This is a genomic window from Pseudomonas coleopterorum (assembly GCF_900105555.1).
Lineage (GTDB): Bacteria > Pseudomonadota > Gammaproteobacteria > Pseudomonadales > Pseudomonadaceae > Aquipseudomonas > Aquipseudomonas coleopterorum.
On the sequence record NZ_FNTZ01000001.1, the window covers coordinates 1,493,141 to 1,550,531 of the forward strand.

The following is a 57,391-nucleotide window of genomic DNA, read 5'->3' on the forward strand; positions in this document are numbered from 1 at the left end:
CATCAGTTTGCCAACGAGCTGAGCGGGTCATTCAAGAAGCACAGAGGCGAGCCGATAGCACGGCGGTATCCGTTGACGCTGCTTCTTCTCTCCTGCCGGTATTCGACCCTTGATCAAACACCTGAAATTCAGCCATAAAATCCTGCTGGCCGCCGCTCTGGTCGTGACGGCTGCCCTGGCCGCCTTCGCCGGCTTCAATGCCTACCTGCAACGCCAGGCCATCGACCAGAGCCTGCGTGCGTCGCTGACCGAAACCGGTCGCGTCACGGCCGGCAACGTTGCCTATTGGCTCGACGCGCGCATCAAGCTGATCGACAGCCAGGCTCAGGTCCTGGCCCGCGATCGCAGCGCAGAAGGCCTGACCGGCCTGCTCGAGCAGAAGCTGTACACCGACAACTTCGACCTCACCTACCTGGGGGAGGTCGATGGCACCTATACCAAGCGCCCCCACGGCCCGTTGCCGGCCGGTTACGATCCGCGCCAGCGGCCGTGGTATGCGGCGGCGGCCAAGGCCGGTGGCATGATCGTGACCGAACCCTATATGTCGGCCTCGTCGAAAAAGCTGGGCATCACCATCGCCACACCGCTGATGCGCGATGGCCGCATGGCCGGTGTGGTCGGCGGCGATCTGGACCTGTCGACGCTGGTCACCATCATCAGCTCGCTCAACGCCGGCGGCCTGGGCGAAGCTTTCCTGGTGGATGCGGAAGGCAAGATCCTGGTCAGCAGTCATCCCGAACAGGTGCTCAAGCGCCTGCCCGAAGTATTCACCGAAGGCACGCCGAACCTGGCGCCGGGTTTCAGTTCGGTGCCGCAGAATGGCACGCAGCGGCTGGTCAGCTTCACGCCTGTGGAAGGGCTGCCGTCGGTGAAATGGTACCTGGGGCTGTCGATCGACGAGGCCAAGGCCTATGCGCCGGTGACCCGGGCGCGCAATCTGGCGATCATCGCCACGGTGGTGGCAGTGGTCGCGATCATCGCCTTGCTCGGATTGCTGATCCAGATCCTGCTGCGACCGCTGCGCGAGCTCACTCGCGCGATGGACGACATCGCCGAGGGCGAAGGGGATCTGACCCGGCGTCTGCCGGTGGAGGCACGCGACGAGTTCGGCGCGCTGGCCACGGCCTTCAACTCGTTCGTGGCACGTGTCCATGGCTCGATTCGCGATGTCGCGCACAGCACCCAGCAGTTGACCCAAGGCACGCGTCGGGTGCTGGAGTCTTCACAGTCGTCGATGCAGCAGTCCGACGTGCAGGCGCAGCGCACCCAGAGCGTGGCGGCGGCGATCAACCAGTTGGGCGCGGCCGCCGAAGAGATCGCGCGCAACGCCGCGCATGCGTCGGGGCAGGCCAGCGATGCGCGTGTGCAGAGCCAGGAAGGTCGCACCGTGCTGGGTGAGGCCCTGCAGGCGATGCAGGCGCTGTCGCAGAAGATCGGCAGCAGCTGCGAGCACATCGATGCGCTGGACGGCAAGGCGGCCAATATTGGCCAGATTCTCGACGTGATTCGGGGTATTTCCGAACAGACCAATCTGCTGGCGCTCAATGCCGCCATCGAAGCGGCGCGCGCCGGTGAAGCCGGGCGCGGGTTTGCCGTGGTGGCCGACGAGGTGCGCTCCCTGGCCAGTCGTACGCAGAGCTCGGCGCAGCAGATTCAGCAGATGATCGAGGAGCTGCAGGGCGGTTCGCGCGATGCCGTGGCGTTGATGCAGGAAAGCCAGCGGCAGAGTGCCCACAGCATGGTAGTCGCCGAGCAGGCCGGCGTGCGCCTGACCACCGTGACCGAGCGCATCGGTGAAATCGATGGCCAGAACCAGTCCGTGGCCACGGCGACCGAAGAGCAGACGGCGGTGGTCGAGACGTTGAACCTGGACATCAGCGAGATCAACCTGCTCAACCAGCAGGGTGTCAGTAACCTGGAAGCCACCCTGAGCGCCTGTACGGCGCTGGAACAGGAAGCCGCACGATTGCAGCAGCTGGTGGGTGGGTTCCGCATCTGATCCGCCAGGTATTGCGCGGTGTGGCCGGACGCGGCTTGCGCCGCTGCTACAGGGATTGTGCGTGCCTTGGGGGCAGCATGCGCGTTCCGCACATCCGCGTGACGCGTCTGGGACGGCATACGACATTCCTGTAGCAGCGGCGCGAGCCGCGTCCGGGGGCGCTGCGGATGTGTGGGTGGGACGCGGGGGGTTATGGGCGGCGACCGTGCAGGCGCTCCAGCGTTTGCAATTGCACCCGCAATGGATGATAGGGCGCCCGTGAGCCTTCACCGTCGGCCGCGCCGTACACACCCGCGGGGCAGTAGCGGCCATCGTCCCAACCGGGATAGTCCAGGAACGGATACCAGCATAGCCCCTGCACATCGACGCCACGCGCAATCGCCAGCGCCAGTTGTTCACCCACGTATTCCAGCCACGGCCCTCGCGTATCCGCCTCGGCGCCGGTTTCGGCCAAGAGGATGGGTCGGCCATAGCGCCGATTCAGTTCAGCCAGCAACCCCGCCAGCGGGCGGAACTCGGGATGCCCCAGCAGGATCCGTTCGCCGTTCTGTCGCCACTGATTCTGCGGGTAGAAATTGGCCCCGATGATGTCCAGGTACCCCTCGCAGCCGCCCAGCCCCGGCCACTGGCGACCGGCGAGCATGTCCCAGGCCTGGAACTGCGCCAGCCGATGACCCTCGGCGCGCTCCTGGTCCACGGCACGCGGCGAATCGGGCACGATGTGAATCAATGGATCGCACTGCACGAAGCGCGCCTGGGGCGCGTGCGTGCGAATCGCCTCGATGGCCTCGATGCTGGCCCGCACCAACTGGTGCTTGAGCTCCAGCCCGCGACCGTGGGCGCCGGGGTTGAAGTAGCCGACGTCGCCGCCGGCCCAGCTCCAGAACGACATCTCGTTGACCGGGGAGCAAAAGGGCACCTCGAAACCCTCATCGACCATCAGCCGCGCTGCGGCACCGGCAAAGCGGGCAAAGCGCTCGACGAATTCCGGCCGCCAGATGTCCAGTCCGTCGGGGTAGCCGTAATGACACAAATCCCATACCACTTGCAGATTGCACTCACGCGCCGCGCGCAGCAGGGGTAGAAAACTGCTCCAGTCGTAGTGCCCGCAACGCCGTTCGATCTCGTGCCAGCGCAGGCCATCCCGGGCGCAGCCGATACCATCGGCCCGCAACTGTCGATAATCTTCAGCCGCCCAGCGTTGATGCCCGGTGCTGACCTGCACATCGACTCGTTCGCCATCGCGCCGCCGCTGTGCAGCGCATTCGTAACCGGCCATGATGAACGTGTCGAACAGGCCGCACGCCTTCAAACGCCGTGCTCGTCGAGCAGTTCCACGGCAGCCCTCGCACCAGGCACGGGCGCGCTCGCCTGCTCGATTCGCTGATACAGCGCCAGCGCCTGACCGACCACCTGATCCATGTTGTAGTACTTGTAGGTGCCCAATCGACCGAGGAAGGTGACCCCCGGCGTTTCGTCCGCCAGCGCCTTGTAGCGTTGATACAGCGCGGCGTTTTCGGCCCGTGGGATGGGGTAGTAGGGGTCGCCGTCGGCGCACGGGTACTCGTAGGTGATGCTGGTCTGCGGGTGTCGCTGCCCGGTCAGGTGCTTGTATTCGGTGATGCGCGTGTAGGGCACCGCTTCGTCCGGGTAATTGACCACGGCCACCGCTTGCAGCTGGGGTTGCTGCAACGTCTTGTGCTCGAAGCGCAACGAACGGTAGGGCAGGCGGCCCAGGCGGAATCCGAAATACTCATCCACCGGACCGCAGTAGATCAGCTGGGCGTAGGACAACTGCTCGCGAACCTGGGCGAAATCGGTGTCCAGCAGCACGTCGATCCGCGGGTGGTCGAGCATGTTCTCGAACAGGCGTGTGTAACCCTCCAGCGGCATGGCCTGGAAGCTGTCGGTGAAGTAGCGGTCATCCTCGGTGGTGCGCGTGGGAATCCGTGAGGTGACCGACTTGTCCAGCTGCGACGGGTCCAGGCCCCATTGCTTGCGGGTGTAGCCCTGGAAGAACTTCTGGTAGAGCTCCTGGCCGATCTGATTGATCACCACGTCCTCGGAGGTGCGGATGCACTCCACCGGCTGTGCGCGCTCGGCCAGAAAGCGTTCGGCCTGAGCCTCATCCATCTGCAGGCCGAACAGCGTGTTGAGGGTGGTGAGGTTGATCGGAATCGGCACCAGATGATCGTCGACCTGGGCCAGCACTCGGTGCTCGTAGGGGCGCCACTGGGTGAAGCGCGACAGGTAGTCGACGATGCGCTGGGCATTGGTGTGGAAGATATGCGGCCCGTAGCGGTGGACCATCACGCCGGCTGCATCCAGGTGGTCGTAGGCGTTGCCGCCGATGTGCTCGCGGCGGTCGATCACCAGAACGTTCAGGCCAAGCCCTTCGGCCAGGCGCTCGGCAATGACGCTGCCGGCAAAACCGGCGCCCACCACCACATAGTCGTAGGGACGGCCATCGCCATGGGCGGACGGACCGCGGCTGGCGCTTTCGAGGTTTACCTGAGGCATTCGATCTGCTCCTTCATGGCCGCGCAGGTTTTGTCCCACGACATGCCGTTCAATGCTGCATCGGCCTGGGCCAGCACGCTGTCGCGTGCCTCGGCGCCCAGGGCATGTTCTACCGCGGCGATGAAGGCAGCCGGTGTGTCGGCAATGGTCACGACCCCGCTGTCACCGTAATCGTTGATCACGTCGGTGATCGGCGTGGACACCACCGGGCGTCCACCGGCGAGGTATTCGGGGGTCTTGGTCGGACTGATGAAGCGGGTCGAGGCGTTGATGGCGAAGGGCATCAAGGCGACTTCCCAGCCAGCCAGATACCGCGGCAAGTCGCTGTACGGCTTGCCGCCCAGGTAGTGGATGTTGGCACGTCGCGGCAGGCTCTGCGGGTCGATCTTGACCACCGGGCCGATCAGCACGATCTGCCACTGCGGCCGCTGTCGGGCCAGTTCATCGACCAGCTGGATGTCGAAGCGCTCGTCGATCACCCCGAAAAAGCCCAGGCGCGGATGGCCGATCGCTGCTTGATCGGTCGGATCGGGGAGCAGCTCTCGGGCCTGGGCGAAATGGGCGATGTCGACGCTGCTGGGCATGGCGTGGGCGTTGGCGTGTTGGTGGCGCTTGGCCTCCCACAGGCTGTGCCCGCCGGTGAACACCACGTCGGCGCGCGCCAGCAGTTGACGTTCCCTTTCGATGAGCTCCGGTGGCGCACCCATGAACGCCGACAGCTCGTCCATGCAATCGAAGATCGTCACCCGCGCCTGCAGGTGGTCGGTGAACGCCAGGCTCATCGGCGTCAGGTACCACAGCAGCAATTCATCGTGTCGATGGTCGGCCAGGTAGGCATCGAGCAGTTCACGTTGCAAGGTGATGACCCGTTCGTGGGGCACACCCGCAGGCAACTGCGGCACCAGCACTGTTACGCCTTGGGCAGGCTGGCTGGTCAGCAACTGCGGCTCGACGTGGTCAGCGAACACTGGCTCTTCGAAGAACAGCACGTCATAGCCTTGCGCCAGGCGTGACATGACGTGCTGCGGGCGCTGGTAGACGAAGCCCCAACGCAGATGGGACAGACACAGCATGAGCGGCCGGCGGGTCGGCGCAGGATCGCGCAGGGCGCGGGAATGAGCAGTGGGGGTAGAGCCGTTGGGCGCCACATCGTTCATGGGGGTGTCCTTGTTTCAGAGCCTGAATCGGGACTGAAGTCAGCGGGGACTGAGCTTCGACGCCACCCGTATGGATTGTGCGCGGCAATGAACAGACCCGGTGGGGAAGGTCATGATCTGTGCATTGCCAAGCTTTGGACGCTGCCGAAGCTGCGCTCGTTCAACTTTCCCCGAGCGACCGTCCGGCACTGCATGGGAACTCCATCGAGGGCCCGAGGGCATAGCTTCATAGGCCTGATCCCGTCGTCGTATCACGCAGGTGCTATCCCTTGATCTTGACCAGTGTGCCTGCGGGTGCCGGGAGCGACGACGATGATTCTGGTCACAGGCGGTACGGGTTATATCGGTGCGCAGGTCGTTTTGCAGTTGTTGGGCCACGGGCAGACGGTGGTCATTCTCGACAACCTGTGCAACAGCTCGCGCACTAGCCTGGAACGCATCGCCAGGCTGGGCGGACGGCGGGCCCGCTTCGTCCTGGGCGATGTGCGCAATCGGGCGCAGCTGGACGCGCTGTTCGCCGACTTTCCCATTACCGCGGTGATTCACTGTGCGGGGTTGAAGGCGGTCGGCGAAAGCGTCCGTGAACCGTTGCGCTACTACGACAGCAATGTCGGCGGCAGCATCACGCTGTGCCAGGCCATGGCCGCCGCAGGGGTGTTCACGCTGATTTTCAGTTCGTCGGCGACGGTCTATGGCGACAGTCCGCGGATGCCCATCGACGAACGCTGTGCGACCGGGCTGCCGACCAACCCCTACGGTTTTTCCAAACTGATGGCCGAGAACGTCATGACCAGCCTGGCCGCGTCCGATGCGCGCTGGTCGGTCGGGCTGCTGCGCTATTTCAATCCCATCGGTGCGCATGATTCCGGTGAGTTGGGCGAAGCGCCTGCGCAGGTACCGAACAATCTGCTGCCTTATCTGCTGCAGGTGGCCAGCGGGCAGCGGGACGCGCTCCACGTGTATGGCAACGACTACGCTACGGTGGATGGCACTGGGGTGCGTGACTACGTGCATGTGATGGACCTGGCCGAGGGGCACTGGCTGGCCTTGCAGGCCTTGATGGGGGGCAGCGGCGTGCAGGTCTGGAACCTGGGGACGGGGCAGGGCTATTCGGTGTTGCAGGTGGTCGATGCATTCACGCGCACGTGCGGGGTGTCCGTGCCGCTCGTGTTCGAGCCCAGGCGCGCGGGTGACGTTGCCCAGTGCTGGGCCGATCCGGACAAGGCGCGCCGTGAACTGGGCTGGCAGGCCCGACGCTCCTTGGAAGACATGTTGCGCGACGCCTGGCGCTGGGAGTGCCGACTGGCAGCCGAACACCGCCCTATTCTGTACACCCCGCGCATTACCCCTGTAGCAGCGGCGCAAGCCGCGTCCGAATTCGCCGCGGTGTGACAGCTTGACCGCCTGTATCGCCGACGCGGCTTGCGCCGCTGCTACAGGGATTTTGGCGTGACGGACTGCCGCGGTGTGTCGCACGCACCGCAGCAATCGGATCTACAACACCACGCTCGGCAGCCACAGCGAGATGGCGGGGATGTAGGTCACCATCATCAACACCACGAACAGCGCCAGGTAGAACGGCAGCAAGGCCTTCACCGTAGCCTCGATGGTCACCTTGCCGATCGCCGCACCGACGAACAGCACCGCACCCACCGGTGGTGTGATCAAGCCGATGCCCAGGTTGACGAGCATGATCATGCCGAAATGCACCGGATCCACGCCCACGCTGACGACCACAGGCAGCAGGATCGGCGTCAGGATCAGAATCAGCGGCGCCATGTCCATGATCGTGCCGAGCATCAGCAGCATCACGTTGATGCACATCAGCACCACGTAACGGTTGTCCGACAGGGTCAGGAACGCCGTGGTGATCTTCATCGGGATTTCCATCAGCGTCAGGATATAGCCGAAGCTGGCAGCGAAGCCGATCAGAATCATCACGATGGAAATGGTCCGCGCCGCCCGGTGCATCAGCTTGGGCAGGTCGCGCCATTTGTAGTCGCGGTAGATGAACATGGTCACGAAGAACGACCAGAGCACGGCGATGGCCGCCGACTCGGTCGCGGTGAACACGCCCGACAGGATGCCGCCGAGAATGATCACCAACGCCATCAGCCCCCACAGCGCTTCACCGGCGATCTTCAGCGCCTGGCGCATCGGGATCACTTCGCCCTTGGGATAATTGCGCTTGCGCGCAAAGATCATGCACAGGCCCATCATCACCGCGCTGAGCAACAGCCCCGGCATGACCCCGGCCATGAACAGCGAGGCGATCGACACCGAGCCACCCGCGGCCAGCGAGTACAGCACCGAGTTGTGGCTGGGCGGCGTGAGCAGAGCCTGTACCGAGCCGCTGACCGTCACCGCCGTCGAGAAATCGCGCGGATAACCCGCACGCTCCATTTCCGGAATCAGCACCGAACCCACCGAGGCGGTGTCGGCCACGGACGAGCCGGAGATGGCGCCGAAAAAGGTCGAGGCGACGATGTTGACCAGCGACAGCCCACCGCGCACGAACCCCACCAACACGCCGGCGAAGGCCACCAGCCGTCGCGACATGCCGCCCTCGGCCATGATCGCACCGGCAAGCACGAAGAACGGAATGGCCAGCAACGAGAACTTGTTGACCCCACCGGCGATCTGGATCATCAGCGCGTCGGCCGGAATCTCGATCCACCAGGCCCCGATCAAGGCCGACAGGCCCAGCGCATAGGCCACCGGCATCCCCACCAGGATCAGGGCGATGAAGCTGCCCAACAGTATGAGAGCATCCATTTACGCAGCACCTTCACTGGCTTCTACGACGTCGAACCGCATCACGGCGCGGTGGCTCTGGTCACCCAGGAAGAGCTTTTCCAGGATGAACACCAGGGTCACGATGCCGCCGAGCGGGATGGGCAAGTAGGAAATACCCACTCGCAGGGAAGGAATCTCACCCAGGTATTGGTTCCAGGTGTTGGCCCACAGCTTGAAGCCCTTGACGATCATGAACAGCGCGACCACCGCCATCAGGATCTGCACGGCCACCGCCGCCACCCGGCGCGCCTGCGCCGGCAGGCGTTCCACCGCCATGGCCACGGCCATGTGCGCGCCGGCTCGGTAGCTGGCCGCCGCGCCGAAGAAGGTGAACACCACCATCAGCAGGATCGCCACCGGCTCCGGCCAGCTGGAACCGCTGCCCAGCGCGTAGCGGGTGAAGATGCCCCATGGAATGATCAGGGTCATGGTCAGGACCGACAAACCGGCGATCCCGATGCAGACCCGGTACAGCAAGTCGTTCAAACGCAGCACAGTGTTTTTCATGAGGCTCACCCAGCGGCGGGGGAGCGGGCGACTGCCGGCTCCCCCTTGGTGTTGACGGACAGGCTTACTTGACGGCTTCGATGCGGGTGATCAGCTCTTTGTACGGCGCGCCGTACTTGTCCCGCACCGGTTGCGTGGCGTCGTAGAAGGCTTTCTTCTGCTCGGGCGTCAAAGTGATGAACTCCACGCCACCGGCCTTGAGCTTGGCTTCCGCTTCGCTGGATTTCTTGTCCCACAGCACGCGCTCTTCCATCTGCGCCTCGCGGGCGAGCTTCTTCACCAGCGCCTGTTGTTCCGGGTTGAGCTTGTTCCAGGTGCCTTTCGCCATCACGATGGGCTCGGGGAGGATCAGGTGCTCGGTCAGCGTGTAGAACTTGGCGTTCTGGTAGTGGTTGTGTTCGAGCAGGGTCGGCGGGTTGTTCTCCGCGCCGTCGATCACACCGGTCTGCAGGGCGCTGAAGATCTCGCCGGTGGCCATGGCGATGCCATTGCCGCCCATCGCATTGATGGTTTCGATGAACACCGGGTTGCCCTGTACGCGGATCTTCATGCCTTTGAGGTCGCTGATCTGACGTACCGGCTTCTTGCTGTAGAGGTTGCGGGTGCCGCCATCCATCCAGCCCAATGCCACCAGGTTGAATTCGGAATTGGTGATCTTGTCGAGGATCTCCTGGCCGATTTCACCGTCGATGATGCTGCGCATGTGCGCCTGGTCACGGAAGATGAACGGCAGGTTGAACACGTTCACGTCGGGCACCACCGGGCCGACGATACCCAGGCTGACCCGGGTCATCTGTATAGCGTTGCTCTGAACCTGCTCGACCACTTCTTTCTCGGAACCCAGCACACCACCGGCGAACATCTTGAAGGTGATCTCGCCATTGCTCTGTTCCACGAGTTTCTTGCCCATCTCCTGCTCGGCCACCACCGGCGGATAACCGGCCGGGTGCACTTCGGCGAACTTGATGTTGATCGCGGCCTGCGCCAGCCCGGACAGGCAGAAGGCGAGCGGGAGTGCTGCTACGAGTAACGTGCGTTTGAAATCCATGGATAACTCCAGCGTTGTTGTTGTTTTGGTGTCGCAAAGGATTCAGTTGTCGCCAAACGGTCCGGCAGCGACGAAGGCGCCACCCTGATAGACCATGGCCGGATCGTCGGCAGCGGGCATCGGTTGCGCGTCGATCTTGTCGCGGAACACTTCCGAGCTGTCCTTGGGGGCGAAACCCAGGTGCGCGGCAAAGCGGTTGTCCCACCACACATCGCGGTTGGCCGAAGCGCCGTAGACCACGGTGTGGCCGACGTTGGGGGTGAACAGGCTCAGTTCGATGAGGCGGGTCAGGTCGTCGAAGCTGAGCCAGGTGCTCATCATTCGGCGGTTAGCTGGCTCGGGGAACGAGGAGCCGATGCGGATGCTGACGGTTTCGATGCCGTAGCGATCAAAGTAGAAGGTGGCCAGGTCCTCGCCGTAGGACTTGGACAGCCCGTAGTAGCTGTCCGGACGCCGCGGCGAGTGGGCGTCGATGGTTTCATCCTGCTTGTAGAAACCGATGACATGATTGGAGCTGGCGAACACCACGCGCTTGACGCCATGCCGGCGTGCTGCTTCGTAGATGTGAAACACCCCGCAGATATTGGGGCCGAGGATGTCTTCGAACGCATGCTCCACCGATACGCCGCCGAAATGCACGATGGCGTCCACGCCTTGTACCAGTTCGTGCACGGCCTGCTTGTCGGCGAGATCGCACAACTGGAATTCTTCGCAGGTGTCGGAACGGGTGTCGGTGGAGGCGGGAAGGGGGACGATATCGGAGAGCCGCAGGGTGCGGGCGAAGGGTTTCAGACTTTCTCTAAGCACCTTCCCCAGACCACCGGCGGCGCCGGTCAGGAGAAGGCGATTGAAGGGATTCTGGACGGTGTGAATGCCTGTCATGAGCGAGTCCTTTGTCGTTATTGTTTTTGTCATCTGTTGTCGTATGACTTGGTTCAGATTATCGACAGCTCTTGACGATCTTGTCAACGCGACTAATGGCGAAAGCCGCGCGTGAGCTCGACCGTCGCCGACAGGCGGGTGGCTGCCAGAGCCTAAAGGCGAATCCAGCGCTGACGCATCCAGCCACTCAGGGCATCCACGCCCAGCACGAGCAGCAGCATGGCCAGAATGAGCGTGCTGGCGCGCGCCTCCTGGAACAGGCTGAGGCTGACGTAAAGCATCTGTCCCAGCCCGCCGGCACCGACGAAGCCGAGAATGCTGGCCATGCGAATGTTGTTTTCCCAGCGGTACAGGGTGTAGGCCAGCAGCTGTGGCCAGAGGTTGGGCAGGGTGCCGTAGAAGAACGCCAGCCAGGCGTTGCCGCCCTGCAGACGAATCGCGTTGGCAGGTTCGGGTGGGGTGTTTTCCAGGGCTTCGGCAAACAGCCGGCCGAGCACACCGGCCGTGTGCAAGGCCAGCGCCAGGGTGCCGGCGTTGGGTCCGAGCCCGGCGGCCAGCACCATCAGCACCGCCCAGACCAGCTCGGGTACTGCACGCAAGGCATTGAGCAGCAGCTTGGCCAGGCCCTGCAGGGGCCAGCCCAATCGGCCGGCAGCGGGAATAGCCAGCAGCAAGGCGGCGATTGCGGCCAGCAAGGTGCCCAGGGCCGACATCGCCAGGGTCTCCAGTGAGGCATGGCCCACGGCCCACAGGTGTGCGGCGGTGAAATCCGGAGACAGGAAGCGCGCCGCGTAACGTGCCATGTGACCCAGGCTGTCGGCATCGCCCAGGTTGAATGGGTTCAGGCCCAGATAGGCGAAGGAGGCGACCACCGTCAGGATGATGGCCAGTACCAGCGCCGCATTGCTCAGGCGCCTCATGTGAAACGCCCTCGCAGCACCCGGCTGAGCAGGTCGGCGAACAGCACCAGCACGATGAACGTCAGCAGGATGCTGGCCACTTCGGCCGAAGCGAACATGCGCATCGACAGGTCGATCTGTTGACCCAGCCCACCCGCACCGACGAAGCCCATCACCACCGAGGCGCGCACTGCGCACTCCCAGCGGTACACCGTGTACGACATCAGCTCGGCGGCAGCGGCCGGAAGCGTGCCATAGGCGAACGCGGCCAGGCGCCCGGCGCCGGCACGCATCAGGGCCTGGGCCGGACGTTGGTCGACCGACTCGTAGATCTCGGCATACACCTTGCCAAGCATTCCTGCGTAAGTGATGGCAATCGCCAGCACACCGGCGGTCGGGCCCAGGCCCACCGCGCGGACGAACAGCAGAGCCCAGACGATCTCCGGCACGCTGCGCAGAAAGATCAGCACGCCACGCACCGGCCAGCGCACGCAAGTGCCCGCCCAGCCAGGGCGAGCGCCGATGCTGGCCGCGGACAGCGACAAGGCGCGGCTGGCGAGCAGGCTGGCGGGCACTGCAAGCACCAGCGCCAGAAACATGCCCGCGGTGGCGATGGCCAAGGTCTGCAAGGTCGCGTCCCACAGCAGCGCCAGAAAGTCCCGGTCATGGGCCGGCGGCCAGAAACCGGCCAGGAAGGCACCGGTGGATCGGCTGACGGCCGGATCGAACAGCACGCCTGGGTTCAGCTCGGCCAGACGGATGCCGGGCCACAGCAACAGTACGGCCAGCGCGGCCAGCAGCAGCCGCGGCAGAGCGGCCGGATCGCGGTGGTGCCGACTCAGCATCGCGGCAGCCAGGGCGTCGCGGTGTCCGCTGACGTGGGGGCAGGGCTCAGCTGCGCGTTGGCATACAGGTCATCCAGGCGCTGTGGGGTGACTTCGGCAGCGCTCAGGTCGAAGGCGATCCGGCCGTCGCGCACGCCGATGATCCGCGGGAAGCAGGCCAATGCCAGCTCCACCGTGTGCAGGCTGGCCACCAGGGTGACGTGCTGTTCGCTGGCGTGCTGGCAGAGCAGGTCCAGGGTATGCCGGGCCAGCCTGGGGTCCATCGCCGAAACCGGCTCGTCGGCCAGCAACAACTCCGGCTGTTGATACAGGGCGCGAGCGATGCCAACGCGCTGCAATTGGCCGCCCGACAGCTGCTGGCATTGGGCGAACAGCTTGTCGTCCAGGTCCAGCCGCGCCAGCAGCGCACGGGCGCCGGCAATGTCCACCGGATGCAGGAGGTTGAGCAGGCTCTTGCCCAGACCCCATTGCCCCAGCTTGCCGGCCAGCACCGCCGTGACCACCCGCTGTCGGGGCGGCAGCGGCGGGGCCTGATGGATCAGGCCGATGCGCGCGCGCAGGCGCTGTCGTGCGCGACTGCTCAGCTGCCAGGGCTGCGGGCCCAGCACCGCGAGCTCGCCAGCGCTGGGCTGCAGGGCGGTCGCCAGCACATTCAGCAAGCTGGACTTGCCGGCGCCCGACGGACCGATGATCGCCACGCGCTCCCCGGCGGCAATGTTCAGATGCACGTCGCGCAAAGCCTGCACCCCGTTGCGGTGGCGCAGGTCGACGGCCGTCAGGCGCAGGGTCATTTCAACAGATCGGCAGCGCGGGCGGCGTCCTCGATGCCCTTGTAGTTCTCAGGCTTGGTGGGGATGAAGCGGCTGGCTGCCTGCAGGTCGAGGATCGCCTTGTCCGCGGGCTTGGCCGGGTCGAGGGCAAGGAACGCCTGCTTGAGCTTGTCCGCCAGCGCCGGGTCGAGGGTGCCGCGCACGGTCCAGTTGTAGTCGAAGTAGGTCGGCGTGGTGGCAAACACCTTGACCTTGTTGGTGTCGACCTTGCCGCTGTCGACCAGCTTCTGCCAGACGCTGGCATTGAGCACGCCGGCATCGACCTTGCCTGCCTGCACCCACGCTGCGGTGGCGTCATGGGCGCCCGAGTAGGCGACGCGGCTGAAATAGGTCTCAGGTTTGATGTTGTCCTGCAGCATGAAATAGCGCGGCATCAGGCTGCCGGACGTCGACGAGATCGAGCCGAAGGCGAAGCTCTTGCCCTTGAGGTCGGCCAGCGACTTGACGTTCGGATCGCTGGTGATGAATTTGCTGGTGAACTGGGCATCCTGCTCACGCTGCACCAGGGGAATGGCGTTGCCGGTTTTCTGGTTGACCTGGACGAAGGTGAAGCCGCCCAGCCAGGCCATGTCCAGACGATCGGTGGCCAGCGCCTCGACCACTGCCGGGTAGTCAGCCACTGGTACGAATTCCACCTTCATGCCGGTCTGCTGCTCGAGGTACGCACCCAGCGGCTTGAACTTGCGCAGCAATTCGGTGGGTGCCTCGTCGGGGATGGCGGACACCCGCAGAACGTCGGCGGCGAAGCTGGTGACCGCGCTGGCGCACAAGGCAAGGCCGGCAACCAGTGACAGGGAGCGCTTGAACATGGTGGGTCTCCGAAAGGTGGCGCAAGGCGCGCGGGCCAGGCCCGGTACGCGAGGATAGAAAAGGCGCGATTATAAGAGTCACTGCAGGAAAGGCCAGCTTTGATAGACTTCGCAGCTTGTTTCCCGGACCTCGAGAAGGCTGCCATGAATTCGCCCATCCGTTTGACCCAATACAGCCATGGTGCCGGCTGCGGCTGCAAGATCTCGCCCAAGGTCCTGGAAGTGATCCTGGCCGGCAGCGGCGCGCAGAACCTGGACCCCAGACTGTGGGTCGGCAATGCCTCACGCGACGACGCTGCGGTGTACGCGATCGACGAGGAACGCGGGGTGGTGTCCACCACCGATTTCTTCATGCCCATCGTCGATGACCCGTTCGATTTCGGGCGCATTGCGGCCACCAACGCGATCAGCGACATCTACGCCATGGGCGGAGATCCGTTGATGGCCATCGCCATTCTCGGCTGGCCGGTCAATCTGCTGCCCCCGGAAGTGGCTCGCGAAGTGATCCGCGGCGGCCGTGCGGTGTGCGACGCCGCCGGCATTCCGTTGGCCGGCGGGCATTCGATCGACGCCCCCGAACCCATCTTCGGCCTTGCGGTGACCGGCCTGGTCGACAAGCGCCACATGAAGCGCAACGACACCGCCCAGGTCGGCGACCGCCTGTACCTGACCAAGCCGCTGGGCATCGGCATCCTCACCACCGCCGAGAAGAAATCCAGGCTGCGCGACGAAGACGTCGGCGTGGCCCGCGACTGGATGTGCACCCTGAACAAGCCCGGCAGTCGCTTCGGCAAACTGGCCGGGGTCAGCGCCATGACCGACGTCACCGGTTTCGGACTGCTCGGGCACCTGGTCGAGATGGCCGATGGCGCGCAACTGACCGCACGCCTGGACTACGCCGCCGTGCCGCGCCTGCCGGGCATCGATCACTACCTGCGCGAGGGCTGCGTGCCCGGCGGCACCCAACGCAATTTTGAAAGCTACGGCGATCGCATCGCTGCCCTGACCGATGAGCAGCGTGACCTGCTCTGCGACCCGCAGACCAGCGGCGGCTTGCTGGTCGCGGTCAGCGCCGCCGGTGAAGCCGAGTTCGTTGCCCTGGCCGCGGAACTGGGCCTGCAGCTGGCACCCATCGGCCGTTTGATCGAACGTCTGCCCCATGCGGTCGAGGTGATCTGATGCGTGACAACAGCAGCGACTACCGCGCGTTGTTCCTGGGCGATGTGCCGATGATGGACGCCCGCGCGCCGGTGGAGTTCGACAAGGGCGCCTTCCCCGGTGTGCACAACCTGCCGCTGATGGACGACCTGGAACGGCAGAAGGTCGGTACCTGCTACAAGCAGCACGGCCAGGAGGCCGCCATCGCCCTGGGCCACCGCCTGGTGTCAGGCGACATCAAGGAACGCCGGATCGCGGCCTGGGCGGCGTTCGCCAAGGCCAATCCAAACGGCTACCTGTATTGCTTCCGCGGCGGCCTGCGTTCGCAGACCGTGCAACGCTGGCTGCACGAAGCCGGGATCGACTACCCGCGAGTGCTGGGCGGCTACAAGGCCATGCGCAGCTTCCTGCTCGACACCCTCGAACAGGCGGTGGAGCAATGCCGGTTCGTGGTGCTGGGCGGCATGACCGGCACCGGCAAGACCGACGTACTGGCGCAGTTGAGCAATGCCCTGGACCTGGAAGGGCATGCCAACCACCGCGGCTCCAGCTTCGGCAAGCGCGCGACCGGGCAGCCGGCGCAGATCGATTTCGAGAACCGCCTGGCCATCGACGTGCTGAAAAAGCGCGCCGCTGGCATCGAGCAGTTCGTGCTCGAAGACGAAAGCCGTCTGGTCGGCAGTTGCAACGTGCCGTTGTCCCTGCATCAGGGCATGCAGGGTTATCCTCTGGTGTGGCTGGAAGACAGCTTCGACAACCGGGTCGAGCGCATTCTGCGTGACTACGTGGTGGACTTGTGCGCGGAGTTCGTCAGCCTGCATGGCGAGCAGGGCCATGAGCTGTTTGCCGAGCGTCTGTTGCAAAGCCTGGATCGGATCTACAAGCGCCTGGGCGGCGAGCGGCATCAGCGTCTGCAGGGCCTGATGCAGGCCGCGCTGGACGAACAGCAGCGCAGTGGTCAGGTCGATCTGCATCGCGGGTGGATCGAAGGGTTGCTGCACGAGTACTACGATCCGATGTACGCCTATCAGCGTGAAAGCAAGGCGTCGCGGATCGAATTTGCTGGCGACCAGGCCGCCGTGGTCGACTACCTGCGCGAGCGCCTGGCCAGAGGCTGAAAACCGCGGGCGCGGTTCGCAGCCAGGCCAGGTCGAGGCTTAGTTGATGCGCGGATGCTGTTCCACCAGGGACTTGCGCTTGGCTTCCAGCTCGGCGATCTGCGTGTCGATGTCTTCGATTTTCTGCTCGATGTTGTCGTGGTGTTCGACCAGCAGCTCACGGGCTTCTTCGATGTCCGAAGCCGCTGGTGCCGCACCGCGCAGCGGCCGGTTGGCGGTCTCTTTCATGGTGATGGCAGTGACGAATCCGATCACGGCGAACACCATCAGGTAGTACGCGGGCATGTACAGGTCGTCGGTGCTTTCCACCAGCCAGGCGACCGCTGTCGGCGTCAGGCCGGCGATCAATACCGAGACGTTGAAGGCGCTGGCCAGGGCGCTGTAGCGAATGTGCGTGGGGAACATCGCCGGCAGCGTCGAGGCCATCACGCCGATGAAGAAGTTCAGCACCACGGCCAGCATCAGCAGGCCGGCGAAGATCAGGCCGATCTTGCCGCTGTTGATCAGCATGAAGGCCGGAATGGCCAGGAAGAACAGGCCGATACTGCCGAACAGAATGAAGGGCTTGCGGCCGAACTTGTCGCTGGCATAACCGATTGCCGGCTGCGCGAACAGCATGCCGACCATGATCGCGATGATGATCAGCACACCATGGCTTTCGCTGTAATGCAGGTTGTGCGACAGGTAGCTGGGCATGTAGGTGAGCAGCATGTAGTAGGTGACGTTGGTCACCGCCACGATGCCGATGCAGGTCAGCAGGCTGCGCCAGTGCTTGGTCGCCACCTCTTTGAACGAAACCTTCGGGCCACCGGCCAGGCCTTCGCGATCGCCCTGTTCGAGCTTGTCGACGTGCTGCTGGAACGCTGGCGTTTCTTCCAGCGCATGGCGCAGGTACAGGCCGATCATGCCCAGCGGCAAGGCCAGGAAGAACGGCAAACGCCAGCCCCAGTCGAGGAACTTCTCCTCGCCGATCACGGCGGAGATCCCGACCACCACGCCGGCGCCGAGCACGAAACCGGCTATCGAACCGAAGTCCAGCCAGCTGCCGAGGAAGCCGCGCTTGCGGTCCGGGGCGTACTCGGCGACGAAGATCGAAGCGCCGGTGTACTCGCCGCCCACCGAGAAGCCCTGGGCCATCTTCGCCAGCAGCAAGAGGATCGGGGCCCAGATTCCGATGGAGTCGTAGGACGGAATCAAGCCGATCGCGAAGGTGCTCAGCGACATGATCACGATGGTTGCGGCGAGGACTTTCTGTCGGCCGTATTTGTCGCCCAGTGCGCCGAAGAACAGGCCACCCAGGGGGCGAATCAGGAAAGGCACGGAGAAGGTGGCCAGGGCCGCGATCATCTGTACGCTGGGATCGGCACCCGGGAAGAACACCTTGCCCAGCGCGTAGGCCACGAAGCCGTAGACGCCGAAGTCGAACCACTCCATGGCGTTGCCAAGCGCGGCGGCGGTGATCGCCTTGCGCATCTTGACGTCGTCGACGATGGTGATGTCGTTCAACCCGATCGGGTTGACTTTTTTTCTACGAGATTTCATCGATGTTTCTCTTTGTGTCAAAGCGGCTTGTCCCCATGAGATACAAATTGACACCAAAAAATTCACTGGTGGCGGCGATTTAGTATCGCCGCAGCGGTCCGTTCGCCAGCCCGTCCACCGCCGCCGGTGATCGCCCAAGACGCACAGGTGAAAAAACCGGATAATGCGCGCCATTCGTTTTTGCTTGCATCAGGTGCTCCCCCATGGAAATCAAGGTCAATTTTCTCGACAACCTTCGACTTGAAGCCAAGTTCGACGATTTCACGGTGGTGGCCGACCAACCCATTCGCTACAAGGGCGACGGCTCGGCGCCGGGGCCTTTCGACTATTTCCTGGCATCGTCGGCGTTGTGCGCGGCGTACTTCGTCAAGCTGTACTGCAACACGCGCAACATTCCCACCGACAACATTCGCCTGTCGCAGAACAACATCGTCGACCCGGAAAACCGCTACAACCAGATTTTCAAGATTCAGGTCGAGCTGCCGGCGGACATGTCCGCCAAGGACCGCCAGGGCATCCTGCGCTCCATCGACCGCTGCACCGTGAAGAAGGTGGTGCAGACCGGGCCGGACTTCATCATCGAAGAAGTCGACAACCTCGACGCCGATGCCCAAGCCCTGTTGATGCCGACCCAGCAGGCGGGCGCCAGCACCTATGTGCTGGGCAAGGACCTGCCGCTGGAACAGACCATCGCCAACATGTCCGGCATCCTCGCCGGGCTGGGCATGAAGATCGAGATCGCCTCGTGGCGCAACATCGTGCCCAACGTCTGGTCGCTGCACATCCGCGATGCCTACTCGCCGATGTGCTTCACCAACGGCAAAGGGGCGACCAAGGAAAGCGCGCTGGCTTCGGCACTGGGTGAGTTCATCGAGCGCCTGAACTGCAACTTCTTCTACAACGACCAGTTCTGGGGCGAGGACATCGCCCAGGCCGACTTCGTCCATTACCCCGACGAGCGCTGGTTCCAGCCAGGCCGCAGGGATGCCTTGCCCAGCGAGATCCTCGATGCCCACTGCCTGGCGATCTACAACCCGGACGGTGAACTGCGTGGCTCCCATCTGTACGACACCAACTCGGGCAACATCGAGCGCGGCATCTGCTCGCTGCCCTTCGTGCGTCAGTCGGATGGCGAGACGGTGTATTTCCCGTCCAACCTGATCGAGAACCTGTACCTGAGCAACGGCATGAGTGCCGGCAATACCCTGGCCGAAGCTCAGGTGCAGTGCCTGTCGGAGATCTTCGAACGCGCGGTCAAGCGCGAGATTCTCGAAGGCGAACTGGCGCTGCCCGACGTTCCGGCCGTGGTACTGGCGCGCTATCCTGGCATCGTGGCAGGCATCCAGGGGCTGGAAGAGCAGGGCTTTCCGGTACTGGTCAAGGACGCCTCCCTGGGCGGGCGCTTCCCGGTGATGTGCGTGACCTTGATGAACCCGCGAACCGGCGGCGTGTTCGCGTCGTTCGGCGCCCATCCAAGCCTGGAAGTGGCGCTGGAGCGCAGCCTCACCGAGCTGCTGCAGGGCCGCAGTTTCGAGGGGCTCAACGACTTGCCGCAACCGACCTTCGAAAGCCATGCCCTGATGGAGCCGAACAACTTCGTCGAGCACTTCATCGATTCCAGCGGCGTGGTGTCGTGGCGTTTCTTCAGTGCCAAGGCCGACTTCGCCTTTGCCGATTGGGACTTCACCGCTCAGGGCGACAACGCCAATGCCGCGGAAGCGGCGACGCTGTTCGCCATCCTCGACGGGATGGGCAAGCAGGTGTACATGGCGGTCTACGAGCACCTGGGCGCCAAGGCGTGCCGGATTCTGGTGCCGGGGTACTCGGAGATCTATCCGATCGAAGACCTGATCTGGGACAACACCAACAAGGCGCTGTTTTTCCGCGAAGACATTCTCAATCTGCATCGTCTGGATGACGATGCACTGGGCGATCTGTTGCAACGCCTGGAGGAGTCGGAGCTGGACGACTACACCGATATCCGCACGTTGATCGGCATCGAGTTCGACGAGAACACGGTGTGGGGGCAGTTGACCATTCTGGAGTTGAAGGTGCTGATCCAGCTGGTGCTGGAGCGCTTCGACGACGCCAAGGAGCTGGTCGAGATGTTCCTGCAATACAACGCCAATACCCTGGACCGTGTGCTGTTTTTCCAGGCCTTGAACGTGGTGCTCGAGGTGGAGCTGGACAGCGACCTGGACATGGCCGACTACGAGGTCAATTTCCGCCGCATGTTCGGCGATGCGCGGATGGATGCAGCGCTGGGCTCGGTAGACGGCAGCGTGCGCTTCCATGGCTTGACGCCCACGAGCATGAAGCTCGAAGGCCTGGATCGTCATCTACGCCTGATCGACAGCTACAAGAAACTCCACAGCGCCCGCGCCCAGGCCTGACCGACCGCGTGCACCGCCGACGCGGCTTGCACCGCTGCTACACGGGTGGCGCGAGCCGGATTTGCCACCTGCCTGCACCGCCAACACGGCATGCACGGCCCCTGTAGCAGCGGCGCGAGCCGCGTCCGGGAGCGCCACACACGGGTGGTGCAAGCCGGATTTGCCACCTGCCTGCACCGCCAACGCGGCATGCACGGCCGCTGTAGCAGCGGCGCAAGCCGCGTCCGGAAACACCGCGTTCACCCTGATCCACCGCGTGTACCGCCGACGCGGCTTGCACCGCTGCTACACGGGTGGCGCAAGCCGGATTTGCCACCTGCCTGCACCGCCAACGCGGCATGCACGGCCGCTGTAGCAGCGGCGCAAGCCGCGTCCGGAAACACCGCGTTCACCCTGATCCACCGCGTGTACCGCCGACGCGGCTTGCACGGTCCCTGTAGCAGCGGCGCGAGCCGCGTCCGGGAATGCCACGTTGGCTCTGGCCCACCGCGTTCGGCAGCGCCACCGTGCTCAAAGCGGGGCGGTCAGGTATCGCTCCACCAACCGCTTTATCGAACCGTCGCGATGCAGGGTTTGCACCGCTTCGCGCAGACTGCGCACCATCTGCGGCGAACAGCTCTTCGAACAGGCCAGATACAGATCCGACGTCATCAGCACCGGGCTCATCAGCAACGGCCGTTCGGACACCTGCCGCCAGATGTATTTCGACTCGGGCACCCCATTGAACCAGGCATCGACGCGCCCCAGCAGCAGCATCTGCGCCGGATTCTCACCGATACGCAGCGGGTAGATCTGCGAAGCATCGAATCCTTCGTCATACAGCTTGCGTTCCTGCGCACTGCCCATGCCCACCGCAATGCGATGATAGGTGCGACGCGCCTGGGCGAAGCTTTCGACGCGCTGGTCGAGGCTGAAAAACGCCCGGTCCATACTCATGATTGGCGCAATCCAGGTGTAGGCCGCTTCCCTGTCAGGGGTGCGCGACAGAGGCACGATGAGCATGTTCTGGCCTTGCTGCACCGTGCGTTGCGCCCTGAGCCAGGGCAGTATATGGGTGTTCATTCGATAGCCCGCCAGCACCATGGCCTGCCCGGCGGCATCGGCCACGATGCCTTGCTGGCCTGCGACGCCGGCCATGCTCAGCGGCGGCGCCTCGGGCATGTACAGATCGAAGGCACGCGGGCTCGCTGCCCAGGCGACTGTGTCGAGCAAGCTATACAGCAAAAGGGCGCAGACCGACTTGAACAGCGACCCGCGCAAGCGGTTCAGATGATCCATTGCAACGATCCGACGGTATTCGGTGACGGGCACCAAGAGGGCCAGCATAGTCGCTAATCGCGTTATCTGCTCATGGGGGAACCGCACCACGCGCAGACCCTCCTATCTGACATCTACTCATGTATGAGGACACCCCTGGTGGAGACCGAGCAAAGCTGGCCGTTCGATGCAGCGCAGATCGCGCAGGCCGAGCGCTTCAACAAGACCCTGAGCCGCCTGCCGCGGTTCCGCATTCGCAACCGCGTTACCCCGATGCTGATCCAGACCCTGCTCCGTGCAGGGCAACTAGCCAGCTCGCTCAAGCCCGTGCGCCATGGTGTGGCCATCGAAGAGCGCCTGCTGCGCCTGCCCGGCGCCCGCCCGGTGAAGGTGCGCATCCTGCGGCCATCCCGGCCGCCCAAGGGTCTGGTGCTGGATTTCCACGGCGGCGGCTGGGTCATCGGCAATGCCCAGATGAACGATGACCTCAACATCGCCCTAGTGCAGGCCTGTGATGTCGCCGTGGTTTCGGTCGACTATCGCCTGGCTGTCTCGACGCCCCTGCAAGGCCTGCTCGACGACTGCCTGGTGGCCGCGCGCTGCGTGTTGGGCGATGGCTTTCCCGAGTTTGCCGACCTGCCGGTGATCGTCGTCGGCGAGTCCGCCGGTGGGCATCTGGCCGCTGCCACTCTGTTGCAGCTCAAGCAATGGCCCGCGTTGCTGCAGCGCGTGTGCGGTGCGCTGTTGTATTACGGTGTCTTCGACCTGACCGGCACCCCCAGCGTGCGCAACGCAGGGCCCGACACGCTGGTGCTGGACGGTCCGGGCATGGTCGAGGCGTTGCGTCTGCTGACCCCGGACCTGGACGATCAGCAACGACGGCAGCCGGTGGTATCGCCCCTGTACGGTGACCTGGAAGGCCTGCCCCCCGCGCTGATGTTCGTCGGGGAGCTGGATCCGCTGCGCGATGACACCCTGTTGATGGCCGAACGCTGGGGCAAGGTGGCTCCAGTGGACCTGCGCCTGTTGCCGGTGTCGCCCCACGGTTTCATCCACTTTCCCACACCCATGGCCGACAGGGCTCTGGTCCACAGCCGTGAGTGGATCGTCCGGCTGTTGGCGGCACAGGTTGCTGCGGAACCTGCCGGATGAGTTGAAATGCACGGGCGCGCTCGCCAGAATGCGCGCCCGACCCAGAGAACCGATCACTCGTGAATCCGCACAGCTTGTCCCATCGTCTGGAGCGCGTGGCCGCCCAGGTCCCCGTCGGCGCGCACCTGGCTGACATCGGTTCGGATCACGCCTACCTGCCGGTGGCGCTGGTCCTGCGTGGTGTCATCCCCCAGGCCGTTGCCGGTGAGGTCGCCCAGACGCCGTTTCTGGCGGCCCGGCGCAGCGTCCGCGAGAGCGGGCTGGAGCACTGTATCAGCGTGCGTCAGGCCGACGGGCTGGCGGCGATTCAAGCGTGCGATCGGATCACGGCGGTCAGCCTGTGCGGCATGGGCGGGGAAACCATCCGCGACATTCTGCAGGCGGGCAGGGCGCATTTGACCCGTGGCGAGCGATTGATCCTGCAGCCCAATGGCGGCGAATGCGATCTGCGCCAGTGGCTGATGGACAATGGTTATCGCATCCGGCATGAAGAAGTGCTGCGGGAAAACCGCTTCGACTACGAGATCATCGTGGCCGATCACGGCCAACCGGTGACCTACAGCCCCCAGGAGCTGTTTTTCGGACCCTTGCAGCTGCGCCAGCGTACTCCGGCGTTCCTAGACAAATGGCAGCGCCTGCTGCACCTCAAGCGTCGCACCCTCGAACGCCTGGCCCACGCTCGCCAAAGCGGACTCGACGGCAAGCGCCTCGAGCTCGCCCGACACATCCAATGGATCGAATCCCTCAACCCCCTGTAGCAGCGGTGCAAGCCGCGTCACTGCGCATGCGGTGCGTCAGTTGCTCTGCGGTGGTCCCGGACGCGGCTCGCGCCGCTGCTACAGGAGAATATGGTGTTTTGTCGCGGCAGCGCGAATGCGGCGCGTCAGATTCACCACGGTATGGGCTGCCCATCCCAGGCCCAGAAGCTGCCGGTTTGCACCGGTCCGTGCTGGCCGATCAATTCGAGCAGGCAACGGGCGGCGAAATCGGGGTCGAACAATTTGCCCGCCGGGACGTTGGCCTGGAAGGGCTGCGAGAGCCGGGTGTCGGTGGTGCCTGGGTGCAAAGCCAACACTGTGGCCGCAGGATTCAAACGCTTGAGCTCGATGCTGGCCGTGCGCAACAGCTGGTTGAGTGCCGCCTTGCTGGCGCGATAGCTGTACCAGCCACCCAGGCGGTTGTCGCCGATCGAACCGACCCTGGCCGACAGCGCGGCGAAGGTGGCGGGCTGTTTGCGCAACAAGGGCAGCAGATGCTTGAGCAGCAGGATCGGGGCAAAGGCATTGGTGGCGAAGCTGGCCTGCAGGCTGCTCAGATCCAGCTGGGCCAGCCCTTTTTCCGGCCGCGCGCCGTCCTGATGCAGAATCCCCAGCGTGCTGATCACCAGATGCAGATGAGCGCAATCGGCCGCCACCGCATCGGCCAGCCGCTGCAGGGCCTGCTCATCGCGCGCATCGCAATCGAGGCTGACCAGACGAGGTCCATGGCGCTCAGCCGACGCCGCCAGCTCGGCGCTGGTCGTGGCTTGCCGAGAAACCGCAAACACTTGGGCGACATCCTCACGCTGCAACAACTGCTCGCACAACGCCAGGCCGATGCCTTGGCTGGCGCCACAGACCAGTACAGACGCACTGCCGGATAGATCGGGTATCAACGCCATGGTCCACCGCCCTGCCAGAAGATCTTACCGATAGGACCGAGAACCACCCCCAAACGTTCTCCAGTGGCAATTGCCAGCTCATGCACGGCGTGCCATGGTGCCCACCTTTTTTCAGGAGAGACGCCATGGCCGCCACCATCCATATCGCTGCCGCACTGCTGCTCAACGAGCAAGGGCAAACGTTGCTGGTGCGCAAGCGCAACACGAGCGCCTTCATGCAGCCAGGCGGCAAGATCGAATCGGGCGAGCAGCCTGCCCAGGCACTGGTTCGTGAGTTGGAGGAGGAGTTGGGCATCGCGGTGGATCCCGCCGAGGCCAGATTTCTGGGTACCTACACAGCCGTGGCCGCCAACGAGCCCGGCCATGAAGTGCATTGCGAGCTTTTTCAAGTACGCATCAAGGCCCAGGTCAGCCCCGCTGCGGAAATCGAAGAAGCGCTGTGGGTTGATGCCACAACGGTGGCCAAGCTCGAACTGGCGCCGCTGACGCGCGACCAGATTTTGCCGCTGCACTACCTCTGAAGCCCAGGCTCGACCCGCTTCAGGCCTGATCGACAGCGTGACTTGCGCTGTCGGCCTCGAGCGCCAGCTTCGCCCGGTCCGCCTTGCTGATGTAACGGTCCTTGCTCTGCGGCGCCAGCTTGGCGCTGGCCTTCTTGGCATGTGCTTGCAACAGCTGTTTGATCTTCTTGCGACGATTCATGGCGTGGCCCAGGGGAGAAGTGGGTCGATGATACCAGTACGGCCCATCGACCCGCTCGCGGCTGCCGATCAGAAGCTGTACTTGGCCGTCAGCATCAGGTTGCGCGGGTTGCCGTAGCTGTCGCCGCCATAGCTGGTCGAGGTAGCGATGGCGTTGTAGTACTTGCGGTCGAACACGTTGTTGGCGTTGATCTGCAGGTCCAGGTTGCGGCTCACCTGATAGCCGGCCATCAGGTCGGTGACGGCATAGCTGCCCTGTTCCAGGCGGTAGCTGCCGCCATCGGCCAGGTCGACATCGTTGTACAGGCGGCTCTGCCAGGACAGGGTACCGCCCACGCGCAGTTTCTCCAGCGGGCCCTGGAAGCGGTAGGTGGTGGTGACCTTGAACAGGTGCTCGGGAATGTCGGTGTCGTAGCGCTGGTTTTCGTTCTGTGGGTTGGCGCTGTCCTTGAGCGTGTGCACCCGCGCGTAGGTGTAGCCACCGCCCACCTGCCAGTTCTCGGTCAGCGCCCCCTGCAGCTCGAAGTCGATGCCCTGGCTGCGCACTTCGCCCGACGCTTCGTAGCAACTGAGCTGCGGGCAGTTCTCGACGAAGATCTGCACCGCGCGGTTTTCCTGATCGACCCGAAACAGCGCCAGGCTGGCATTCAGCGCGCCATCGAAATACTCGCCCTTGATGCCGATCTCGTAGTTCTTGCCCTGAATCGGCCGCACCGGCGTGCCGCTGGTGTCCTGGGCGCTTTGCGGGGTAAAGATGTCGCTGTAGCTGGCATACAGCGAATGGTGGTCGTCCAGATCAAAGATCAGCCCGGCGTAACGGGTGACATTGCGGGTGACCTTGTAGTCGCCTTCGCCATCGCGGTTGTCATAGTCGTACCAGTCCAGGCGGCCACCGAGAATCAGCTTCAGCGGGTCGGCCAGGCTCAGGCGTGTGGTCATGTACAGGCCATCCTGGGTGGTGACTTCGCGGTCGTTGTCGGTATGGGTGAAGTTCGGCTTGCCGGCGTTGATCGGCCAGTTGGTGTCGTAGGGATCGTAGTTGTGCGTGGTCATGTCGTAGATGCGCCTGCTGGCGCCGACCACCAGTTCGTGAGTGCGTCCGAACGCCTGGAACGGACCGCTGACGAAGGCATCGAGGCCAGCCTGGTTTTCATCGTGTGCCGACTGGTACACGGTACGTGCCAGGGTATTTTCGAACCAGCGCGATTGATAAGAGCCCGAGAACAAGCCGTTCTGCTCGGCGTAGTTGGCGTTGACCTGCAGGTTCCAGTCGTTGGCCAGGCGCTGGCGTACTTCCGCGAACACGGTGTTGATTTCCTGGTCCTTGTTCTCCCATTTGGTGCCCGGGTTGTACGAGCGCGGCAGGTCCAGGTGATGGCCGTCCTGGCCGATCATCGATGAACCCCAGAAGTAATTGGTCTTGTCCTTCTGGTGAGAGAAACCCACTGTCAGCAGGGTGTCTTCGCTCAGGTCCGCTTCGGTCACCGCGTAGAACAGGCCATGGTCCTCTTCCACACCATCGATGAAGCTGTTGGCATCGCGGTAGGACGCCACTACCCGGCCGCGCAGGGTACCCGCCGGGTTGAGCGGGCTGGAAGCGTCGATTTCGCCACGGTAGTCGTCGTGGCTGCCCGCGGCGCCGGTCAGGGTGACCTTCTGTTCGGCGAGCGGGCGTTTGCGCACCAGGTTGATGGCCGCCGAGGGGTTGCCGGCACCGGTGACCAGGCCCGTCGCACCACGCACCACCTCGACCCGATCGAACATCGCCAGGTTGGGCTGGGCGCCGATGGTGACGCCCGAGTAGCCGCTGGGGATGCCGTCGTACATCAGGTTGTCGATGTCGAAACCGCGTGCTGTATAGGCCTGGCGACCGGGACCGTTGGCATAGCTGAGGAACAGGCCAGGGGTGGCGCGCACCGCATCGTTGATGCTGGTCATGGCCTGGTCGTCCATGCGCTGGCGGGTGATCACGGTCACCGCCTGGGGCGTTTCACGCAGGCTCAGCGGCAGTTTGGTAGCCGTCGCCATGCTGCCGGTGGTGTAGGACTGGGAGCCCTCGGTGTAGCTGCCCAGCTGGAATGCGTTCGAGGTGATCTCGCTAGCACCCAGTTCGATGACTCCAGGCGCCGCCTGCTGCTGGCTTGCGGTGCTGTCGTCGGCCAGGGCTGGCGTGATCGTTGCCATGCAGATGGCCAGGGCCAGCAGGTTTTGCGGAGGGTAGGGGAGCGGCGAACGGGACATGCGAGACATGAAAAGCTTCCTGGCTAGACAAGATAATGCGAATCGTTTGCACTATTGTGTCAGAAATTTCCTACGCGCGTCGTCCACCCCGGGAAAAATGTCCTGCAACCGCGTCACTGCGAATGCAGTGCCCCACCCCCTCCGCGTCGTCCCCGGACGCGGCTCGCAAGCCTCTGTAGCAGCGGCGCAAGCCGCGTCACGGGGAACGCGATCCGTTGGAGCAGCGGCGCGAGCCGCGTCACGGTGCATACGGTGGATCGGTTTCCTTGCGGCGTCCCCGCACTCGGCCACTACACCGATGGTCGCAGCAATGAGCAACGACGGCCGCGCGTCACCCATATGTCACATTTCATGTCTAGCTTCGAGGATCACACCCCGGGCGCGCCGGCCATCCTCCCTACCGCAAAGAGCCGCCATGGAAATCGATATCTTCAAAGACCTGCTGGTCCCTGTCATCGGTGGCCTGGGCATTTTCATGCTCGGGCTGGAATTCATGTCCGACGGCATCAACAACCTGGCGGCCAACCGCATGCGCGCCTGGCTGGCCAAGCTGGCCGGCACGCCCGCCAAGGGCCTGGCCGCCGGAACCGTGATCACCGGCGTGCTGCAATCCAGCACGGCCATGACCGTCATGACGGTCGGGCTGGTCAACGCCGGCGTGGTCGGGCTGCGGCCGGCCATCAGCGTGATCATGGGTGCCAACATCGGCACCACCCTGGGCAACGGCTTGATCGCCATGCCGCTGGGGCCACTGGGACTGATCTTCGCCGGGCTGTTCGCCCTGGTCTATGTCTTCAGCAAGAACGAAAAGACCCGCCATCTGGCCATTGCCATCATCGGTTTCTCGTTGATCTTCTACGGCCTGAACCTGTTGACCGGCGGGCTCAAGCCCCTGCGCGACTTGCCGGAAGTGATGTCGGTCATCTCCGGATTGCGCGCCGACAGCTACACCGGCCTGGCGATCTGCGTGCTGACCGCCGCCGGCATCACCGCCATGATCCATTCCTCGTCGGCCACCATCGGCATCGTCATGGGCCTGGGGGCTGCCGGCATTCTGGATTGGCAGACGGCAGTGGCGTTTTCCCTGGGCGCTGACCTGGGCACCACCGTCACCTCATGGCTGGCCTCGCTCAACCTGTCGAAGAACGCCAAGCGCGCGGCCTATGCCCATATCGCCTTCAACTTCATCGGCGTTGCCGTGATGTTTCCGCTGTTCTTTGTGTCCATGGACATCCTGCAAGGGACCATGGGCCTGTTCGGCATGGACGTGACCCGTACCAGTACGGTCGATGGCAAGGAAAGCTTCCCGATGGTGCCCGTGGCGGTGGGGCTTTACTCCATCGGCTTCAATATCTTCAACACGGCGCTGATGTTTCCCTTCATCGGCGTGTTCGAGCGTGTGCTTTCACGCATCGGCGCCAGCCGCAGCGACGCGGAGGACTATGCCGTACCGCGTCATCTCGACCGTGCCGCGCTGGCCAATGTGAACACCGGTGTGGCCGCCGTCAGCCAGGAACTGACCCGCTACAGCCAGGGCATGGGCCTGCTGCTGGACGCGGCGCGCGGCCAATCCCGGGCGCTGAAGAACGCCGCGGAACATGAGCACGCGCTGGACACCCTGAGCCAGGAGATTCGCGGCTACACCGCGCAGATGTTCAAGAACGATGTCACGGCGCGGCAGACCAATCTGCTCGCCAGCCTCATCGAGGAAGAAGACTTCAGCGCAAGCCTGACCCGGACCCTGTCGCAGATCGCCCGCCGCATCGAGCGTCAGGTGTTTTGCGCCAATGCACGGAAGATCGTCGACGCCATTCTCGATATCGTCGAGCCGGCCGTGCGCAAGGGACCACAGGGCGCCTACCTGCCGAACGCCCATGCCAGGGACCTGCTGGCCCTGCGCGAGCGCTGCCTGCAGCCCGAGCAGAACCTGGGCTGGGACGAACGCGGCGCCATCCTGGCCTTGCTGGGCAGTGCCGAGCGCGCGCTGAATCTGGTCCAGCGCATCGCCGAGGAGCGGCTTTCGGTGTCACGAGAGCTGGATCAGACCGACCCAGCGTCGGCGGCCGACCATGCCCCCTCCGGAGTACTGGCCAAACCGCTGTAGGCTGCGCCGGTGTCAGCGTGCTGCGGCGGCGGGCGCGGTGGCGTTGTACCAGGGCCGCAGCAGACTGAGCAGGCCCAGCAGCGCCATGCCGGCGCCCAGCCACAACGGGGCGCGCAGCCCCAGACCGGCATCGATCACTGCACCACCGGCCCAACTGCCTAGGGCCAGCCCGGCGGTGATCACCGAGGTGTGCAGGGTGTTGACCAGTGCGCCGGGCTCGGCGGCCTTCATCACCCGCGCGACCATGGCCGGGTTCAGCGCGACCCCGGTCAGGCCAACGGTGAGGAAGCAGCCTAGGTTCAGCCAGAACACCTGACCGGCGAGGGCGAATCCGCCCAGCGCCAGCACCAGCAAGGCCAGGCCCCAACCCAGGGCGGCGAAGGTATGCCGATCGGCGATCCGGCCCACCACCATGTTGCCCAGCACGTTGGCCACGCCGTACAACGCCAGCAACGGCGCCACCTGGGCAGGAGCCACGCCGACTTCCTCGATCAGGATCGGCGTGCAATAACTGAACGCAGCGAAGGTCGCGCCGATGATCAGGCCGCTGGTGATGTAGGCACCCCACAGGCTGCGGTTCTTCAGGCTGATCCACTGTCTGCCCAGCGACGGCTCGTCGCCGGCCTCGGCGCGCGGCAGGCGCGTGGCGACCAGCACCGTGCACAGCGAGGCCAGCGCCACCACCAACCAGGCACTGGCCCGCCAGCCATAGTGATGTTCGACCCAGGCGGTCGCCGGCACGCCGGCCACGGGCGACAGCATCAGCCCGGCCAGCACCACCGAAATGGCCCGGCCGCGGTCCTGCAGGCTGACCAGCCCGGCGCACAGGGTCATGCACAGGCCGATGCAGGCGGCGCTGGACACGCCCATGACGATGCGTGCCAAGGCCAGTACCGTGTAGGTGGGCGCGGCGGCGGCCAGCGCCCCGGCCAGCACGTACACCGCCAGCAGACCGACCAGCGCCCGTTGATTGCTGATCCCGCGCGACAGCAGCAGCACCGTGACCGGTGGCCCGCCCAGGGCCATGCCCAGCGCATACAGGGCAATCAGGTTGCCGACCTGGGCCAGGCTCACGGAGAACGCGGCGGCCAGCGCGGGCATCATCCCGGCTACCATGAACTCGGCGGTCACCAGCGAGAAAATCGTCAACCCCAACAGGTAGACGGTCGGCGGAAGCTTGGAACGGGTGGTCATGAGCATCTCGGACAAAAATGAAGCTGGCTACCCTAGGGATTGTTGAACGAATGGTCAAATAACCAGGGGCGCTCTGTTCATGTCAGCGACGACCGGCGTTGCCCCTTGCATCCCACGTCCGGCAAAGCGATGCTCGGTGTCTTCCCCTCAAGAGCGTGCTGTCATGCCCCGCGTAACGCAAAGCCCTGCCGAATTGGCCATGGATGAAACCTTCTGGACGGACGTTGCTGCACGCTACCCACGCGACGACGGGCCGATCAACCTCGACGGCGGTTATTTCGGTCGCATGAGCGAAGGCGTGGTGAGCGCCTATGAAGACGCGATCCGCCATGTCAATCGCAGCAACTCGGTGCACGTGCGCCAGCACTTCGACAAGCATGAGGCCGACGCCATCCGCCAGCAGCTTGCCGACCTGATGGGCGTGCCCGCAGGTGAGCTGACCTTCGCCCGCAGCGCATCCGAGGCCCTGTATTCGCTGATCCGCAACTACACGCGTCTGCAGCCGGGCGATCAGGTGTTGATCAGCGACCTGGACTACGGCTCGGTGCAGGGTGCCTTCGACTGGCTGCAACAGGCCCGCGGTGTCGAGCTGGTACGTCTGGTCCACGAGCACCCCGCCAGCTACGAGGCTTTGCTCCAGACCTACCGCCAGGCCTTCGCCACCCATCCGCGGCTCAAGCTCATGGCGTTGACCCACGTCACCCACCGTACCGGGCTGGTCATGCCGATCAAGGCCATTGCCGCCCAGGCCCGTGCCCACGGCATCGACGTGATTCTGGACGGTGCCCATTCGCTCGGTCAGATGGAGGTCGATCTGCACGACCTGGGCATCGAGCTGGCGGGCTTCAACCTGCAGAAATGGATTGGCGCGCCGCTCAGCCTGGGGGTCATTCACGTTCGCCGCGAGCGCCTCGCCGATTTCTCGCCGGACATGGGCAACCCCAGCTATCCAGCCGACGACATCCGCTGCCTGAGCCCCTACGGCACCCCCAACGTCCCCGCGTTGATGAGCCTGCCCACAGTGTTTGCCGAACACCAGGCGTTGGGCGGCTGGCCAGTGAAGGGCGCGCGCCTGCGTTACCTGCGTGACCTGTGGCTGACGCCTGCGCGAAAGCTGCCGGGCATCGAAGTGCTCACGCCCGAAGACCCGCGCCTGTCCTGCTGCATCGCCTCGTTCCGTTTCCGCGACGTGCAGGACCAGCAGGGCAAGATCGACCAGCTCCTCGCCCAATTCAATATTTTTACCGTTGCTCGCGACGGCTCCGCCTGCGGGCCCTGCATTCGGGTGACGCCGGGGATCAACACGACGCCCGCCGACATGCACGCCCTGGTCGATGCCTTGACGGTGATGAGTCGCTGATCGGGAAGCAGGGGGGCAACAAACAACCGGCGCGCTGAACGCGCGCCGGTGGACAACACCTCGGGGCAGGGCGCCCCGAAGCCAGCCTCAACGGCTCGGCGTGACGCGCCAGACGGTGTTGGCCAGGTCATCGGCGATGATCAGCGCGCCGCGCGGATCGACCGTTACACCGACCGGACGGCCACGGGTCTTGCCATCGTCACCACGGAAGCCCGTGGCGAAATCGATGGGCTCGCCGGCAGGTTTGTTGCCGGCGAACGGCACGAAGATCACCTTGTAGCCCACGGGGTTGTCGCGGTTCCAGCTACCGTGTTCGCCAACGAAGGCGCCCTGGGCGAACTTCTCGCCCATGGCCGGGATCGAGAAGTCCACACCCAGTGCGGCGACGTGCGAGCCAAGGCTGTAATCGGGCTTGACCGCCGCCGCGACTTTTTCCGGATTCTGTGGCTGCGCACGGGGGTCGACGTTCTGGCCCCAATAGCTGTACGGCCAGCCATAGAACTGCCCTTCACGGACCGAACTCAGGTAGTCCGGCACCAGGTCCGGACCCAGCTCGTCACGTTCGTTGACCACGGCCCACAGCTGGCCTGTGCCCGGCTGGATGGTCAGTGCCGTCGGGTTGCGGATACCCGTTGCATAGGGCTTGTGCGCGCCGGTCTGGGCATCGATCTGCCAGACCATGGCGCGGTCGATCTCGACTTCCATGCCCCGTTCGGTCACGTTGCTGTTGGAGCCGATGCCCACGTACAGGTAGCGCCCGTCGTCGCTGATGGCCAGCGACTTGGTCCAGTGGTGGTTGATCGCCGAGGGCAGGTCGGCCAGCTTGGTCGGTGCCGCGCTGGCCTTGGTCTGGCCGTCGGTGTAGTCGAAGCGCACCAGGGCATCCTGGTTGGCGACGTACAACTTGCCGTCGGCATAGGCCAGGCCGTAAGGCGCGTTGAGGTTTTCCGCGAACACGGTCTTCAGCTCGTAGGTGCCATCGCCGTCGGCGTCACGCAGCAGGGTCAGGCGGTTGCCGCCCTTGACCTGGGTATTGCCCTTGGCCTTGATGTAGCTGGCGATCACGTCCTTGGGCTTGAGCTTGGCAGCGCTGCCGCCGCGACCTTCGGCCACCAGGATGTCACCGTTGGGCAGGACCAGGGTCTGGCGCGGAATCGCCAGGTCGGTGGCAATCGCGCTGATGGTATAGCCCTGTGGCACGGTCGGTTTGCTGTCGCCCCAGGCCACCGGCTCGGCGATCTTCATGCTCGGCAGCAGGCCGCGCTGTGCTTCCGGCAATTTGGGATCGGGCCCGCGGGCCTGGGTGCTGTCGGCTTCGCTGCCGCAACCGGCGAGCAACAAGGCCACGCTGATGGCCGTCAAGGCGCCTGAATAGTTCATCGAACACCTCCGGAACGCAGATTGGTCAAACCGACCCAGGCCGCGATCAGCGCCAGTGCCGTCACGATCACCGACAGGATCAGCCCCGAAGGCATGACTGCCCAGGCGTCCTTGGCATGTTCGAAGGCGTTGACCAGACCCAGTACCCACGTCACCAGCAACAGCAGGAAGTACACGACTGGACGACCGCCCTTATGTTCCGCGCGGACCAGGTTGATGAGGGCGCACAGCAGCGCCAGGCCACAGAACACCAAGGCACCGGCGATCAGCCAGGCGGCGAAGTTGCTCCACTGGATCTGGTAGCTCTGGTAATAGGCGATATCGCTCAGCAGCCCGCCCAGAAAGAGCGGAACGGTACCGGCCAGGAAGATCGCATGCAGCGGACCTGGCCTGTGTCGATAGGCAAGTTGGGTAGTAGTGGTCACGACAATCCCTCATCAAAGGACAACATCGGCACGGATGCACCGGCGGGTCAGACGCGCGTGTTGCGCATAGAGAGGATCGCCGCTGCCAACGGTTAGTTCACAAGCGTTCGTGTCGAAATATTATCGGGCGCGCCGAGACTCGCCACCGGACGTCGCACCGTGGCCGGCGCGCTCAAGCAACGCCTGAGCCCTGCCGATATAACGGTTGCCCACGCGTTCGCAAGGGCTTCCAATCATGAGGTTCGTCATGTTCAAAACATCTCTGCGCGCCCAGGTGCTGGCCTTGCTGGCCGGTGGGTTGCTCATCCTGCTGCTGATTGCTCTGGGCAGCTTCAAATTCCTCGCAGGAAGCCTGGATGACTACACACACCTGGTGGCCGGACCGCTGCGGGCCACTGAACTGGTCGATCGTGCCAACGTTCAGTTCAAGACCCAGGTGCAGGAATGGAAGAATGTGCTGCTGCGTGGAAAGGACCCCAAGGCCGCGGACAAGTACTGGGCTCAGTTCGAGGAGCAGGAGCGGGCGGTGGCGGCCACCTTGCAAACCCTGAGTGAATTACCCGGTGTACCCGCCAGCGTCAGCCAGAACGCCCAGCGCCTGCGTGATGAACACGCTACGTTGGGCAAGGCCTATCGTCAGGGTCGCGAAGCCTTCCTGGCCAGCGGGGCCGACGCCGCCAGCGGCGACCATGCGGTGGCCGGCGTCGACCGTGCCACCAGCGAGCAGATGAACGCTCTGGTGACCGAACTGCGCGGGCTGGCCGATGAGCAGTCGCGGTCGATCAACGAGCAGGGCCATCAGGCGATCATCTGGGGCATCGGCATCATGCTGTTGTCCGGTCTGCTGATCACCGCCCTGAGCCTGTGGCTGGTCAACCGCAACCTGGTCACGCCGGTGCGCGACCTGATCGACTACGTGGCGCGCCTGAGCCAGGGCCATCTGGCCGAGCGCGTGGTCAGCCAGCGGCGTGACGAGTTGGGCAATCTCGCCGTGGCGGCGAACACCCTGCGTGACTTTCTCGCCGATACCTTCACCCGGCTGCAACGCAGCACGGCTGATCTGGACCAGGCCAGTGGCGAGCTGAACACCATCGCTGCGGTGATGCTGCAGGGCACCAACGAGCAGTTCGAGCGCACCGATCAAGTGGCCACGGCGATGCAGGAAATGTCCGCCACCGCGCAGGAAGTCGCCCGCCATGCCGCCGGCGCGGCCACCGCCGCCGCCGATGCCGATCGCGAGGCGCAAAGTGGTGAGCAGTCCATGCAGGCCACTATCCATACCATCACCCGCATGCGCGGCGAGATTGCCCTGACCGGCGACGTGATTCGTCAGTTGCGCGACGACAGCGGGCGGATCGGCAAGGTGCTGGAAGTGATCCGCGGCATTGCCGACCAGACCAACCTGCTGGCGCTCAATGCCGCCATCGAGGCGGCGCGGGCCGGGGATGCCGGTCGCGGTTTCGCCGTGGTCGCCGACGAGGTGCGCACCCTGGCGCAACGTACCGCGGCTTCGACCCTGGAAATCCATCAGATCATCGACACCGTGCAGACCGGCGCGGTGAACGCGGTACAAGCCATCGAAAGTGGCCAGCAACGCAGCGATCAGGGCGTCGAGCAGGTGGTGGAAGCGGGGCAGACACTGACCCGCATCACCCAGTCGATCGAGGCGATCAGGGACATGAACCGGCAGATCGCAACGGCCGCCGAAGAGCAGAACGCGGTGGTCGACGACATCGCCCAGAACCTGGTCGAAATCACCGCCATCGCCACCACCAACCAGGCCAACGTCGACCGTACCCAGAGCGCCAGCGGCCACCTGCATCAACTGTCGACGGAACTGGGGCAGGTCACGGCGCGCATCAAGGCGGCGTGACCCGCGCGCCGCCCGGCCACCGCGTGGCTGCCCTCAGCGCTTGCTGCGCTTGGGCAGCAGACGCGCCAGGGTGTCGAGCTCGGCCTCGGCTCGCTCGAGTTCGGCGGCCGAGTCTTTGGCCCAGACCTGCGCCAGCGGTTGCAGATCGGCTTCGACCTTGGCCTTGAGGCACCACTGATGGTGGTCATGCCACGAGCCCAGCGCCGACTGCACGGCCTTGAGCGATTTTTCCGCCTTGGATGACAGCGGAGAAAGGTCGGCGAAGGCTTGGGTCAGGTAGCGCGTGCGTTTGACCAGGATGCGCAGTTCGTGCCGATCGAACTGGGCATCCTTGAGGGCACGGCGCAGCTTGTCGACGTGCTTGTTCAGGGTCTTCATCACCCCCTTTTCGAAGTGTCTGGAATCCAGACCCGGCTCACTGGCGCGAAACGCGGCGGGCCATCCGTCGAGCGCCGTGAACAAGGCCTGCAGGGTGGCATGCTCGGCGATCAGCTGGTGCTCCAGCTCCAGGCGTGCCCGGCGGCTGGCAGCGGCACCGTCCATGCCACGCTTTTCCAGTTCCTGGGCCATCACTTCCAGATCGCGGGTAGGGGTCGTGAGTTGCCCCACGGCCTTGGCCGCCGCCAGCAGCGGGCCCATGGCCGGTTCCGCTCGCACCGGGATCAGCAGGCTGCGGATGCGCCGCACGGCGATACGCAGGTCGTGCAATGCTTCGGCATCCGCCGCGCCTTCCAGACGAGCCCGCGCATGAAAGAGCGCCACCTCCAGCGCGATGATCTCTTTCACATAAGTGTCGACGAATGCCATGGATCCTCCGGTTGATGGTCGAGCGGTTGATGATCGAAGAACAGGCTGCAGCGTCACTGATAGACAGAGCGCCACCGGCAATCGTGCCGGCCCCGCCGCGCGAATATGTGAGCAAATACATCCAGACACATAATCGGTCCATCAAAGGCGAACTGGACGAAGCGTGTCGGTAAACCCCAGCCGCGCAGTGCGGTCACAGCTAGCCACACACCCACTGCTGCACCGTCCCATCAGGAGCTTTTCAATGACTGTGAAGTCAGACCCCGTCGAGGCCTCGACACTCAATCCGCCGGTCTTCTGGATATCGGCCATCCTGCTGCTCTTGCTGGTGCTGTTCGCCAGCCTGATGCCCCAACAGGCGCAAACCCTGTTCGCCCATGTGCAGGATTGGATCTTCACCAACGTCAGCTGGTTCTACATTCTCGCCGTGGCGGTGATCCTGGGCACCGTGGTGTTCCTGGGCGTCAGCCGCTACGGTGACATCAAGCTGGGCCCGGACCACAGCACGCCCGACTACAGCAGCATGACCTGGTTTGCCATGCTGTTCTCGGCGGGCATGGGCATCGGTCTGATGTTCTTCGGCGTCGCCGAGCCGGTCATGCATTTCCTCAATCCGCCCTACGGCGAGGGCGACACCGTTGCCGCTGCGGGTGAGGCGATGCGCATCACCTTCTTCCATTGGGGCCTGCACGCCTGGGCCATCTACGCCATCGTCGCCTTGATCCTGGCCTATTTCAGCTTCCGCCACGGCCTGCCGCTGACCCTGCGTTCGGCCCTCTATCCGCTGATCGGCGAGCGCATCTACGGCCCCATCGGGCATGCCGTAGACATTTTCGCCATCATCGGCACGGTACTTGGGGTGGCCACTTCGCTGGGCTTCGGTGTGGCGCAGATCAACACCGGCCTCAACGCGCTGTTCGGCATTCCGGTATCGATCCCGATCCAGATCGCCCTGATCATCGGCACCACCGCGTTGGCCACGCTGTCGGTGGTGTCCGGGCTGGACAAGGGCATCCGCCGGCTGTCCGAGCTCAACCTGGGCCTGGCGGTGCTGCTCATGGCGATGGTCATGATCCTCGGCCCCACCGTGTTGATCCTGCAGACGTTCGTGCAGAACACCGGTGGCTACCTCAGCGAGATCGTCAGCCGCACCCTCAACCTCAACGCCTACCAGCCCACCGACTGGATCGGCGGCTGGACCCTGTTCTACTGGGGCTGGTGGCTGGCCTGGTCGCCGTTCGTGGGGCTGTTCATCGCGCGGATCTCGCGCGGCCGTACCATCCGCGAATTCGTCACCGGGGTGCTGCTGGTGCCCACCGCTTTCACCCTGCTGTGGATGACCGTGTTCGGCAATACCGCGATCCACATGATTCTCGAACAGGGCATGACCGACCTGGGCATGGCCGTGGACAAGGACACGTCGCTGGCGCTGTTCGCGTTTCTCCAGCACTTTCCGTTCTCTGGCGTGATCAGCGCCCTGGCGATCATCATGGTGGTGGTGTTCTTCGTTACCTCGGCCGACTCCGGCGCGATGGTGGTGGACATGCTCGCCTCCGGTGGGTCGGAAAATACCCCGGTGCGCCAGCGCATTTTCTGGGCCTCGAGCATGGGCCTGGTGGCCATCGCGCTATTGCTGGCCGACGGCCTCAAGGCGCTGCAAACGGCGACCATCGCCAGTGCGCTGCCATTCACCCTGGCGCTTTTGCTGAGCATGCGCGGCCTGCTCAAGGCGCTCAAGCTGGACGCCACCAAGCGTGGCCTGCGCCATCAGGCCCTGGCGATTTCCCCGAACACGCCACGGGCCGGCGGCAACTGGCAGCGTCGTCTGCGCACCCTGGCCATGTTCCCGCGACGTGCCCACGTGGTGCGCTTCATCGAGGAAGTGGCTCGTCCGGCCTGCCTCAGCGTCGCCGAGGAATGGCGCCTGCAGGGTTACGATTGCACGGTGGAAGACGGCGAGGAGGGCGGTGTGCGCCTGAGCGTGGGGCCCGCCGACGATGCCTTTATCTATGAAATCCGGCCCCATGCCTATGCCACCCCAAGCTTCGTCATGAGCGGACCGACCGGCGAGGAGCGCAAGTATTTCCGCGCCGAAGTGCACCTGCGCGAAGGGGGCCAGGACCACGATGTGATGGGCTGGTCGCGCGACGAGGTGATTGGCGACATCCTCGATCACTACGAGCGGCACATGCACTTCCTGCACCTGGTGGGCTGAGCCCTCTGGCGTTTCAATTTGCAATGGCTGGGCTGTAACATGCCCGCCATTGCCCATCATTGACCTCAGGAGATTCCCATGGCCCATTCAGACATCACCTTTGTGCCGGACCCTGACCCGGAGTCGATTTCCTCGGACGTCGCAGGCTTCGGCGGTCTGCTGGTGACCACCCAGATTCCAACCCGCGCCGACGGCAGCCTGGAACTGGGCAGCATCACCGCCCAGAGCGAATGCACGCTGCAGGCGCTCAAAGTGGCGCTGGAAGCGGCGGGCAGCTCGCTAGATCGCGTCCTGCACCTGACCATCTACCTGACCGACATGGCTGACCGCCCGGCCTTCAACGAGGTCTACCATCGCTTCTTCGCCAAGCCCTGGCCGGTGCGTGCCGCCGTGGGTATCACTGCGCTGGCCGCCCCCGGCATGCGTGTCGAAGTCACCGCCATGGCCGCCAAGGGCTGATCGTGCAGGAGAGCAGCATGATCGAAGTCACCGAGGTTTCCATCGCCCAACTGCGCGCGGCTCTGGAGAGTGGGCAGACCACGGCGGTCGAACTGGTCCAGGCCTACCTGGAGCGCATTGCGGCCTATGACGGCGCCGATACGGCCACCGCGCTGAACGCCGTGGTGGTGCCCAATCCCTCGGCCCTGGCTGAGGCCGAGGCGGCCGATGCACGGCGTGCGAGCGGCCAGACCCTGGGGCCGCTCGATGGCATTCCCTACACGGCCAAGGACAGCTACCTGGTCAAGGGCCTGACCGCGGCTTCCGGCAGTCCGGCCTTTGCCGGGCTGGTCGCCCAGCGCGATGCGTTCACCGTCGAGCGCCTGCGCGCTGCCGGAGCGATCTGCCTGGGCAAGACCAACATGCCGCCCATGGCCAACGGCGGCATGCAGCGCGGCGTCTACGGCCGTGCGGAAAGCCCGTACAACGCCGAGTTCCTCACCGCGCCGTTTGCTTCCGGCTCGTCCAATGGTGCGGGCACGGCGACCGCAGCCAGCTTCGCCGCGTTCGGCCTGGCCGAAGAAACCTGGTCGAGCGGACGCGGCCCGGCGTCCAACAACGGCCTGTGTGCCTACACGCCGTCGCGCGGGATCATCTCGGTGCGCGGCAACTGGCCGCTGACGCCGACCATGGACGTGGTCGTGCCGTTTGCGAGGACCATGGCCGATCTGCTGGAAATCCTCGATGTGGTGGTCGCCGACGACCCCGACACTCGTGGCGACCTGTGGCGCCTGCAACCCTGGGTGCCAATACCCAAGGTGGCCAGCGTGCGCCCGGCGTCCTATGTGCAACTGGCCGGGTCGCCTGCAGCGCTGGCGGGCAAGCGCTTCGGCGTGCCGCGGATGTACATCAATGCCGACCCGCTGGCCGGCACGGCCGAGCAGCCGGGCATAGGCGGCCCGACCGGGCAGCGCATTCACACCCGTGCTTCGGTGATCGACCTCTGGCAGCAGGCCCGCCATGCCCTTGAAGCGGCAGGTGCCGAGGTGGTCGAAGTGGACTTCCCGCTGGTCTCCAACTGCGAAGGCGATCGACCGGGTGCGCCGACCGTGTTCAACCGCGGCATCGTCGACCCGGCGTTCCTGCATCATGAATTGTGGGACCTGACCGCCTGGGCCTTCGACGACTTTCTGCGCGCCAACGGCGATCCGGCGCTGAATCGGCTGGTGGATGTCGACGGTCCGCTGATCTTCCCCCATGACCCCGGCACGCTGCCCAACCGCGAAGGCGACCTGGCCGCCGGCATGGACGAATACGTGAAGATGGCCGAGCGTGGTATCACCCCCTGGGACCAGATCGATACCCTGGCCGACGGTCTGCGCGCGTTGGAGCACACCCGCAAGATCGACCTGGAAGACTGGATGCAGGCCCTGAAGCTTGATGCGGTGGTGTTTCCCACCGTCGCCGACGTGGCTCCAGCCAAGGCTGATGTCGATCCGGCAGCAGCGGACATCGCCTGGAGCAATGGCGTGTGGGTGGCCAACGGCAATCTGGCGATTCGCCATCTGGGCGTGCCGACCGTCACCGTGCCCATGGGCCTGATGGCCGACATCGGCATGCCGGTGGGGCTGACCTTCGCCGGGCGCGCCTACGACGACACGCAGCTGTTGCGCCTGGCCGCGGCCTTCGAGGCCACCGGTCAGCGCCGGGTGATCCCGCCGCGCACGCCACCGCTGCAGCGCTGAGCGTCTGGCTGAGAGCGTAGCGTCTGTGGTGCCACGCTTTCAGCCACCGCGCTGGCCGTCGGTGCGGTCCATGAGCTCGTTCCAGATGTACATGACGGCGTAGGCGCGCCACGGCCGCCAGTCTTCGCTGCGCAGCCGTTGGTGCCCCAGTTTCAGCAGCTCCGGATGCTCACGGGTGATCTCCTGCATGATGACCAGGTCGCTGCCTGGCCAGGCGTCGCGGTCGCGCCAGGCCCGCATGGCCACGTATTCGACCGTCCACGGGCCGATCCCCGGCAGCGCCAGCAGGCCCTTGCGCAGGGGTGTCAGGTCGGCACGGGTGTGTTCATCGACAAAGGCTTCGATCTGCAGCTGATCGTTGGCCACCACCGCCGCAAAGTTCTGCAGCGCCGCCACCCGCTTGCTGGGCATGCCGATCCGCTCGAGGTTGACATCGGCCAGGGCAGCCGGGGTCGGAAACTGCCACGCCACCTGTGCGTGCTGGGGATGGGCCACGGCCCGCCCGGCGCGCTCGGCCAGGCGCCCGGCAATGGTTGTCGCCGCTTTGACGCTGACCTGCTGGCCGACGATGGTGCGCACGATGAGTTCGAAGGTCGACCAGGTGCCTGGCACGCGCAAGCCCGGCGTCTGCAGCAGCAGGCGGCCCAGCCAGGGATCGCCGTCGAGCGCGGCATGCAACTGCTGCGGGTCCAGATCCAGATCGAACATGCGCCGCAGACGCGGCACCAGGGCCGGCAGGTGAACGCTGGCCGGCCCATCGACTCGCGCGATCAGGCAGTCACGGCTCGCGTCCTGCCGGACACTGAGCAAGCCTTCATCGCCCTGCCATTCGACGGTGCGTAGATACACGCCGTCGATGACCGTCTCGACCAATGCACTGGAACGACCGCCGTAAAACCTGAGCAGACGCTGCCAGTCGAAGGGCGGTTTGTAGAACAATTCGATGTCGGTATGGCGTGAGGGCATGGCAAAAAACTCCTTGCGGGTTCAGACCATGCATCCCCTCACTTTGCTGCATCCACCGCCGACCCGGATCGCGCCGCTGTTACAGACACACCGCCGTACCCACCGACACCACGATCCCTGTAGCAACGGCGCAAGCCGCGTCCGGCCTCACCGCGTTCATCCAGACCCCTGCGTTGCCCGCCAACGCGGCTCGCGCCGCTGCTACAGACACACCGCCGTACCCACCGACACCGCGATCCCTGTAGCAGCGGCGCAAGCCGCGTCCGGCCTCACCGCGTTCATCCAGGCACCCTGCGTTGCCCGCCGACGCGGCTCGCGCCGCTGCTACGGACACACCGCCGTACCCACCGACACCGCGATCCCTGTAGCAGCGGCGCAAGCCGCGTCCGGCCTCACCGCGTTCATCCAGACCCCTGCGTTGCCCGCCGACGCGGCTCGCGCCGCGGCTACAGACACACCGCCGTACCCACCGACGCCGCGATCCCTGTAGCAGCGGCGCAAGCCGCGTCCGGCCTCACCGCGTTCATCCAGGCACCCTGCGTTGCCCGCCGACGCGGCTCGCGCCGCTGCTACAGATACACCGCCGTACACACCGGCACCACGATCCCTGTAGCAGCGGCGCAAGCCGCGTCCGGCCTCACCGCGTTCATCCAGACCCCCTGCGTTGCCCGCCGACGCGGCTCGCGCCGCTGCTACAGACACACCGCCGTACCCACCGACACCGCGATCCCTGTAGCAGCAGCGCAAGCCGCGTCCGGCCTCACCGCGTTCATCCAGGCACCCTGCGTTGCCCGCCGACGCGGCTCGCGCCGCTGCTACACGGATGCAATCACTTGGCGGTGGCCGGGCGCTTGATCATCAGCAATGCCACGATCAACGCCAGGACCGCCATGCCGGTGGCCAGCAGGCCCAGGGAGTCCAGGCCGAACTGACGGATGCCCAGGCCACCGAGAATGGCGCCTAGACCGATACCCGCATTGGCCGCCGAGATGTTCAGCGAAGCCGCCAGGGCCTGAGCCTTGGCACCGGCCTGCATGACTCGCACCTGGCAGATCGGAAACAGCGCGGTGTAGGCGATGCCCCAGGCGATCAGCGCAGCGATCAACCAGGCACGCTGCTCGGCGAACGCCACGGCCGCCGTCATGCCCGCACCCAGCACCACCAGGAACACCACCATGGCGCCCAGCGGACGCTTGTCCACCATGCTGCCGCCCAGGTGATTACCCAGCATGCCCACTGCACCGAAGCCCATCAGCCACCAGCCCACCTGACCCGCTGGCACACCGCCCAAGCGTTCCAGAATATCCGCCAGATAGGTGTAAGCCGTAAACATGGCGGTAAAGGTCAGCACCGACAGCAGCACATGGGCCAGAAAGCGCGGCTGACGCAAGATCGCCGTCTGCTTCTCGCCGGCCGCAGCGACCGGCGAGCCTGGCAACTTCGGCATCACCAGGTGCATCAGCACGCCGATCAGCAACGATACCCCGGCCAGTACCCAGAAGCTGCCGCGCCAGCCGATCAGGTCAGCGGCCACGGTGCCCAGCGGCACGCCGAACACCAGGGCTGCGGAAATGCCCAGATAGACCTTGGCCACTGCCTTGCCCGATTGTCTCGGGGCAGCCAGTTGCCCTGCGGTTTCACTGGCGGTGCCCCAGAACACTGGCAGCGCCAGGGCCGGGATGAAGCGCGCGATGGCCAGCACCCAGATATTGGTGGACACTGCCGCCAACACGTTGGACGCAGCGAACACCAGCAAAATCAGGGTGAACAGCTTCTTGCGCTCAACGTGCGCCAAGCGCGCCGTCAGGTAGGGTCCGAACAGCATCACGGTAAAGGCGAACAGGGTCACCACCTGGCCTGCCAGCGCAATGGAAATGTCCAGGTCGCGCGCCAGGCTGGGTAGCAGACCAACGATGAGAAACTCCGTGGTCACGATAATGAACGCCGCCACGGCCATGATCAGGATCTGTATGCCCGAGGCGGTGTTGACCGAAGCCGAGGGCACGGCTCCTGCGATAGGGGAAGAAGGCATCGAACGTCACTCCAGAAAGATTTTGCAATAGTCTATTGAAGAATCTCCGGCATATTGCGGTCATCTGGTACCTTGTGAATTGAACTGAATTCACCAATCGGAGCGGCTATGTTTTCTTCGGAGCGCCTCAAGGGCATCGATGTCTTCGTCAGCGTCGCGGACCTGGGCAGTTTCACCGCCGCCGCCGAACGCCTGAACCTCAGCAACTCGGCGGTCAGCAAAAGCGTGGCGCGCCTGGAAGCCCGGCTCGGCGTACGGCTCTTCCAGCGCACCACACGGCGCCTAGCGTTGACCGAAGCGGGGCAGACCTTCTACCGCACCTGCACCGGCGTGCTCGCCGACCTGGAAGAAGTCGAGCTGGCGATGAGCGCCGAACAGCATGAGCCCCATGGTCGGCTGCGCATCGACCTGCCGGCGTCCTACGGTCGGCTGCACGTGCTGCCGCTGATCCTCGAGTTCGCCGCCCAGCACCCCCGGCTGCAGCCGCACATATCCTTCTCGGACCGTTTCGTCGACCCCGCTCAGGAAGGCATCGACATCGTCGTGCGCATCGGCGGCTCGGATGCCTGGCCGAGCAACGTCGGGCGGCGCTTCTTCGGTCGCCAGCGCCTGGTGTTCTGCGCCGCGCCCGCCTACCTGCGCGAACACGGCACGCCCCAGGGCGAGCGAGAATTGGAACAGCATCGCTGCGTCGGCTATGGGCAGACCGATGGCTCGGTCTATCCCTGGTACTTCAAGGGGCGCCAGGCCGGTGACATGGAGCGGCGGATCATCCATCCCCACGTGGCGGTCGGCGATGGCGAAGGGCAGGTCATGGCGGTGCTGGCCGGGCAGGGCATCGCCCAACTGCCGACCTGGCTGGTACAGTGCCATCTGGACAGCGGCGCCCTGGTCGAGGTCTTGGCGCCACTGGCCACCGATGGCCTGGCGATGAACCTGGTGTGGCTGAAAAGCCGTGAAAGCCTGCCCAAGGTGGATGCCCTGCTGGAGTTCCTCACCGCCCGGCTGACCCCGGCAGGCACGGTTGCGTGAAGGGCCGCCGGGATTTCCCTTTACGCACCCGGCGCAGCGTTTAAAATGCCAGCATCCATTGGAGGCTTCCGCATGTCGTCATTCGCCCACATGATCGAAAACATCACCCCTGATATCTACGAAAGCCTGAAGCTGGCGGTCGAGATCGGCAAATGGTCCGACGGCCGCAAGCTGACCGCCGAGCAAAAGGAACTGACCCTGCAGGCGATCATCGCCTGGGAAGCCAAGAACCTGCCCGAAGACCAGCGCACCGGCTACATGGGCCCGCAGGAATGCGCCTCGAAATCCGCGCCGATCGAGAACATCCTGTTCAAGTCGGACTCGATCCATTGACCAGCGATCTCTTCACGCAAGACACCCTGCAAGAGCTTGGCCGCGGTTCGGCCAGCAAGATGTCCGCGCGCCTCGAAGCGCCGGTGGTGCAATACCAGCTGCGTCTGGGAGAAACCCAGATAGCCGCCAACCCCCTGATCGGCACGCGGATCCGCCTGGAATTTCTCGGCGCCATCCACTGCGTCAATTGCGGTCGCAAGACCAAGACCAGTTTCAGCCAGGGCTACTGCTACCCGTGCATGACCAAGCTGGCGCAGTGCGACGTGTGCATCATGGCCCCGGAGAAATGCCACTATGACGCCGGCACCTGCCGCGACCCTGCCTGGGGCGAGCAGTTCTGCATGACCGATCATGTGGTCTATCTGGCCAACTCTTCGGGGGTCAAGGTCGGTATCACCCGGGCCAGCCAGCTGCCCACCCGCTGGCTCGACCAGGGCGCCAGCCAGGCGCTGCCGATCATGCGCGTGGCGACCCGACAGCAGTCGGGCCTGGTCGAAGACCTGTTCCGCTCCCAGGTGGCGGACCGCACCAACTGGCGCGCGCTGCTCAAGGGCGACGCCCCGGCGGTGGATCTGGTGGCGATCCGCGAACAATTGTTCGACAGCTGCGCGGCCGGTATTCATATGCTCCAGGACCGCTTCGGTCTGCAGGCGATCCAGGCACTGAACGATGTCGAACCGATCGAGATCCGCTATCCGGTGCACACTTACCCAAGCAAGATCGCCAGCTTCAACCTGGACAAGAACCCCGTCGCCGAAGGCACGTTGCTGGGCATCAAGGGTCAATACCTGATATTCGATTCCGGCGTCATCAATATTCGCAAATACACGGCTTACCAACTGGCCGTGCATCAGTAGAAGGGTTTTGGCATGCGTACCGAACAACCGAAAATGATCTACCTGAAAGACTATCAGGCGCCCGATTATCTGATCGACGAGACCCACCTGACCTTCGAGTTGTTCGACGATCACAGCCTGGTCCATGCGCAATTGGTCATGCGTCGCAACCCGGAACGCGGGGCCGGTCTGCCGCCGCTGGTGCTCGACGGCGAGTTGATGGAACTGCTCGGCGTCAAGCTCGACGACACTGACCTGACGGCCGATCAGTACCAGCTGGCTGCGGACAGTTTGACCCTGCAACCGCGCAGCGATGCCTTCACCGTCGACACCAGCGTGCGCATCCACCCCGAAACCAACACCGCGCTGGAGGGCCTGTACAAGTCCACCGGCATGTTCTGCACCCAGTGCGAAGCCGAAGGCTTTCGCAAGATCACCTATTACCTCGACCGCCCCGACGTGATGAGTCGCTTCACCACCACGTTGATCGCCGACCAGCAGCAGTACCCGATCCTGCTCTCCAACGGCAATCCGGTCGGCAACGGCCCCCAGGAAGACGGACGGCATTGGGCGACCTGGGAAGACCCGTTCAAGAAACCGGCCTACCTGTTCGCCCTGGTGGCGGGCGACCTGTGGTGCGTCGAAGACAGCTTCACCACTATGAGCGGTCGCGATGTGGCACTGCGCATCTATGTCGAGCCGGAAAACATCGACAAGTGCGCCCACGCCATGACCAGCCTGAAGAAATCCATGCGCTGGGACGAAGAGGCCTACGGCCGCGAGTACGACCTGGACATCTTCATGATCGTCGCGGTCAACGACTTCAACATGGGCGCCATGGAAAACAAGGGGCTGAACATCTTCAACTCCAGCGCCGTGCTGGCTCGCGCCGAAACCGCCACCGATGCCGCTCACCAGCGCGTCGAGGCGATCGTCGCCCATGAGTATTTCCACAACTGGTCGGGCAACCGCGTGACCTGCCGCGACTGGTTCCAGCTGTCGCTCAAGGAAGGCTTCACCGTCTACCGCGATGCAGGCTTCAGCGCCGACATGCATTCGCCGACCGTCAAGCGCATCCAGGACGTCGCCTACCTGCGCACCCACCAGTTCGCCGAAGATGCAGGCCCCATGGCCCACGCCGTGCGCCCGGACAGCTTCATCGAGATCTCCAACTTCTACACCCTGACCGTGTACGAAAAGGGCTCGGAAGTGGTCGGCATGCTGCACACCCTGCTGGGCGCCGAAGGCTTCCGCAAGGGCAGCGACCTGTACTTCGAGCGTCACGATGGCCAAGCCGTGACCTGCGATGATTTCATCCGCGCCATGGAAGACGCCAACGGTGTCGAGCTGAACCAATTCAAGCGCTGGTACAGCCAGGCCGGCACGCCGCGCCTGCAGGTCAGCGAGCATTTCGATGCCCAGGCGCGCACCTACAGCCTGACCCTACGGCAGAGCTGTCCAGCAACCCCGGACAAGGTCGAGAAGCTGCCGTTCGTGATCCCGGTGGCGCTGGGCCTGCTCGATGCCAGCGGTCAGCAGCTGCCGCTGCGTCTGGCCGACGAAGCCACGGCGGTCGGCACCAGCCGGGTACTGGCGGTGACCGATGCCGAGCAGACCTTCACCTTCGTCGACATCGCCGAGCAACCGCTGCCGTCGCTGCTGCGCGGCTTCAGCGCGCCGGTCAAGTTGAGCTTCCCGTACAGCCGTGACCAGCTGATGTTCCTCATGCAGCACGACACTGACGGCTTCAACCGTTGGGATGCGGGCCAGCAACTGTCTGTGCAGGTGCTGCAGGAAATGATCGGTCAGTACCAGCGCGGCGAGTCGCTGGCTATGGATTCGCGTCTGTTGACGGCCCTGACCAGCGTGCTGGACAACACCGAGCTTGACCCGGCGATGGTGGCCGAGATGCTCTCGCTGCCCAGCGAGGCTTACCTGGCCGAAATCAGCGAGATCGCCGACGTCGATGCGATCCACGCCGCCCGCGAGTTCGCCCGCAAGCAATTGGCCGATGGCCTGTTCGATGGGTTGTGGGCGCGCTATCAGGCCAACCGCGAAGTGTCTCGGAGCACGCCGTACGTGGCCGAGAAGGAACATTTTGCCCGCCGTGCGCTGCAGAACATCGCATTGTCGTACCTGATGCTCAGTGAGCGCCCGGAAGTACTGGCCGCCACCCTCGAACAATACGATGCCTGCGACAACATGACCGAACGCCTGACGGCATTGGCGGTATTGGTCAACTCGCCGTTCGAAGCGGAAAAGGCCCGCGCGTTGCAAGCGTTCGCCGAGCACTTCAAGGACAACCCGCTGGTCATGGACCAATGGTTCAGCGTCCAGGCGGCCAGTGGTTTGCCGGGCGGGCTGGCGCGGGTCAAGGCGCTGATGCAGCACCCAGCGTTCACCCTGAAAAACCCGAACAAGGTGCGTGCGCTGATCGGCGCGTTCGCCGGTCAGAACCTGATCAACTTCCACGCCGCCGATGGCTCGGGCTACCGTTTCCTCGCCGATCTGGTGATCGAACTCAACGCCCTCAACCCGCAGATCGCCTCGCGCCAGTTGTCGCCGCTGACCCGCTGGAGAAAGTACGACAGCAAGCGTCAGGCCTTGATGAAAGCCGAGCTGGAACGGATCCTGGCCTCAGGCCCGCTGTCCAGCGACGTCTACGAAGTGGTGAGCAAAAGCCTGGCTTGAGGGGTTGATCCGTAGGGCCTCTTCGCGAGCCCTCTGCCCGCGAAGAGGCCTCGGCGACTTCCGACGCGGCTCGCGCCGCCGCTACAGGGTCAGGTGCTGACCTTCAAACCCACCAGCCCCAGGATGATCAGACCCACACTGATCATCCGCATCAACGCCATCGACTCGCCAAACAGCACGATTCCAGCGATCACCGTACCCACCGCACCGACACCGGTCCAGATCGCATAGGCCGTGCCCAGCGGCAGCTCGCGCATGGCCAGCCCGAGCAGGCCCAGGCTTGCCGCCATGGCGGCCACGGTCAACACAGTGGGAAGGGGACGAGTGAAGCCGTCGGTGTACTTGAGGCCAATGGCCCAGCACACTTCGAAAAGACCGGCGAGAAACAACAGAAACCAGGACATGGAAAAACCCTCATCTAAGATGGGGTCGTCCCCGTTTGCAGGAAAGAGAGCGCCGGGTCGTCCCGGCGCCGAACACTATGTTGCCCATCCTTGGGCGATGGATCAAGTGCAGCGGATCAAGGGTCGGTCTTCAATCCACCGGGCTCGGTCCCTTCCATGCGGCGGAAATAGGTCGAGAGCAACGCACCGGAAATGTTGTGCCAGACACTGAACAACGCGCTGGGCACCGCCGCCAGCGGCGAGAAATGCGCGCTGGCCAACGCGGCGCCCAGGCCCGAGTTCTGCATGCCCACTTCCAGCGCCAGCGACTTGCGCTGCGCCAGTGGCAACTTGAACACCTTGCCAGTGAAGTAACCCAGCAAAAAGCCGAAGCTGTTGTGCAGAATCACCACCGCCATGATCAGCAATCCCGACTCGGCGATGCGCGCCTGGCTGGCCGCGACCACCGCGCAGACGATCAGCACGATGCTGACCACCGACACCAGCGGCAGCACATCGACGGCCACCTGTACCCGTGCGCCCAGCAGTTTCTGCGCGAGCACGCCGAGCACGATCGGCAGCATCACCAGTTGCAGGATCGACCAGAACATCTCCATGAACGAGACCGGCAACCATGCCGAAGCCAGCAGCCAGATCAGCGCCGGGGTGAGCAACGGAGCGAGCAGGGTGGTCACCGCTGCAATTGCCACCGACAGGGCCAGGTCGCCCTTGGCCAGCCAGGTCATCACATTGGACGAGGTGCCGCTCGGGCAGCAGCCGACCAGAATCACCCCGACGGCGATTTCCGGCGGCAGGTGAAACGCCTGACACAGCAGCCAGGCGACCCCCGGCATGATCACGAAATGCGCCACCACACCCAGGGCCACGCGCCATGGATGGCGACCGACCTCGGCAAAATCGTCCAGCTTGAGGGTCAGCCCCATGCCGAACATGACCAGGCCCAACAGCGGCACGATCAACGGCTTGAGACCGATGAACCATTCAGGCGCCAGAAACGCCAGGACGGCGAACAACAACACCCAATAGGCAAAGGTATTGCCGACAAAGCGACTCAAAGCGGCCAAGGCGCGCATGGTGTAGTTCCTTCTTATATAGATTCAACATGTCGGCCCCCTGTGGGAGCGGGCTCTGCCCGCGAAAGCCGCACTACGGTCCACCAGATACAACACAGCCCCCGGTTCCCGGCCAAACACCACTCCCACCTGCCGAGCCACAGCAGTTACTGCAGATCAAATCCCCTGCGGCAGCTCTTCGCCACCCAAGGCCTCGAACAAGGCCGGCAGGAATTCGCCAAAGGTCAGCATCATCAAGGTGAAGCTGGCATCCAACTGCCCCAACGCTTCCTCGCCACCGTCTTCCTCGGCCTGGTCCTGCAGCAGTTCTTCGAACTTCAGACGCTTGACCACCATCTTGTCGTCGAGCACGAACGACAACTTGTCCTGCCAGGCCAGCGACAGCTGGGTGACCTGCTTGCCCGTGCTCAGATGCAGCTGGATTTCCTCGCTGGTCAGGTCCTGACGCTTGCAGCGCACGATGCCGCCGTCTTCATGGGTATCGCGCAGCTCGCATTCATCCAGCACATAGAAGTCGTCGGCGGCTTTCTGGGTCTTGACCCACTCGGTCATGGTCGCGGTCGGCGCGATCTTCACGGTCAGCGGACGCACCGGCAGGGTACCGATCACTTCGCGCAGGGTCGACAGCAGGTCTTCGGCACGCTTGGGGCTGGCCGAGTTGACCAGGATCAACCCTTGCTTGGGCGCGATGGCGGCGAAGGTCGACGAGCGGCGGATGAAGGCGCGGGGCAGGAAGGCCTGGATGATCTCATCCTTGATCTGGTCGCGTTCCTTCTTGTAGACCTTGCGCATCTGCTCGGCCTCGATCTCCTCGACCTTTTCCTTGACCGCATCGCGCACCACGCTACCCGGCAGGATGCGCTCTTCCTTGCGTGCCGCGATCAGCATGAAATCCTGGCTGACATGAACGAACGGCGCATCCTCACCCTTGCCGAACGGCGCGACGAAACCGTAGGTGGTCAGTTCCTGGCTGGCGCAGGGGCGTGCCGGTTTGCTGGCCAGTGCGGTTTCCAAAGCCTCGGCGTCGAAAGGGATATCCTGGGTAAGACGATAGACAAGCAGGTTTTTGAACCACATGGGGTGAAGCACTCCTCAACATTAGGGGGGCATTATTCTCCGTGTGCGGAGCTGACGCCATCCCTGTGCTAAGTGTTTGGAAGCGCTCGAAAATTTTTTTGAAAAAGTGCTTGCCAGAGTTTGGGTCGCTCCGTAGAATGCGCGCCACACCGAGAGACAAAGGGTGATTAGCTCAGCCGGGAGAGCATCTGCCTTACAAGCAGAGGGTCGGCGGTTCGATCCCGTCATCACCCACCAATCTCTCTCAGTGTTACGCGCAGCGGTAGTTCAGTCGGTTAGAATACCGGCCTGTCACGCCGGGGGTCGCGGGTTCGAGTCCCGTCCGCTGCGCCATTAATTCCGCTTCAGAGCCCTTGAACTCTCTGAAGCACAAGAGAAGCGACCTTCGGGTCGCTTTTTTTGTGCCTGCGATTTCTTTCGCGTCCAGCTGCACCGCATTTATCCCGATACACCGCAAGCATCGATGACGCGGCTCGCGCCGCTGCTACAGGGTATGCGCAAGCCGCGTCCGGTCGCACCGCATTCATCCAGACACACCGCAAGCACCGATGACGCGGCTCGCGCCGCTGCTACAGGGTATGCGCAAGCCGCGTCCGGCCGCACCGCATTCATCCAGATACACCGCAAGCACCGATGACGCGGCTCGCGCCGCTGCTACAGGGTATGCGCAAGCCGCGTCCGGTCGCTCCGCAATCGATCAGGTACAGCGCAATCCGGATCCAGGTCCGTCGCGGTCAATCAGGCAAACACCATCAATTCGCTCAAGCCACCTTGCACTGACGGCACAGGTGCTTGCCGTTGGCAGTGCTCCAGCCCAGCTCGGCAATGCGGGCTTCCGCCGCCGGTTTCTGCGCCTTGGTGCCGAGCTTGGCATCCACCGCGAACTCGAAGTCGAGCACCTTGCCGCAGCTGTCGCAGTTGACCTTCCATTGATGGATCGCCAGCTCGCCGAACACCGGGCCGGTGGCCACGGCCACCCACTGGCCAGGCGGGTTGATCAGGTGACGGACCTTTTCCACCACCAAACGCATGGACAGGTCCCTGCTGCCCTTGAGAGTCACCAGCAGGGTGTCACCGTTGTGGATCGAGCCGCCGTTGCCGGTGACCTGGTAGCGGCCGGGCATCAGCGCGCGGCACTCGATCAGGGTGTGCTGGGGGTTGAGCAAGCTGAAGCGGAAATCGTGTTCGACCATGGGTCCTCCAAATAGACGCGACATGCTAGCACGCCGGTCATGGCGCGGCCTCAGGCCATCGCCCGGGCCTGCTCCTCGAGCCGCACGATAGCCTCGTCCAGTTCGTCGAGCGCAGACAGGGCCGCCGGATCGTTCTGCTTGAGCAGCGTCTCACTGCGCAGGCACGCCGCGCGCAACTGCGGTACGCCGCAATAGCGGGTCGCACCGTGCAGCCGATGCACGCGCTCGATCATGGCATTCTGATCGGCGTTGATCCGCGCCAACTGGATGGCTTCGCGATCGGCCTGCAGCGAGGCCAGCAGCATCGCCAGCATGTCGGCAGCCAGGTCGGCCTTGCCGGCCGCCAACCGCAGGCCTTCGGCGGCATCGAGCACCTGCAGGGTATTGGTATCCAACGGCTGCTCAGCCGTTTTGTCCAACGCCTGCGGGTTCAACGCCATCCCCGTCCATTTCAGCACGACCTGCGCCAACTGCCGCTCGCTGATGGGTTTGGTCAGGTAGTCATCCATGCCGCTCTGCAGCAAGGCGCGCTTTTCATTGGCCATGGCGTGGGCGGTCAGCGCCACGATGGGCAGCGCGGCGCCGAGCTGGGCGCTCTCCCACACGCGAATGCGCTCGGTGGTTTCGCGGCCGTCCATTTCCGGCATCTGCACGTCCATCAGCACCAGGTCGAGCCCGCCTTCCTGTACCGCCTTGATCGCCGCCGCGCCGTTGTCCACGGCGCGCACTTCGGCACCCAGGTCTTCGAGCAGGGTCTGCACCAGCAGCAGGTTGGCCGGATTGTCATCCACGCACAGTACGCGCGGCGCTCGCTCACCACTGTTCTCGGGACTTTCGTAGCGCAACTGCTTGGGGTTGATCAGATCGGCCAGCGCGCGACGCAACCTGCGCGTGCAGCTGGGTTTGGCCTGCAGCTGGCGGTCGGCGTTGGGGACCGCGGCATGGAACAGGGCCTGCTCGGTGGTGGGGCACAGCACCAGCACCTGACAGCCGCTCTGTTCGATTTCGCGGATCTGCACGGCCAGGCGTTCCGGCGAAATCTCGTGAGCGGTGATGCCCAGCACCGCGAGGTCCAGCGGCTGGCCAGCCTGCCGCGCGGCATGGGTGGCCAGCACCAGCTTGTCCAGCGACTTGAAGTCGGTCACGTCCAGACCGCAGTCTTCGAGCTGGTGTTGCAAGGCCTGCCGCGCCAGCTCGTGGCCATCGACAATGGCGATGCGACGGCCAAGCAGGGGCGCAGACGGCAAGTCCTCGGCGTCGTCGCGAGCCTTGGGCAGGTTGAGGCTGATCCAGAACTCCGAACCCTCGCCCGGAGCACTGTCGACCCCGATCTCGCCACCCATCTGCTCGACCAGCCGCTTGGAGATCACCAGCCCCAGACCCGTGCCGCCAGGCTGCCGCGACAGTGAGTTGTCGGCCTGGCTGAATGCCTGGAACAACGCCCGCACGTCCTGGCCGGACAGGCCGATGCCGGTGTCCTGCACACTGATGCGCAACTGCACACCGTCTTCGCTCTCGTCTTCCATCATGGCGCGGGCGACGATCGTGCCCTCGCGGGTGAACTTGATGGCGTTGCTCACCAGATTGGTCAGGATCTGCTTGAGCCGCAGCGGGTCGCCGATCAGCGACAGCGGCGTATCGCGATAGACCAGGCTGACCAGTTCGAGCTGCTTGGCATGGGCGGCCGGCGCCAGGATGGTCAGGGTGTCCTGGAGCAGATCGCGCAGGTTGAAGGGAATGTTGTCGAGCACCAGCTTGCCGGCCTCGATCTTCGAGAAGTCGAGGATCTCGTTGATGATGCCCAGCAAACTGTCTGCGGATTTTTCGATGGTACCCAGGTAATCCAGCTGGCGCGGGGTCAACTCGCTTTTCTGCAGCAGATGAGTGAAGCCCAGAATGCCGTTCAGTGGCGTCCTGATCTCGTGGCTCATGTTGGCGAGGAATTCAGACTTGATCCGGCTCGCTTCCAGCGCTTCCTTGCGCGCCAGGTCCAGCTCGATATTCTGGATTTCGATGGTTTCCAGGTTCTGCCGGACGTCTTCGGTGGCCTGGTCGATGCTGTGCTGCAGTTCTTCCTGGGCGTCCTGCAGGGTTTCGGCCATGCGATTGATGCCAGCCGCGAGGGCGTCCATCTCGTGGCTGCCCATGGCCGGTACGCGACTTTCCAGGTTGCCGTCCTTGATTTGGGTCACGGTGTCCTTGATCTGCCGAATCGGCGCACTGATGCTGCGGCTCATGTGCGCCGCCAGCAACGCGGTGATGCTCAGACCGGTCAGAATCAGCAGCAGGCTGGCGAACAGGCTGCGGTAACCACGCAGCAGGGTGCCATCGTGGGAAAGCTCCAGCTCGACCCAGCCCAGCAGGTGGTCGACCTCGGCAGGCACCTCGTCACTGGCCAGGTCGCGGTGGCGGCCGAACACCGGCATCAGGTAGCGCGTCGCATCGAAGCCACTGCGTTGCAGCGAGTGGGTGCTGTTACCGATGGGCACGGCGTTGAGCATCATGGGCCCGGCGTGGGCGAGCAGGGTCCGGTCTGCGCCCAGGAAGGTCACCGAGCGCACGTCGGTCAGCTCCAGGGATTGCGCAGCGATGCGTTCCAGCCGCTCGCGGTCCTTGGCCACCAGCGCCGGTGCCGCCAGCGGCGCCAGCTGTTCGGAGATCATGTCGCCGCGCTGCAGCAACTGGCGCTGCAGGTCGGACTGCTGCATCCAGGTGAAATAGCCGCCCAGAATCAGCGCCATGCAAGTGGCCGGCGTGAGCGCAAGTAACAGCACGCGGCTTTTGATACCGAGTTTCTTCAACACGCCGCAGGCGCCTTTCTGACTGAGCAATAGGGGGAAAATACAGGGGGGCGGGACGATGCGCCAGTCACGCGCACCGACGGCGGACCCGGGAGGGCAGTGCAACGCGGTCAGTGGGCGAACAGCGATCAGCAGAGGTTGCCTGCCGCGGCGCGATCTCCAATAATCCGCACTTGAGAATGACACCCAATAGCAGGCGAAAATGAATCCCGTCCAAGCAGGCGTCCATACCATCCTGGCCATCGAAGACGACCAGGTATTGGGCAGCTACGTTCATGAGCAGCTCGGGCGCTGCGGCTTTCAAGTGACCTGGTGCCAGAACGGCCGCGAAGGGCTGGCGCTGGCCGAGCGAAACCAGTTCGACGTGGTGCTGATGGACATCCTGCTGCCGGGCATGAACGGCCTGGATGTGCTGTACGCCCTGCGCCGCAGCTCGGCCACCCCGGTGATTCTGATGTCGGCGCTGGGCGCCGAAGCCGATCGCATCAGCGGCTTTCGTCGCGGTGCCGACGACTACCTGCCCAAGCCCTTCAGCATGGCCGAGCTGCAGGTGCGTGTGGAAGCCATCCTGCGCCGGGTGGCCATGGAGCGTCTGCGCGTGCAGCCGCGAGAGGACGTGGCGCGACAGGGCGAGCTGCATTTCTGCGAGCGCAGTGCCGATGTGTCGGTCAACGGCCAGCCGGCGGGGCTGACGCCTAGCGAATACCGTCTGCTCGATACCCTGCACCGTCAGCGCGAGGAAGTGCTGAGCAAACCCTTCCTTTATCAGCATGTGCTGCAGCGCGGCTATTCGCAGCACGATCGCAGCCTGGACATGCATGTCAGCCAGATACGCCGCAAGCTCAAGGCGTTGGGCTACCAGCGCCAGCAACTGCGCACGGTGTGGGGCAAGGGCTACCTGTTCGGCGGCGGCGAGGCATGAAGCTGCCCCATCGCCATTCGGTGTTCTGGAAGCTGTCGATACTGCTGGTCGCGTTCTGCCTGCTGATGATCTGGCTGAGCTGGTACTGGGGCCAGTACCTGCAGGAGCGCAACGCCTACCTGAGCGCCGACGCACGGCATGCCTTGCGCCAGTACGCGGCAGCGGCCGAGCAGGCCCATGGGCAAGGTGGACGAGCGGGGGTCGATGCCTGGCTTGCGCGGATGTCGGCGAGCGAGCCTGGTTTCATCGCCGTGGTGGGGTCTGATCTCACTTCCTTGAGCAGTCGACCACTGGACGCTGTACAACAGCAGCGCCTGACGTTCCTGCGCCATCTGGAGATGCCCATGAGTCGCCGTTCGCGGGGCGCGCCCTGGATGCAGATCCCCTTTATCGAGCATCCGGAGCAGGGGAGTCTGGTAATGGCCCTGCCGGAGCGCTTCACACCCGGTCGGCACGCCTGGTTATGGGCGTTGCTCACCAACGCGCTGGTTCCCGGCGTGTTCACCCTGTTGTTGTGCGTCGGGCTCTACCGCATGCTCATCGTGCCGCTGAACCAGTTGCGCGAGCAGGCCAACGCCTGGCGTGCCGATCAGCTCAACGCCCGCCTGAGCGCGAACACCACTGCCCGCAGCGATGAGCTCGGTGAGCTGGGGCGCGCCTTCGACCACATGGCCGAGCGGCTGCAAGGCACCGTTGCCCTGCAGCAGCAGATCCTGCGGGACCTGTCCCACGAGCTGCGCACACCCTTGAGCCGCCTGCGCGTGGCCTGTGAAGGTGAACTCGACGAGCAGCGCCTGCGCGAACGGCTGAGTCGCGAGATCGACGGCATGCAGCAGCTGGTCGAAGATACCCTGCAACTGGCCTGGCTGGATGCCGAGCGCGCGCCGCTGGCCAGCGAAGCGATCCAGGTGCAGGCGCTGTGGGACATGCTGGCGGAGAATGCCTGCTTCGAAAGCCAGTGGCCGGCCCGCCAACT

General features: G+C 64.4%; 47 protein-coding genes, 2 tRNA genes and 2 pseudogenes (2 of these 51 cut by a window edge). 24 read left to right on the forward strand and 27 right to left on the reverse strand.

Annotated features, from left to right (window positions below; genetic code table 11):
• The 3 genes and pseudogenes from BLV18_RS06630 to BLV18_RS22720 form a co-directional block, all read left to right on the forward strand.
• Window positions 1–22 carry the 3' portion of a bifunctional diguanylate cyclase/phosphodiesterase gene (locus BLV18_RS06630; protein ID WP_090357150.1) on the forward strand. Its footprint begins 2,555 nt before the window's first position, so the window shows 22 of its 2,577 coding nt (coding positions 2,556–2,577); the start codon falls outside the window, past its left edge; the stop codon is at window positions 20–22.
• A gap of 141 nt (window positions 23–163) precedes the next feature.
• A pseudogene (locus tag BLV18_RS22715) lies at window positions 164–1,141 on the forward strand (HAMP domain-containing protein); the annotation flags it as partial.
• Between the two features lie 93 nt (window positions 1,142–1,234).
• Window positions 1,235–1,999 carry a methyl-accepting chemotaxis protein gene (locus BLV18_RS22720; RefSeq protein WP_414704802.1) on the forward strand — a complete coding sequence of 255 codons (765 nt, stop codon included), beginning with the start codon at window positions 1,235–1,237 and terminating at the stop codon, window positions 1,997–1,999.
• 190 nt (window positions 2,000–2,189) lie between these two features.
• Here BLV18_RS22720 and BLV18_RS06640 read toward each other — a convergent pair whose 3' ends face one another.
• The 3 genes from BLV18_RS06640 to BLV18_RS06650 are packed head-to-tail and all read right to left on the reverse strand — an operon-like array spanning window position 2,190 to window position 5,676.
• Complete coding sequence (locus BLV18_RS06640) at window positions 2,190–3,278, reverse strand: beta-glucosidase (protein ID WP_090362078.1); 1,089 nt, start codon at window positions 3,276–3,278, stop codon at window positions 2,190–2,192.
• Between the two features lie 29 nt (window positions 3,279–3,307).
• Entirely contained in the window at window positions 3,308–4,519 is a 1,212-nt protein-coding gene (gene glf, locus BLV18_RS06645; protein WP_090357153.1) for a UDP-galactopyranose mutase, read from the reverse strand.
• Window positions 4,507–5,676 (reverse strand): glycosyltransferase family 1 protein, encoded by a 1,170-nt coding sequence (locus BLV18_RS06650; RefSeq protein ID WP_090357154.1) that lies wholly within the window; start codon window positions 5,674–5,676, stop codon window positions 4,507–4,509. The genes glf and BLV18_RS06650 overlap by 13 nt, the downstream gene beginning before the upstream one ends.
• 312 nt (window positions 5,677–5,988) lie before the next feature.
• Here BLV18_RS06650 and galE point away from each other — a divergent pair, with 312 nt between their 5' ends.
• Complete coding sequence (gene galE / locus BLV18_RS06655; protein ID WP_090357156.1) at window positions 5,989–7,068, forward strand: UDP-glucose 4-epimerase GalE; 1,080 nt, start codon at window positions 5,989–5,991, stop codon at window positions 7,066–7,068.
• A gap of 102 nt (window positions 7,069–7,170) precedes the next feature.
• Here the strand turns inward: galE and BLV18_RS06660 are convergent, their stop codons facing one another.
• The 8 genes from BLV18_RS06660 to BLV18_RS06695 form a co-directional block, all read right to left on the reverse strand.
• Window positions 7,171–8,451 (reverse strand): TRAP transporter large permease, encoded by a 1,281-nt coding sequence (locus BLV18_RS06660; protein WP_090357158.1) that lies wholly within the window; start codon window positions 8,449–8,451, stop codon window positions 7,171–7,173.
• Complete coding sequence (locus BLV18_RS06665; RefSeq protein WP_090357160.1) at window positions 8,452–8,979, reverse strand: TRAP transporter small permease; 528 nt, start codon at window positions 8,977–8,979, stop codon at window positions 8,452–8,454. It lies immediately after the preceding gene.
• Window positions 8,980–9,043: 64 nt separating this feature from the next.
• Window positions 9,044–10,027 carry a TRAP transporter substrate-binding protein gene (locus BLV18_RS06670; RefSeq protein WP_049859018.1) on the reverse strand — a complete coding sequence of 328 codons (984 nt, stop codon included), beginning with the start codon at window positions 10,025–10,027 and terminating at the stop codon, window positions 9,044–9,046.
• Between the two features lie 42 nt (window positions 10,028–10,069).
• Window positions 10,070–10,909: an NAD-dependent epimerase/dehydratase family protein gene (locus tag BLV18_RS06675; RefSeq protein WP_090357162.1), complete on the reverse strand. Its 840-nt coding sequence runs from the start codon at window positions 10,907–10,909 to the stop codon at window positions 10,070–10,072.
• A 152-nt stretch (window positions 10,910–11,061) separates the two neighbouring features.
• A complete protein-coding gene (gene phnE / locus BLV18_RS06680) occupies window positions 11,062–11,829 on the reverse strand; it encodes a phosphonate ABC transporter, permease protein PhnE (protein WP_090357163.1) in 768 nt (255 codons plus the stop codon).
• Entirely contained in the window at window positions 11,826–12,653 is an 828-nt protein-coding gene (locus BLV18_RS06685; RefSeq protein WP_090357165.1) for a PhnE/PtxC family ABC transporter permease, read from the reverse strand. Before BLV18_RS06685 ends, phnE begins: the two co-directional genes overlap by 4 nt.
• Complete coding sequence (locus BLV18_RS06690) at window positions 12,647–13,444, reverse strand: phosphonate ABC transporter ATP-binding protein (RefSeq protein WP_090357167.1); 798 nt, start codon at window positions 13,442–13,444, stop codon at window positions 12,647–12,649. Before BLV18_RS06690 ends, BLV18_RS06685 begins: the two co-directional genes overlap by 7 nt.
• Window positions 13,441–14,292, reverse strand: a complete 852-nt coding sequence (locus BLV18_RS06695; protein ID WP_090357169.1) for a putative selenate ABC transporter substrate-binding protein — start codon at window positions 14,290–14,292, stop codon at window positions 13,441–13,443. Before BLV18_RS06695 ends, BLV18_RS06690 begins: the two co-directional genes overlap by 4 nt.
• Before the next feature lie 144 nt (window positions 14,293–14,436).
• Between BLV18_RS06695 and selD the strand changes: the two genes are divergently transcribed.
• Both selD and mnmH read left to right on the forward strand, forming a co-directional pair.
• Window positions 14,437–15,471: a selenide, water dikinase SelD gene (gene selD / locus BLV18_RS06700; protein ID WP_090357171.1), complete on the forward strand. Its 1,035-nt coding sequence runs from the start codon at window positions 14,437–14,439 to the stop codon at window positions 15,469–15,471.
• Complete coding sequence (mnmH, locus tag BLV18_RS06705; RefSeq protein WP_090357174.1) at window positions 15,471–16,568, forward strand: tRNA 2-selenouridine(34) synthase MnmH; 1,098 nt, start codon at window positions 15,471–15,473, stop codon at window positions 16,566–16,568. Before selD ends, mnmH begins: the two co-directional genes overlap by 1 nt.
• A gap of 39 nt (window positions 16,569–16,607) precedes the next feature.
• Here the strand turns inward: mnmH and proP are convergent, their stop codons facing one another.
• Window positions 16,608–18,110, reverse strand: coding sequence for a glycine betaine/L-proline transporter ProP (gene proP / locus BLV18_RS06710; protein WP_090357176.1), 1,503 nt, complete (start codon window positions 18,108–18,110; stop codon window positions 16,608–16,610).
• Window positions 18,111–18,313: 203 nt separating this feature from the next.
• Here proP and BLV18_RS06715 point away from each other — a divergent pair, with 203 nt between their 5' ends.
• Window positions 18,314–20,503 (forward strand): OsmC domain/YcaO domain-containing protein, encoded by a 2,190-nt coding sequence (locus BLV18_RS06715; RefSeq protein ID WP_090357177.1) that lies wholly within the window; start codon window positions 18,314–18,316, stop codon window positions 20,501–20,503.
• A gap of 510 nt (window positions 20,504–21,013) precedes the next feature.
• On the opposite strand, the gene BLV18_RS06720 is transcribed toward BLV18_RS06715, so the two are convergent.
• Entirely contained in the window at window positions 21,014–21,781 is a 768-nt protein-coding gene (locus tag BLV18_RS06720; protein WP_090362079.1) for a substrate-binding periplasmic protein, read from the reverse strand.
• A 138-nt stretch (window positions 21,782–21,919) separates the two neighbouring features.
• Between BLV18_RS06720 and BLV18_RS06725 the strand changes: the two genes are divergently transcribed.
• On the forward strand, window positions 21,920–22,912 hold the full coding sequence (locus tag BLV18_RS06725; protein ID WP_090357179.1) for an alpha/beta hydrolase: 993 nt from the start codon (window positions 21,920–21,922) through the stop codon (window positions 22,910–22,912).
• A 59-nt stretch (window positions 22,913–22,971) separates the two neighbouring features.
• The gene (locus tag BLV18_RS06730; RefSeq protein ID WP_090357181.1) at window positions 22,972–23,670 is read left to right on the forward strand and encodes a tRNA (adenine(22)-N(1))-methyltransferase; all 699 of its coding nucleotides are present in this window, start codon (window positions 22,972–22,974) and stop codon (window positions 23,668–23,670) included.
• A gap of 131 nt (window positions 23,671–23,801) precedes the next feature.
• Here the strand turns inward: BLV18_RS06730 and BLV18_RS06735 are convergent, their stop codons facing one another.
• On the reverse strand, window positions 23,802–24,572 hold the full coding sequence (locus tag BLV18_RS06735; protein ID WP_090357184.1) for an SDR family NAD(P)-dependent oxidoreductase: 771 nt from the start codon (window positions 24,570–24,572) through the stop codon (window positions 23,802–23,804).
• Between the two features lie 125 nt (window positions 24,573–24,697).
• Here BLV18_RS06735 and BLV18_RS06740 point away from each other — a divergent pair, with 125 nt between their 5' ends.
• Window positions 24,698–25,093: an NUDIX hydrolase gene (locus tag BLV18_RS06740; protein ID WP_090357186.1), complete on the forward strand. Its 396-nt coding sequence runs from the start codon at window positions 24,698–24,700 to the stop codon at window positions 25,091–25,093.
• 19 nt (window positions 25,094–25,112) lie between these two features.
• On the opposite strand, the gene BLV18_RS06745 is transcribed toward BLV18_RS06740, so the two are convergent.
• Window positions 25,113–25,274 (reverse strand): DUF2986 domain-containing protein, encoded by a 162-nt coding sequence (locus BLV18_RS06745; RefSeq protein WP_090357188.1) that lies wholly within the window; start codon window positions 25,272–25,274, stop codon window positions 25,113–25,115.
• A 68-nt stretch (window positions 25,275–25,342) separates the two neighbouring features.
• Window positions 25,343–27,514, reverse strand: a complete 2,172-nt coding sequence (locus tag BLV18_RS06750) for a TonB-dependent siderophore receptor (RefSeq protein WP_090362082.1) — start codon at window positions 27,512–27,514, stop codon at window positions 25,343–25,345.
• Window positions 27,515–27,929: 415 nt separating this feature from the next.
• Here BLV18_RS06750 and BLV18_RS06760 point away from each other — a divergent pair, with 415 nt between their 5' ends.
• Window positions 27,930–29,618, forward strand: coding sequence for a Na/Pi cotransporter family protein (locus BLV18_RS06760; protein WP_090357192.1), 1,689 nt, complete (start codon window positions 27,930–27,932; stop codon window positions 29,616–29,618).
• Window positions 29,619–29,630: 12 nt separating this feature from the next.
• On the opposite strand, the gene BLV18_RS06765 is transcribed toward BLV18_RS06760, so the two are convergent.
• Window positions 29,631–30,812, reverse strand: a complete 1,182-nt coding sequence (locus tag BLV18_RS06765; RefSeq protein WP_090357194.1) for an MFS transporter — start codon at window positions 30,810–30,812, stop codon at window positions 29,631–29,633.
• A 163-nt stretch (window positions 30,813–30,975) separates the two neighbouring features.
• Here BLV18_RS06765 and BLV18_RS06770 point away from each other — a divergent pair, with 163 nt between their 5' ends.
• The gene (locus tag BLV18_RS06770) at window positions 30,976–32,172 is read left to right on the forward strand and encodes an aminotransferase class V-fold PLP-dependent enzyme (RefSeq protein ID WP_090357196.1); all 1,197 of its coding nucleotides are present in this window, start codon (window positions 30,976–30,978) and stop codon (window positions 32,170–32,172) included.
• Between the two features lie 87 nt (window positions 32,173–32,259).
• On the opposite strand, the gene BLV18_RS06775 is transcribed toward BLV18_RS06770, so the two are convergent.
• Together BLV18_RS06775 and BLV18_RS06780 are read right to left on the reverse strand one after the other, a co-directional pair.
• Window positions 32,260–33,552 (reverse strand): PQQ-dependent sugar dehydrogenase, encoded by a 1,293-nt coding sequence (locus BLV18_RS06775; protein ID WP_090357198.1) that lies wholly within the window; start codon window positions 33,550–33,552, stop codon window positions 32,260–32,262.
• Window positions 33,549–33,977: a DUF2231 domain-containing protein gene (locus tag BLV18_RS06780; protein WP_049859035.1), complete on the reverse strand. Its 429-nt coding sequence runs from the start codon at window positions 33,975–33,977 to the stop codon at window positions 33,549–33,551. Before BLV18_RS06780 ends, BLV18_RS06775 begins: the two co-directional genes overlap by 4 nt.
• Before the next feature lie 592 nt (window positions 33,978–34,569).
• Between BLV18_RS06780 and BLV18_RS06785 the strand changes: the two are divergent.
• A pseudogene (locus tag BLV18_RS06785) lies at window positions 34,570–35,850 on the forward strand (methyl-accepting chemotaxis protein); the annotation flags it as partial.
• Between the two features lie 33 nt (window positions 35,851–35,883).
• Here BLV18_RS06785 and BLV18_RS06790 read toward each other — a convergent pair.
• Window positions 35,884–36,657 (reverse strand): CHAD domain-containing protein, encoded by a 774-nt coding sequence (locus tag BLV18_RS06790; RefSeq protein WP_090357203.1) that lies wholly within the window; start codon window positions 36,655–36,657, stop codon window positions 35,884–35,886.
• A 244-nt stretch (window positions 36,658–36,901) separates the two neighbouring features.
• Here BLV18_RS06790 and BLV18_RS06795 point away from each other — a divergent pair, with 244 nt between their 5' ends.
• From BLV18_RS06795 to BLV18_RS06805, 3 genes are all read left to right on the forward strand, one after another.
• Window positions 36,902–38,872 carry a BCCT family transporter gene (locus tag BLV18_RS06795; protein WP_090357206.1) on the forward strand — a complete coding sequence of 657 codons (1,971 nt, stop codon included), beginning with the start codon at window positions 36,902–36,904 and terminating at the stop codon, window positions 38,870–38,872.
• Between the two features lie 78 nt (window positions 38,873–38,950).
• Window positions 38,951–39,331 carry a RidA family protein gene (locus tag BLV18_RS06800; RefSeq protein ID WP_090357208.1) on the forward strand — a complete coding sequence of 127 codons (381 nt, stop codon included), beginning with the start codon at window positions 38,951–38,953 and terminating at the stop codon, window positions 39,329–39,331.
• Between the two features lie 17 nt (window positions 39,332–39,348).
• Complete coding sequence (locus BLV18_RS06805) at window positions 39,349–41,055, forward strand: amidase (RefSeq protein ID WP_090357210.1); 1,707 nt, start codon at window positions 39,349–39,351, stop codon at window positions 41,053–41,055.
• Window positions 41,056–41,094: 39 nt separating this feature from the next.
• Here the strand turns inward: BLV18_RS06805 and BLV18_RS06810 are convergent, their stop codons facing one another.
• Window positions 41,095–42,021 (reverse strand): DNA-3-methyladenine glycosylase family protein, encoded by a 927-nt coding sequence (locus BLV18_RS06810; RefSeq protein WP_090357212.1) that lies wholly within the window; start codon window positions 42,019–42,021, stop codon window positions 41,095–41,097.
• Between the two features lie 829 nt (window positions 42,022–42,850).
• Entirely contained in the window at window positions 42,851–44,053 is a 1,203-nt protein-coding gene (locus tag BLV18_RS06815; protein WP_090357214.1) for an MFS transporter, read from the reverse strand.
• Between the two features lie 108 nt (window positions 44,054–44,161).
• On the opposite strand from BLV18_RS06815, the gene BLV18_RS06820 reads away from it, so the two are divergent.
• The 4 genes from BLV18_RS06820 (at window position 44,162) to pepN (ending at window position 48,945) form a co-directional block, all read left to right on the forward strand.
• Entirely contained in the window at window positions 44,162–45,085 is a 924-nt protein-coding gene (locus tag BLV18_RS06820) for a LysR family transcriptional regulator (protein WP_090357216.1), read from the forward strand.
• Between the two features lie 72 nt (window positions 45,086–45,157).
• The gene (locus BLV18_RS06825; protein WP_043187898.1) at window positions 45,158–45,418 is read left to right on the forward strand and encodes a YeaC family protein; all 261 of its coding nucleotides are present in this window, start codon (window positions 45,158–45,160) and stop codon (window positions 45,416–45,418) included.
• A gap of 26 nt (window positions 45,419–45,444) precedes the next feature.
• On the forward strand, window positions 45,445–46,275 hold the full coding sequence (locus tag BLV18_RS06830) for a DUF2797 domain-containing protein (RefSeq protein ID WP_090362085.1): 831 nt from the start codon (window positions 45,445–45,447) through the stop codon (window positions 46,273–46,275).
• A gap of 12 nt (window positions 46,276–46,287) precedes the next feature.
• Window positions 46,288–48,945: an aminopeptidase N gene (gene pepN, locus BLV18_RS06835; protein ID WP_090357218.1), complete on the forward strand. Its 2,658-nt coding sequence runs from the start codon at window positions 46,288–46,290 to the stop codon at window positions 48,943–48,945.
• Between the two features lie 89 nt (window positions 48,946–49,034).
• Here pepN and sugE read toward each other — a convergent pair whose 3' ends face one another.
• The 3 genes from sugE to rdgC all read right to left on the reverse strand — a co-directional run bounded on the left by sugE (window position 49,035) and on the right by rdgC (window position 51,499).
• On the reverse strand, window positions 49,035–49,349 hold the full coding sequence (gene sugE, locus BLV18_RS06840; protein ID WP_056843143.1) for a quaternary ammonium compound efflux SMR transporter SugE: 315 nt from the start codon (window positions 49,347–49,349) through the stop codon (window positions 49,035–49,037).
• A gap of 116 nt (window positions 49,350–49,465) precedes the next feature.
• On the reverse strand, window positions 49,466–50,422 hold the full coding sequence (locus BLV18_RS06845; protein WP_043187908.1) for a bile acid:sodium symporter family protein: 957 nt from the start codon (window positions 50,420–50,422) through the stop codon (window positions 49,466–49,468).
• A gap of 156 nt (window positions 50,423–50,578) precedes the next feature.
• Complete coding sequence (rdgC, locus tag BLV18_RS06850) at window positions 50,579–51,499, reverse strand: recombination-associated protein RdgC (protein ID WP_049859046.1); 921 nt, start codon at window positions 51,497–51,499, stop codon at window positions 50,579–50,581.
• Window positions 51,500–51,660: 161 nt separating this feature from the next.
• Between rdgC and BLV18_RS06855 the strand changes: the two genes are divergently transcribed.
• Both BLV18_RS06855 and BLV18_RS06860 read left to right on the forward strand, forming a co-directional pair.
• A tRNA-Val gene (locus BLV18_RS06855) sits at window positions 51,661–51,736 on the forward strand.
• Window positions 51,737–51,755: 19 nt separating this feature from the next.
• Window positions 51,756–51,832: transfer RNA gene (locus tag BLV18_RS06860), tRNA-Asp, on the forward strand.
• Window positions 51,833–52,260: 428 nt separating this feature from the next.
• On the opposite strand, the gene BLV18_RS06865 is transcribed toward BLV18_RS06860, so the two are convergent.
• Complete coding sequence (locus tag BLV18_RS06865) at window positions 52,261–52,692, reverse strand: hypothetical protein (RefSeq protein WP_090357219.1); 432 nt, start codon at window positions 52,690–52,692, stop codon at window positions 52,261–52,263.
• Window positions 52,693–52,742: 50 nt separating this feature from the next.
• Complete coding sequence (locus BLV18_RS06870; protein WP_049859769.1) at window positions 52,743–55,496, reverse strand: response regulator; 2,754 nt, start codon at window positions 55,494–55,496, stop codon at window positions 52,743–52,745.
• Window positions 55,497–55,695: 199 nt separating this feature from the next.
• On the opposite strand from BLV18_RS06870, the gene BLV18_RS06875 reads away from it, so the two are divergent.
• Complete coding sequence (locus BLV18_RS06875; protein ID WP_090357221.1) at window positions 55,696–56,415, forward strand: response regulator transcription factor; 720 nt, start codon at window positions 55,696–55,698, stop codon at window positions 56,413–56,415.
• Window positions 56,412–57,391, forward strand: the 5' portion of a protein-coding gene (locus BLV18_RS06880; RefSeq protein ID WP_090357223.1) for a HAMP domain-containing sensor histidine kinase. It continues 382 nt past the right edge of the window; 980 of the gene's 1,362 nt are visible here — the first part of the coding sequence; its start codon is at window positions 56,412–56,414; the stop codon falls past the right edge of the window. Before BLV18_RS06875 ends, BLV18_RS06880 begins: the two co-directional genes overlap by 4 nt.

Excerpts from the sequence above, each read along its gene's own strand:
- phnE (WP_090357163.1), bottom strand. The coding sequence starts at position 11,829 with ATGAGGCGCCTGAGCAATGCGGCGCTGGTACTGGCCATCATCCTGACG.
- sugE (WP_056843143.1), bottom strand. The coding sequence starts at position 49,349 with ATGTCCTGGTTTCTGTTGTTTCTCGCCGGTCTTTTCGAAGTGTGCTGG.
- BLV18_RS06820 (WP_090357216.1), top strand. The coding sequence starts at position 44,162 with ATGTTTTCTTCGGAGCGCCTCAAGGGCATCGATGTCTTCGTCAGCGTC.
- BLV18_RS06825 (WP_043187898.1), top strand. The coding sequence starts at position 45,158 with ATGTCGTCATTCGCCCACATGATCGAAAACATCACCCCTGATATCTAC.
- BLV18_RS06675 (WP_090357162.1), bottom strand. The coding sequence starts at position 10,909 with ATGACAGGCATTCACACCGTCCAGAATCCCTTCAATCGCCTTCTCCTG.
- BLV18_RS06765 (WP_090357194.1), bottom strand. The coding sequence starts at position 30,812 with ATGACCACCCGTTCCAAGCTTCCGCCGACCGTCTACCTGTTGGGGTTG.
- BLV18_RS06735 (WP_090357184.1), bottom strand. The coding sequence starts at position 24,572 with ATGGCGTTGATACCCGATCTATCCGGCAGTGCGTCTGTACTGGTCTGT.
- mnmH (WP_090357174.1), top strand. The coding sequence starts at position 15,471 with ATGCGTGACAACAGCAGCGACTACCGCGCGTTGTTCCTGGGCGATGTG.
- BLV18_RS06740 (WP_090357186.1), top strand. The coding sequence starts at position 24,698 with ATGGCCGCCACCATCCATATCGCTGCCGCACTGCTGCTCAACGAGCAA.
- galE (WP_090357156.1), top strand. The coding sequence starts at position 5,989 with ATGATTCTGGTCACAGGCGGTACGGGTTATATCGGTGCGCAGGTCGTT.
- BLV18_RS06665 (WP_090357160.1), bottom strand. The coding sequence starts at position 8,979 with ATGAAAAACACTGTGCTGCGTTTGAACGACTTGCTGTACCGGGTCTGC.
- BLV18_RS06660 (WP_090357158.1), bottom strand. The coding sequence starts at position 8,451 with ATGGATGCTCTCATACTGTTGGGCAGCTTCATCGCCCTGATCCTGGTG.
- BLV18_RS06815 (WP_090357214.1), bottom strand. The coding sequence starts at position 44,053 with ATGCCTTCTTCCCCTATCGCAGGAGCCGTGCCCTCGGCTTCGGTCAAC.
- BLV18_RS06720 (WP_090362079.1), bottom strand. The coding sequence starts at position 21,781 with ATGGATCATCTGAACCGCTTGCGCGGGTCGCTGTTCAAGTCGGTCTGC.
- glf (WP_090357153.1), bottom strand. The coding sequence starts at position 4,519 with ATGCCTCAGGTAAACCTCGAAAGCGCCAGCCGCGGTCCGTCCGCCCAT.
- proP (WP_090357176.1), bottom strand. The coding sequence starts at position 18,110 with ATGAAATCTCGTAGAAAAAAAGTCAACCCGATCGGGTTGAACGACATC.
- BLV18_RS06750 (WP_090362082.1), bottom strand. The coding sequence starts at position 27,514 with ATGTCCCGTTCGCCGCTCCCCTACCCTCCGCAAAACCTGCTGGCCCTG.
- BLV18_RS06745 (WP_090357188.1), bottom strand. The coding sequence starts at position 25,274 with ATGAATCGTCGCAAGAAGATCAAACAGCTGTTGCAAGCACATGCCAAG.
- BLV18_RS06670 (WP_049859018.1), bottom strand. The coding sequence starts at position 10,027 with ATGGATTTCAAACGCACGTTACTCGTAGCAGCACTCCCGCTCGCCTTC.
- BLV18_RS06800 (WP_090357208.1), top strand. The coding sequence starts at position 38,951 with ATGGCCCATTCAGACATCACCTTTGTGCCGGACCCTGACCCGGAGTCG.
- BLV18_RS06865 (WP_090357219.1), bottom strand. The coding sequence starts at position 52,692 with ATGGTCGAACACGATTTCCGCTTCAGCTTGCTCAACCCCCAGCACACC.
- BLV18_RS22720 (WP_414704802.1), top strand. The coding sequence starts at position 1,235 with ATGCAGCAGTCCGACGTGCAGGCGCAGCGCACCCAGAGCGTGGCGGCG.
- BLV18_RS06770 (WP_090357196.1), top strand. The coding sequence starts at position 30,976 with ATGCCCCGCGTAACGCAAAGCCCTGCCGAATTGGCCATGGATGAAACC.
- BLV18_RS06775 (WP_090357198.1), bottom strand. The coding sequence starts at position 33,552 with ATGAACTATTCAGGCGCCTTGACGGCCATCAGCGTGGCCTTGTTGCTC.
- rdgC (WP_049859046.1), bottom strand. The coding sequence starts at position 51,499 with ATGTGGTTCAAAAACCTGCTTGTCTATCGTCTTACCCAGGATATCCCT.
- selD (WP_090357171.1), top strand. The coding sequence starts at position 14,437 with ATGAATTCGCCCATCCGTTTGACCCAATACAGCCATGGTGCCGGCTGC.
- BLV18_RS06845 (WP_043187908.1), bottom strand. The coding sequence starts at position 50,422 with ATGCGCGCCTTGGCCGCTTTGAGTCGCTTTGTCGGCAATACCTTTGCC.
- BLV18_RS06650 (WP_090357154.1), bottom strand. The coding sequence starts at position 5,676 with ATGAACGATGTGGCGCCCAACGGCTCTACCCCCACTGCTCATTCCCGC.
- BLV18_RS06760 (WP_090357192.1), top strand. The coding sequence starts at position 27,930 with ATGGAAATCGATATCTTCAAAGACCTGCTGGTCCCTGTCATCGGTGGC.
- pepN (WP_090357218.1), top strand. The coding sequence starts at position 46,288 with ATGCGTACCGAACAACCGAAAATGATCTACCTGAAAGACTATCAGGCG.
- BLV18_RS06640 (WP_090362078.1), bottom strand. The coding sequence starts at position 3,278 with ATGGCCGGTTACGAATGCGCTGCACAGCGGCGGCGCGATGGCGAACGA.
- BLV18_RS06795 (WP_090357206.1), top strand. The coding sequence starts at position 36,902 with ATGACTGTGAAGTCAGACCCCGTCGAGGCCTCGACACTCAATCCGCCG.
- BLV18_RS06685 (WP_090357165.1), bottom strand. The coding sequence starts at position 12,653 with ATGCTGAGTCGGCACCACCGCGATCCGGCCGCTCTGCCGCGGCTGCTG.
- BLV18_RS06715 (WP_090357177.1), top strand. The coding sequence starts at position 18,314 with ATGGAAATCAAGGTCAATTTTCTCGACAACCTTCGACTTGAAGCCAAG.
- BLV18_RS06695 (WP_090357169.1), bottom strand. The coding sequence starts at position 14,292 with ATGTTCAAGCGCTCCCTGTCACTGGTTGCCGGCCTTGCCTTGTGCGCC.
- BLV18_RS06810 (WP_090357212.1), bottom strand. The coding sequence starts at position 42,021 with ATGCCCTCACGCCATACCGACATCGAATTGTTCTACAAACCGCCCTTC.
- BLV18_RS06690 (WP_090357167.1), bottom strand. The coding sequence starts at position 13,444 with ATGACCCTGCGCCTGACGGCCGTCGACCTGCGCCACCGCAACGGGGTG.
- BLV18_RS06790 (WP_090357203.1), bottom strand. The coding sequence starts at position 36,657 with ATGGCATTCGTCGACACTTATGTGAAAGAGATCATCGCGCTGGAGGTG.
- BLV18_RS06805 (WP_090357210.1), top strand. The coding sequence starts at position 39,349 with ATGATCGAAGTCACCGAGGTTTCCATCGCCCAACTGCGCGCGGCTCTG.
- BLV18_RS06875 (WP_090357221.1), top strand. The coding sequence starts at position 55,696 with ATGAATCCCGTCCAAGCAGGCGTCCATACCATCCTGGCCATCGAAGAC.